The sequence below is a fragment of the Pseudonocardia lacus genome (assembly GCF_018531445.1).
Classification (GTDB): domain Bacteria; phylum Actinomycetota; class Actinomycetes; order Mycobacteriales; family Pseudonocardiaceae; genus Pseudonocardia; species Pseudonocardia lacus.
This window is the reverse complement of the sequence record NZ_JAHDTH010000031.1, coordinates 1-52,339: the sequence shown is the minus strand read 5'-3', so window position 1 is coordinate 52,339 and position 52,339 is coordinate 1. Positions and strand designations below refer to the sequence as shown.

The following is a 52,339-nucleotide window of genomic DNA, read 5'->3' as shown; positions in this document are numbered from 1 at the left end:
ACCTGGTCGCGGTGGAGCCGGGTGTGGTGTTCGCCTACGACCGCAACACCTACACCAACTCGCTGTTGCGCAAGGCCGGCATCGAGGTCATCACCATCGTCGGTGCCGAACTGGGCCGGGGCCGGGGTGGCGGGCACTGCATGACCTGCCCGATCACCCGCGACGCCGTCGACTACTGAGACGTCGCTTCCGAGCAGCCAGTACCGAAGGGGAGTAGCTGACGATGGTCGACACCGCTGACAGGGTCGCCGGGCCCGCCGAACCCAGCAAGCCCAGCGGACCCAGCGGGCCCATCGACCCCACCGGGACCACCGACCCCCCGGTCGAGACCCCGGGCAAGATGAGCCTGCCCACGCTGACCGGCATGGTCGTCGGCAGCATGATCGGCGCGGGCGTGTTCTCGCTGCCGGCGCGCTTCGGCGTGGCCACCGGCATCCTCGGGTCGCTGATCGCCTGGGCGGTCGCCGGCGCGGGGATCCTGATGCTCGCGTTCGTCTTCCAGAACCTCGCCGTGCGCAAGCCGGACCTCGACTCCGGGGTCTTCATCTACGCCAAGGCCGGCTTCGGCGACTACGTCGGGTTCAACTCCGCGATCGGCTTCTGGGCCAGCGCGGTCGCCGGCAACGCCTTCTACTGGGTGTTCATCACCGCGACCCTCGGCGCGTTCTTCCCCGCCTTCGGTGACGGCGACACCATCCTCGCGGTGGCGGTGTCCACGGTCGGGGTCTGGCTGTTCCACTACCTGATCGCGCGGGGCGTGCGCGACGCCGCGGCGATCAACCGGATCGTGACGATCCTCAAGATCGTCCCGATCCTCGTGTTCATCGTCGTGCTGCTGCTGGCCTTCGACGCCGGCGTGTTCGCCGACAACTGGATCGCCACCGGCTACGGCGACCTCGGCTCGCTCGACGAGCAGATCCGCAACACAATGATCATCACGACGTTCGTCTTCCTCGGTGTGGAGGGCGCGAGCGTCTACTCCCGCTACGCGAAGAAGCGCGCGGACGTCGGCCGGGCGACCGTGCTGGGCTTCCTGAGCGTGCTGGCGATCTTCGCGTTGGTGACGCTGGCCAGCTACTCGGTGATGGCGCAGCCGGACATCGCGGGGACCCGCCAGCCCTCGATGATCGGCCTGTTCGAGCACGTGGTCGGCGACTGGGGTCGCTGGTTCATCAGCGCCGGGGTCATCATCTCCGTCCTCGGCGCCTACCTCGCCTGGACCCTGATGGCCGCCGAGGTCATGTACATGCCGGCCCGCAACGAGGACTTCCCGGCGTTCCTCGGGCGGGAGAACGAGAAGAAGACGCCGATCACCGCCCTCGTCGTCAGCTCGCTGGCGGTGCAGGCGCTGCTCGCCGCGACCCTGGTCCTGACCGACGCGCTGAACTTCATGCTCGACCTGTGCACGAGCCTGGCGCTGATCCCGTACTTCTTCGCCGCCGCGTACGGGCTGAAACTCGGGCTCACCGGCGAGGCGTACGAGGGTGTGGCCCCGCGGACGCGCCGCAAGGAGGCGATCATCGCGGGGATCGCGACCGCCTACACGCTGTTCCTGTTCGAGGCCGCCGGCCTGCAGTTCCTGCTGCTGTCCGCGGTGCTCCTCGCGCCGGCCACGCTGCTGTACGTCAAAGCGCGCAGCGAACGGGGTAGGCGGTTGTTCAGCCCCACCGAGATCGCGCTCTGCGCGGTGATCGTGCTCGGCGGGATCACCGGCGTCGTCGGTCTGTGGACCGGCTTCATCGCCATCTGACGGCGCCGTCCATGACCGCCACCGAGGGCGACCGCACCGTCCGCGATCCGTCGCTGGCCGACGCGATTCTCCCGCTCGTCACGCTCGTGGTGCTGATCGGCGGGTCGCTCGCGCTCTTCGGGCTGGACGCGCTGGACGGCCCGATCCAGGTCGCGCTGGTGATCTGCGCGATGATCGCCGCGCTCATCGTGCTGAAGAACGGCTACCCGTGGCGGGACGTCCAGGCCGCCGGTCAGCGAGCGGTCGCCTCGATCACGAGCGCGGTGTTCATCCTGCTGGCGGTCGGTGCGCTGATCGGCACCTGGAACATGTCCGGCACCATCCCGACCCTGGTCTACTACGGGCTCCAGGTGCTCTCGCCCACCTGGTACTACGCGGCGACGGCCCTGATCTGCGGGATCGTCGCGATGTCGATCGGCAGCTCGTGGACCACCGCGGGAACCATCGGGGTCGGGCTGGTCGGCGTTGCGGCGATGCTGGGCATGTCGCCGGGCATCACCGCCGGCGCGGTGATCTCCGGCGCCTACCTCGGCGACAAGCTCTCCCCGCTGTCGGAGACGACCGTCCTCACCGCGCAGCTGGTCAAGGTCGACGTCTACGAGCACATCAAACGGCAGGCGTGGACATCGGTGCCCGCATTCGTGCTCGGGTTCGTGCTGTTCTTGCTGGTCGGGTTCTTCTGGGGGCCGGTGGCGACCGACGCCGGCGACACGGGCAGCGAGCTCGGCGCACTCGGGGACATCTTCTGGATCACCCCGCTGAACCTGCTGCCGCTGGTGCTGCTGGCCGTGCTCTCGATCCGCAAGGCCCCGGCCTCGATCGCGCTCATGACCTCGGCGATCTTCGCCGGAGTCCTCGGCGCGTTCACCCAGTACGACGTCGTCCGCGCCTTCGTCGCCGAACCCGGTCTCAACGGGGTCCTCGCCGGGATCAAGGCCGTGTGGCAGGCGATGGCGACCGGGTTCACCATGGACTCCGGCATCGCCGACATCGACTCCCTGCTGTCGCGCGGCGGTATGGACAGCATGCTGCTCACCCTCTGGCTGATCATCGGCGCGGTCACGTTCGGCACCCTGCTCGAGGAGTTCGGGCTGATCAGCCGTCTGATCGACCCGATGATCCGGGCAGCGAAGGGCACCGGACGGCTGTTCCTGACGGTGTTCGCCACAGCGTTCGGGCTCAACGTCGTCGCCGGCGACCAGTACATCGCGCTGGTCATGCCCGCGAAGATCTACCGGGCCGAGTTCGCCCGCCGCGGCCTCGCCCCGACGAACCTGTCGCGGCTGACCGCCGACAGCGGCACCGTCACCTCGCCGCTCGTGCCGTGGAACTCCTGCGGCGCGTTCATGGGCGCCGTGCTCGGTGTGCCGACGCTGGTCTACCTGCCGTTCTGCTTCTTCAACATCGCCAGCCCGGTGCTGTCGGTGATCTACGGTTTCACCGGGTTCAAGATCGAGAAGGTGGAGCCGGCCGAACCCGAACCGCCCGGGACCGATCCGGCCGGGACCTGAACGAGGCGTCGTGGTGACCACCGGAGACGGGGCGCCCGCCGCCGCGAGATCCCGGAATATTCGCCGGGGTGGGGTCCCGTCCCGGGTGTCGGTCCTCGTGATGGGCGTCGTCACCGTGATCGCGTTGGTCGCCGGTGTCGTCGTCGGCATGGTCGTCGGGCCGTCGATCGGGGTGGGGGCCACGACTGACGGACCACCTGCAGTGTGCTCGGCGACGGCGGTGGCGGCCACCGGCCTGCCGTCCGTGGTGACGGTCGCGGCGCAGACGAGCACGGGGGCTACGGGCGGAACCGGTTCTGGCGTGATCATCCGGCCGGGCGGGTTCATCGTGACGAACGACCACGTGATCTCGCCCGCGCTGAACGCTGGCTCCCTCGTCCTCCGCTACAGCAACGGCCGCTCGTCTCCCGCCGCGGTCGTGGGGCGTGACGTGCTGACCGATCTAGCGGTCCTCAAGGCCGCCGACGAGGCGAGCGGTCTGCCGGTCAGCGCGCTCGGCTCGTCGCAGAACCTCCTGGTGGGCGAGCCCGTGGTGGCCCTCGGTGCCCCGCTCGGGCTGGTCGACACGGTGACAGCGGGGATCGTGAGCGCGCTGGACCGCGAGGTCGCGGTCCCCGCAGCGGACGGGCAGACAGCGCATCTGGTGGGTGCGATCCAGACCGATGCCGCCATCAATCCGGGCAACAGCGGCGGCGCCCTGGTGAACTGCCGAGCCGAGCTGATTGGCGTGAACACGGCCATCGCGACGGTCCCCAACGACGCCGGTGAGGGCGGCGGAGGCAGTGTCGGCCTCGGCTTCGCCATCCCGGTCGACATCGCCATGCCCATCGCCGAGGAGCTCATCTCAACCGGCACAGTCACCCACTACACCGTGGGTTTGCAGGTGCAGGCGGTGCCGGCCGCGATCGCCGAGCAGCTCGGCCTTCCCGGCCGGCTGCTGGTCGGCTCCGTCGCCAGCGGTGGCCCGGCCGACCTGGCCGGGCTACGGCCCAACGACGTGATCACCCAAGTCAACGGACAGCCTGCGGCAAGCGTCGAGCAGATCACCGTTGCCGAACTCGGGGCCCGGTCGGGCCGCCCGGTCGAGATCGCCTATCTGCGCGGCGGAACGCCCATGACGGTCACCCTCGTGGCCGTCCGGGTACAGCCGTGACCCGCCGCACCGCACCTCCGAGACGAACGTCGACCACTCGGCCCGCCCTGCGGGAACGCGGATGCTCAGGGCGGCTCTGACTCTCCTGCTGTTCCGTGGCCGAGGAACTGCTCCAGGCGTTCGGTGTCGGCGTCGGTCCAGCCGTCGGGGGGCAGGACCTGCGCCCACCCGCCGGCATAGTCCGTCGCGTAGTCATGCCCGAAGCCCGGTGGCGGGCTGAGCTGCAGGACCAGGTCGCTGACCGCCTGCACCGCGGTGACGACCGGGAACCAGCGGGCGCTGTCCGGTACGTCGTACCCGCGGGGTCGATCCATCCATTCCGGGGGGCGCCAGAGTGCCTCGACACCCCAGAAGGACACCGGGTCGGAGGGGTGCTGGAGGTAACCGATCCGGGGGACCGACCAGGCACCGCTGGGCGGGCGCTGGTCCGGGTCCCGATTGAGGAACCGCACGGTGCGCCCCTGGTCGAGGACCGGCTGCCAGACGGGCGATCCGGGATCCCGGGCCTCGGTGATCTGGGAATGGATCGGGTTGACGTGCTTGGCGCCCACGATCAGGGCCCCGTCCGTCCGGGCGACCAGGTTGCCGACCGACGACCGGGCGTCGACGGCGGCGAAGATCGCCTCGACCCCGGCCGTGCCGAGGCTCTTGCCGAACAGCAGCAGCCGCGGGCGCCGGTCGGGCGGGAGCTGGGTCCAGCGCGCCTCCACTGCGTTGAACAACGCGGATCCCGCCTCGACCGCCAACCCGTCGTCCAGGAACACCGAGAGGAGGCTGGGCAGGTAGGAGTACTGGATGCCGACGATGGCGGTGTCGCCGTCGTAGAGCTGCTCGAGCGCCGCCGCGGCTTCGGGGATCATCCAGCCCGTGCCGGTGGGCACCCACACCACCAGGACCTCCCGGTCGAACCCGCCGGCCCGCTCGAGCTCGCGCACGGCGAGCTCGGCGCGGGCGTCCAGCGAATCCGCGGAGCGCACGCCGACGTACGCCCGTACCGGGTCGACCGGCGGGCCGCCGGTCCCGGGGAACGCGGCGAGCTCGTCGGCGGTGGTGACCCCGGCGACGAAGTCGCGGCCCATGCGTCCCAGCGTCTCCCAGGGAACGAGCGACCGAGGGCTGCCGGAGACCGTTGCTCCTTCGGGTCTGACGATCCCTTCCGCTGTCTCCTCGTTCGTCGCGCCGTAGGCGGAGCCGGCGAGTTCGGTGACGCCGCGGAAGGCCAGTCCGCCGAAGAGGAGGACCGCCAGCACCACGCCGAGCAGGACGGTCGTCGGGGCCGCCCGGCGTCCCGGGACGTGGCGGCGGATGCGCCGGTCGAGCCCTCGCAGACCCATCCGGATGGCCCGACCGACCACGACCAGCAGCGCCGCGAGTACGGCCGCTCCCGTCACCATCGGCACGACGTCCGACCAGTCCACCGGCGGCATCCCCATCAGGGTGCGTTGGTCGTTCTGCCGGTCGAGCCAGAGAACCGAGCCACCGAGGACTCCGGCCAGCCAACCGACACCGAGGAGGAGCCACGCCCACGACCGGGTCCTCGGGCCCGGCGAGCGACCCCACCGGACCAGGGCCCGCCGTACCCCGTGTGCGACCAGAGTGCCGATCCCGTACCCGACAGCGATACAGACACCGCTGACCGCCGCCTGGGCCGCCCAGGGCCGGGGAACCAGCGTCGGCGTGAGCGACTCCCACCAGAACAGCAGCGCCAGCACCACGCCGCCGAAGGTCGGAGCCGCGAGAACCGACCCGTGCCGGCGAGCCACCGTGACCTGGTCGTCGAGATCCGGCATCGATCTACCACCCTCACTCGAGATGCTGCCGGCGTCGTGACGTTCGGCAGCTGTCCGCGTCCATCCCGACGTCCACTCCCGACGTCCTCGTGCTAACGGGCGATCATGTCGCGTCCGGGCTCCCGGAGCGACCCTCGTTGCGAAGGATTCGATGCCGCGAAGGATTCGATGCTGCGGGGTCGGCGACGCGGCCGGCGCATCGCCGCGTCCTGTGCCGGTTGCGCCGGCGTGGCAGAGTCGAGCCATGTGCCGCTGGCTGGGCTACTTCGGAGATCCCATCCGTCCCGAGGAGTTGCTGTACCAGCCTGCGCGGTCACTGATCGAGCAGAGCAAGAGCCACGCCCCCGATGTGGCCATCGCCAACGGCGACGGCTACGGCCTGGGCTGGTACGGCACCGCGGAGCACCCGGGGCTGTTCCGCAGCGCCTCGCCCGCCTGGGGCGACGCGAACCTGCGGGAGATCAGCGCCCAGCTGCGCTCGCCGCTGTTCCTCGCCCACGTGCGCGCCGCGACCGGCACGCCGGTGCAGCAGACGAACTGCCACCCGTTCCGCCACGGCGACTGGATGTTCGTGCACAACGGCTTCATCGACGGGTTCGACCGGGTGCGCCGCGAGCTGGTGCTGGCCGTCGACCCGGAGTTGTTCCCGGCGATCGGCGGCTCCACCGACTCCGAGCTGATGTTCTTCCTGGCGCTCACGTTCGGCCTGGCCGAGGACCCGCTGGGTGGCCTGGAGCGGATGGCGGGCTTCGTCGAGGCCGTGGGGCGGCGGGCCGGTCTGCGGCACCCGCTGCAGATGACGGTCGGGGCCAGCGACGGGGTGCGGCTGTACGCGGCGCGCTACGCCAGCGGACCGGAGGCGAACACGCTGTTCGTCAGCTCGTCGGTGCGCGACGTCCGGCTGCTCTACCCGGAGAACGAGCGGTTCCAGCACTTCTCCGACGAGGCCAGGGTGGTCGTCTCCGAACCGCTGGTCGACCTGCCCGGGCTGTGGCGGGAGATCGCGCCGGGTACGGCCGTCGTGGTGCAGCCGGGGGACGACCTCGAGGTCCCCTTCCGCCCGCAGGCGCCCTGAGGCGACGTCGCGGGATGGCCGAGGAGGTCGCCGCACCCAGGGCGGTGATCGATCGCTGCGACGCCTCATCCACTACGGGGGAGGCCCGCTACGCCGCGAGAGGTCAGGCTGCCCGGCATGGGTGAGCGACGTGCAGACGCAGGGGAGACCGCTGCCGAGCCGCCGGACGGCCCGCACGGGCCGGAGGAGCTGAGCCGCGACGGGGCCGAGGCCCTGCTCAACTCCCTGACCGAACGGGAGTCGGCGCTGGTCCGCGAGACCGGGACGGAGGTCCTCCGGGACCTGGACGAAGACGCGCTCGTCGACCTGCACCTGCGGGTCCGGCGTGCCCGCGACAAGCAGGTCAAGATCTACCGCAGGCAGGCGGCGACGCTCGTCCCCGAGATCGGCGCGCGGGGGGCGGCCCGCCCGAAGAACGCCCGCAACCGGGGCAAGGCGGAGGTGTTCGAAGACGCGTTGGCGCGGGTGAGCAAGCGGCTCGCGGCGGCGGCGCGAGCGAGCGCAGCCGCGCTGCGCGCCGAGCGATTGGCCGAGGCGCGTCGCGCCACCGCACCGCCCCGGCCGCCCCGGAGCCCGTCCGTCCGGCAGGATCCCGGCGGCTCTCAGGTGCTCGACCGCCGCCCGGACGACCCTGGCCTGCGCAAGCGCCACGCCTCCGAACGCGCCGGGGTGGCGCGCCAGCAGGCCCGACGCGACGCGAGGTAGGGGACGGGAGGCAGGAGCCGGTCGAGAACCCGCACGGCGTGGCCGCGGCGCATGCGACGACACGCGAGTTCCGGCCCGGGCGTCGGCGCGCTCGCGGGAGTGCTGCTGCTCTGCCCGGACCTCGCCGGGTTCCTGACGCCGACCGTGCTCCTGCTGCTCGGCGCCGGTCGCACCGGCGGGTGACGCCGGTGGCTCGGAGGTCTCGGTGAACCTGGTGCTGTGGCTGCTGCTGGGGCTGGTGGCGCTCGTCGCGGGAGCCGAACTGGTCGTGCGCCAGGGATCCGCCCTGGCGGCGCGCTTCGGCGTCAGCCCGCTCGTCGTCGGGATGACCGTGGTCTCGCTCGGCACCAGCCTGCCCGAGCTGGCCATCGGCCTCAACGCCGCGCAGCAGGGCAACGCCGGCCTCGCGGTGGGCGCCATCGTGGGCACCAACCTGGTCAACATCCTGCTGATCCTGGGACTGAGCGCGGTCATCCGGCCGATCGCGTTCGAGGCCCGCACCCTGAGGGTGGACGCGCCGGTGATGACCGGTGCGGCACTCCTGCTGCTCGTCCTGGCCATCGACGGCGATCTCACCACCGGGGACGCCCTGTGGCTCTGCGCCTACGGGGTCGCCTACGTGGGGGTCATCGTCGTACTGGCGCGGCGCGACTCGCGGCGGCCCGCCCCGCCCGACCCGGGCTCCGGGCCCGCCGAGGTCGCCGCGGGCGGCACCCGCCCGGTCGCGCTGCAGGTGCTCCTGCTCGTCGTCGGGCTCGCCGTGATCGTCGTCGGTGCGGAGTACCTGGTCGACGGGGCCGCGGGCATCGCCGGGCAGCTGGGCGCGAGCGATGCGCTGATCGGCCTGACCGTGGTGGCCATCGGGACGTCGGCCCCGGAGCTGGTCACCACACTGGTCTCCACCATGCGCGGCGACCGGTCGCTCGCGCTGGGCAACCTGCTCGGATCCAGCGTGTTCAACATCGCCCTGATCCTCGGGCCCACCGTGCTCGTCGCGCCCGCAGCGGTTCCGGTGCCCGACGACATTCTGGCCGTGGACCTCATCCTCATGGTCGCGACAGCGGTGGTGTGCATACCCGTCTTCCGGACCCGGCGCCGGCTCGGTCGCGTCGAGGGGGCGGTGTTCGTGGCGGTCTACGTCGCGTACCTGACCTGGCTGCTCACCACCCGGTTGTGAGCCGCGACCCCGCCGCCCTGGCCAGCAGGCCGGCGAGGGAGATGGCCAGTGCCTCGCGCACCAGGTCGGCGAAGCCCGACCACAGCCCGGCCGGCTCGGGGTCGGCCTCGCACGCGGCCACCATCGGCGCGGCCGGCCGGCTGTGGGTCCAGGCCGCGCCGATGGTCATCATGGCCAGCGCGGCGAAGGTCCGCGCGGACGGCTCGTCGAGCTCGGCGACGGTGCCGCGCGCCAGGCCGGCCAGCTCGCCGACCCGGGCCAGCGACGTCCGCTTGAACCGGGCGGCGACCTCGGCCGACACGTTGCGCTCCAGAACGGCGGCCTGGGCACCGGCGAGGTCGCAGAGGACCGGCCGGCGGGCCACCGACCGGGCCAGCGCGGCGGCGAGCTGCTCGCCCCGCACGGACACCGAGGCCTCCGGGTCGACCGCCGTGGGGAGCTCGACCGCGAGTTCGCCGAGCCACTCGCCCCAGGCCTCGTCGAGCAGCTCCAGCAGCACCGCCTCGCGGGAGTCGAAGTAGCGCAGCACGTTGGACTTGGCCAGGCAGGCCCGCCTGCTCAGCTCGTTGAGGCTGATCTCGGCCGCCGGCCGCTCGGCCAGCATGGCCGCGGCGGTGTGGAGGATCGCGCGGCGGCGGATCGCCCGCTGTTCGGCGCTGCGCGCACGTTGGAAGCCCGGCATGGGCGGGAGTTTACAGACCATCGGTCACTTAAGAGACCGACGGTCTGTAAACTCGGCGGACAACAGACCATCGGTCTCTTCCAGTGGAGGCGCTCTCGTGTACACCGTTCCCGACCAGACCGGCCGGCTCGCCGTCGTGACCGGGGCCAACCGCGGCATCGGACGGGAGGCGGCCGCCCGCCTCGCCGCGGTCGGCGCCCGGGTGGTCATGGCAGTGCGCACGCCGGAGAAGGGCGAGCGTGCGAAGGCCGAGATCCTCGGACGGCACCCGCGGGCCCTCCTCGAGGTCCGCCGACTCGACCTGGCGGACCTCGCCTCGGTCCGGGAGTTCGCCGACGGCCTGCTCGCCGAGGCCACCCCGGTCGACCTGCTCGTCAACAATGCCGCGGTCATGATCCAGCCCCGGCGGGCGACCACGACCGACGGCTTCGAACTGCAGCTCGCCAGCAACCACCTCGGCCCGTTCGCGTTGACCGTCCGGCTCCTGCCGCTGGTATTGGCGGCCGCAGCACCACGGGTGGTCACGATGAGCAGCCCGATCGCCGGCTTCGCCCGGATCCGCTTCGACGACCTCCAGCGCGAGCGCCGGTACGCCGCCCCGCCGGCCTACGGGCAGTCCAAGCTGGCCGGTCTGCTGTTCACCGGCCACCTCGCCCGGTTGGCCGACGAGCGCGGCTGGCCGTTGCGGAGTACCGCGGCGCACCCGGGCTCCACCCGCACGAACGGACCGGGCCTCGGCGGGGAACGCTCGCTGTGGGCGGCGATGCAGCGCACCCTGATGCCGTCGCAGGACGTGGGCGCCGGCACCGGGCCGCTGCTGTTCGCCGCCACCGACCCCGCCGCCGTGAACGGCGGCTACTACGGCCCCACGCGCCGGTTCGGCCTGGTCGGTCCGACCGGTCCGGTCCGGCTCTCCCGCCGGGCGCGGGACACCGCCGTAGCCGCTCGCCTGTGGGCCGAGAGCGAGCGGCTGACCGGGGTGGGCCTGGCCGAGCGGGTGCGCTGAACGCCCGATGGCCGTGCGCCCCGACGGCTGCGGGCGGCTGGACCATCTCCTGTGGGGTGACAGCCGGTCCCCCGCTGGAGATCCGCCTCGGCCGCCGTCAGGCGCCGGGAGCGAGGACGACGACCTTGCCGGACAGCGAGCCCGCGGCGGCCTCGGCGTGGATCGCCGGCAGCTCGGCCAGCGGCACCCGCCGGGCGACCTCGACGCTCAGCTCGCCCCGGTCGATCAGCGCGACCAGCCGGGACAGCTGCTCGGCGTCGCTGCGGACGAACAGGTCGATGCCGCGCACCCCGCGGTCCTCGTCGGAGGGGGCGGGCATCCACACCGTCGTGTTGACGATGACGCCGCCCGGGCGGACGACGGCGACGAGGGCGGCCAGCTCCGCCGGGTCGACCGGCGCGAGGTTCAGCAGGACGTCGACCGGCTCGGTCACCGCGTCGACCACGGCGGTGGTGGTGTGGTCGATGACCTCGTCGGCGCCGGCCTTGCGGACCCGCTCGACGCTGCGCGGGCCGGCCGTGGCGATGACGTGGGCGTCGGCGCGCTTGGCCAGCTGGACGGCGTAGCCGCCGACCGCCCCGCCCGCGCCGTTGACCAGCACGCGCTGCCCGGCCGCCAGCCCGGCGTGCTCGAAGAGCGCCTGCCATGCGGTGAGGCCGACGACGGGCAGCGCGGCGGCGTCGGCCAGCGGGATGGCGGAGGGTGCCGGCGCCAGCGCCTCGGCCGGCGCGACGACGTACTCCGCGGCCGCGCCGTCGCCGGTCATCGACAGGAAGCCGATGACCGGGGCGCCGACCTCGACGCCGGTGACGCCTTCGCCCAGCGCGTCGACGGTGCCGGCGACGTCGAGACCGGGGGTGTGCGGCAGCGCCACCGGGAGGGGGCCCTGCATGAAGCCCCCGCGGATGGTGGCGTCGACGGCGTTGAACGACGTCGCGGCGACCCGGATCCGGACCTCTCCGGCCGCCGGGACGGGCTGGTCCACGTCCTCGTAGCGCAGGACGTCGGGGTCGCCGTACTCGTGGAAACGCAATGCCTTCATCGGGGTCCCGCTCTCCGTGGGTTCACTTGTGCTTCGAATTCGAAGCTAACGAGGGTGACGGTAGTCCTGCTTCGAGTTCGTAGCAAGTAGGCTGTGGTCATGCCCGTCACACCGCCGCCGCTCGACCCCGTCCGGCTCGGCGCCTACTTCGCCCTCATGGACGTGGCCAGCCTGCTGCGACACGCCGTGGAGCAGCAGCTGCGGGAGGCGGGCGAGCTCAGCTACGTGCAGTTCCAGCTCCTGGCCCGGCTCGGCCTCGACTCGCCAACGGGCAGCCACCGGATGACCGACCTGGCCGACGGCGTCGTCTACAGCCGCAGCGGCCTGACCTACCAGGCCGGTCTGCTGGAGAAGGCGGGCCTGGTCACGCGCAGCCCTTCGCCGGACGACGAGCGCGGCGTCACGGTCACCATCACCGACGCCGGACGCGCGCGGCTCGCGGAAGTGCTCCCCGGCCACACCGAGGTCGTCAGCCGCCTGCTGTTCGAGCCGCTGTCCCACGCCGACGCCGAGGCCCTCGCCCAGCTGCTGGCCCCGGTGCGCGAGCACATGCGCTCGACGCCGCCGCGCTCGGCGGCGCCCCGTCGCCGCGGCGGGGCTCGGCCGGGCGGCTCGTAGGCGCCCGGCTCCGAGGCCGTGCAGCTCCGCCGGTGGATTGCGCCCGGCGGGCCGTCAGACGCGTGCGGTCAGGAACGCCAGCACGGCGTCCGCGAAGCGCGCCGGCACCTCGACGCTGGGCATGTGCTTGGCGGGCAGCTCCGCGTACACCGCGCCGGGGACGATCGAGGCGATCTCCTTGCCGTGCGCGGGGGTGGTGACCGCATCGTGCTGGCCGGCGAGCACCAGCGTCGGGCTGCCGATGAGCGCGGCGGTGCGGCGCAGGTCGAAGTCGCGCACCGCGGCCCAGCTGCCGGCCACGCCCTCGCGCCGCGTGGCGAGCAGCGTGCGGCGGAAGCCCTCGACGACCTCGTCGCCCAGCAGGTGCGCCGGGAACCAGTTGCCCAGGAACGTCTCGGCGGTGGCGCGCATGTCGGGGGCCGCGAGCACCTCGGCGATGGGGCGGTCCCACTGCCGGGGTGGCCCGAGGTAGGCGGCGGTGTTGGAGAGCGCGAGGCGGTCGACGCGCTCCGGCGCGTGGATGGCCAGCCACTGGGCGACGATGCCGCCCAGGGACAGGCCCAGCACGTGCACGCGCGGCAGGTCCAGGGCGTCGAGCAGCTCGACGACGTCGCGGCCCAACCGGTCGAGCGAGTAGGCGCCGCCCGGCACGTCGGATCCGCCGTGGCCGCGGGCGTCGTAGCGCAGCAGCCGGAACCGCTCGGTGAGGGCCGGCACCTGGCCGTCCCACATGTGCAGGTCGGTGGCGATGGAGTTCGACAGCAGCAGCACCGGCTTGTCCGGCTCGCCGTCGAAGCGGTAGGCGATGCGTACGCCGTCGCCGGTGGTCGTGGTGTCCATGGCTCCAGCCTGGGCGCCATTTCTGCAGAGAGCCATGACAAATATCGGACCTACTCTGTAGGTTGCTCCGACAATGGCGGACTACACGCTGCACGAACTGCAGTGCTTCGACGCCGTCGTCCGCGACGGCGGCTTCCAGGCCGCCGCCGAGCGGTTGCACCGGTCGCACCCCTCGGTCTTCGCGGCGGTGGCGAAGCTGGAGCGCAGGCTCGGGCTCGCCCTGCTGGACCGCTCCGGCTACCGGGTGGCGCTCACCGGGGCGGGTCGGGCCTTCCACCGCAAGGTGCGCGTGCTGCTGCACGAGGCCGACGAGCTGCGGACCTACGCGACGCAGCTGGCGATGGGCGAGGAGGCCGAGCTGCGCGTGGTGCTCGGCGACCTGTGCCCGCTGCCCCCGGTGCTGGAGCTGTTGAGCCGGTTCTTCGCCCAGCGCCCGCAGACGCGGTTGCACCTGCAGTTCGAGACCGTGACGGGCCCCTGGGAGCGGCTGCGGGAGGACGAGGCCGACCTCATCGTGCACCGGGTCCCCAAGAGCGACGTGCGCATGGAGTGGATCGACCTCGGCCCGGTCGCGCTCGTGCCGGTCGTGGCGCCGGGCTTCCTGCCCTTCCCCCCGACCGCGGACATCACCCCGCAGCGCATGCAGGCCCTCACCCAGTGCGTGGTCCGCGACTCGGCCCGGCACCCGGCCGAACCGGGCCACTTCCTCGTCGAGGGCGCCCCGACGTGCTCCGTGCCCGACCACCTGATGAAGAAGGAGCTGATCCTGCACGGCATGGCGTGGGGGCACCTGCCGCGGTTCCTGGTCGAGGCGGAACTGCGCGACGGGCGCCTGCTGTCGCTGGCCGGACGCCACTTCCCCGGCGTGGTCGAGGAGCTGTCCGCGGCCCGCCGGCGCGACCGGCCGCACGGGCCCGTCGCCGACATGCTGTGGGAGTTCCTGGCCGGCCACGCCCCGGTGCTGCGCTCCTAGCCGTGTCCTGGCCGGCCGTCGCCCGATCCGCTTCCGCGGGTGCGGCGCAGCGCCGTACGGTCGGCCCCGGCGGAACGGAGGTGCCCAGCGGATGGCTTCCCGACTCGTCGCGCTCTGCGTCGACGCCGGCGACCCGCGGCTGCTCGCCGGCTTCTGGGCCGGCGTCCTGGGCTGGGACGTCGACGGCGGGCCGGGCCCCGACACCCTGCTGCGGCCCGGTGACGACACGGGGTTCGACCTGCGGTTCGTCCCGACCGCGGAGCCGAAGACCGGCAAGAACCGGATGCACGTCGACCTGGCGAGCGAGTCCCCGCGACACCAGCGGCGGACCGTGGCGGAGGCGCTGGCCCTCGGGGCCCGGCACATCGACGTCGGTCAGCGCCCCGAGGAGGGGCACGTCGTGCTCGCCGACCCGGGGGGCAACGAGTTCTGCGTGATCGGCGCGGGCAACGACTTCCTGGCCGACTGCGGGTTCGTCGGGGCGCTCGCGTGCGACGGGTCGCGGGAGGTCGGCTACTTCTGGAGCGAGGCGCTCGGCTGGCCGCTGGTCTGGGACCAGGACCAGGAGACCGCCATCCGCGCCCCCCACGGCGGCCCGAAGATCACCTGGGGCGGTCCGCCCTTCGACCCGAAGTCGGGCCGGAACCGGCTCCGCTTCGAGCTGGCCGCCGTCGGCGACCAGGAGGCGGAGGTCGACCGGCTGCTGGCCCTCGGGGCGACGCGGGACGACGGTGCCCCGGCTCGGCCCGGCGGGGTGGCGCTGCTCGACCCCGACGGCAACGAGTTCCGCGTGGCGGCCGGACAGGTCCGGCGCTACTTGCGGTCGGGGTAGGGGTCGTGCACCGAGTCGCCGCCGGTCCGGGTGTCCCAGTGCCCGTTGCCGCAGCTGGGACACGGCGGGAGGTTCTTCGTCGAGGTGACCCCCAGCTCGTAGCCGCAGTTCGTGCACCGGTAGGTGCCCGCGGAGACGTCGCTGCCGGAGGGAACGGGATCTGCCATGGCGACACCATCCCAGTTCCGGCGCGCGGTCGCCGGTTCTGGCGCCGCCGGGCTCAGTCCGCGGCCCGCAGCTGCTCCTCGACGGCCGCGCGGTCGATCAGCGACGACACCGCGGCGATGCGCCCGTCCCGGAACGCGTAGAAGACGTGCTCCGCGAACACCAGCCGCCGGCCGTCCACGGCGAACCCGAGGAACTCGCTGCGCGGCGTGCAGTCGAAGAGGAGCCGGCACGCCACGCGGTTGCCGTCGGCGACGACGATGCGCGCGTCGTAGACGAGGTCGGGGACCGCGGCGATGTCGGCGGCGAGCAGGTCCTGGTACTCGCGGCGCGTCATCGGCGTGCCGTTGTAGGTCAGCTCGTCGTGCACGAACCCGACGAGGTCGTCGAGGCGGCGCTCGTTGAGCGCGTCGAGGTAGGCGCGGTAGCGCGTTTCGAGGTCGGTGTCCATCAGGGGGAGGATGCCGGTCGGGCCCGGCGTCGCGCCGCCCGGGTCACGGCGTCCGCGCAGCGTCAAGCGTGTCCTGGCAGCGTCGGGCTTGTTCTCGCAGCCCGCCGGCGCGCTGCGACACCACACCCCGAGCTGCGACAACACCCTCAGGCTGCGAGGTGTGCCCGGCCCCGGTGCTGAGACGCGTCAGCGCTTGCGGCCCACCCCGCCGACCTCGGCGATGTCGACCTGCGACCCGCCGAAGACCGTCTCCTCCGGACGCCACTCGGGAATGTTCACGACCCCCGGCTCGACCAGTTCGAGCCCCTCGTAGAAGCCGGCGATCTGGGCGTGGGTGCGGACGTTGTAGGGGACGCCGCCGCTGTCGCGGTACTGCTCGATCGCGGCGTTGTAGGCCTCGCTGCTGTCGGTGCCGTCGCTCTGGACCAGGAAGCTGCCCGGGGGGAGGCGGTCGAGCAGGCGGCTCAGGATGGAGCGGGCCTCGTCGTAGTCATCGACGTGGCCGAGCACGCCGATGAGCAGCAGCGCGATGGGCTGGTCGAAGTCGAGGCTCTTGGCGGCCTCGTCGAGCACGGCGCCCGGGTCGTGCAGGTCGGCGTCGATGTAGTTGGTGACGCCCTCGGGGGAGCTGGTCAGCAGGGCGCGGGCGTGGGCCAGCACGAGCGGGTCGTTGTCGACGTAGACGATCTTCGACTCGGGGGCGGCGGCCTGGGCGACCTCGTGGGTGTTGTTGGCGGTCGGCAGGCCGGTGCCGATGTCGAGGAACTGGCGCACGCCCTCCTCCAGCGCGAGGTGGCGCACGGCGCGGTAGAGGAAGTGGCGGCAGGCGCGGGCCTTGTCGCGCTGCTCGGGGTAGAGCGCGAGGAACTCGTCGCCGGCATCGCGGTCGGCCTGGAAGTTGTCCTTGCCGCCCAGCCAGTAGTTCCAGATGCGGGCCGAGTGCGGGACCCGCACGTCGATGTCGCGCAGCGCCTGGCCGCCGCTACTGCTGTCTGCCATCGGTGGTCCCGCCTGCCGTGCCGAACGCTGTCGTCCGCACCCTAGTACGACGCCGCACCGGGCGTCCGCCGATGATCACCGCCGGGCGCGCGGGGGACCGGACGGCGACACGCGGTATCGGTCCGGCGACAGGGCGATCAGCGAGCCGAGTGCACCCGATAGGGTGCCGCCTGCGCTGCGTACCGTGAGGATCACGCAACCTGGATCCCGACCACGCCACTCGAATGCCCGGAGGACCCGTCATGGGCGCTGAACCGAAGGCCCCATCGGTGCAGGACCGCGTCGACGACGTCGGTGGTCGCGGCGGTATCGAACGCCACGGCGTCGACCGCATCCCGGACGCCGAGCGCACCTCGTCGCCAGGCACCTTCGCGATGATCTTCATCGGCTCGTCGGTGGGGCTCGGGGCGGTCGCCTTCGGGTGGATCGGCATGGGCTTCGGGCTCGGGGTCTGGGACACCATCGCGGCCATCGCGGTGGGCACCGTGGTCGGGCAGTTGCTGCTGGTGCCGCTGATCCTGCTCGGCTCGCGCACCGCGACCAACGACGCGACCGCATCCGGCGCCACCTTCGGCGTGCGCGGACGGCTGATCGGCAGCGCGATCGGCCTGCTGAGCTGCCTGTTCTCGGTGGCGCTCACGACCTGGACGAGCGGCTCGGCCGGCGTCGCGGTGGCCGGTCGGCTGCTCGGCACGCCGGACACCGCGGCCACCCAGGCCGTGGCGTACGCGGTGGTCCTGGCGGTGTCGGCGGCCATCGCGATCTGGGGCTACCGCTGGCTGGTGCGCGCCAACGTGGTCCTGATGACGCTGGGCGGGTTGCTGCTGCTGCTGATGCTGGTCGCCTTCGGCGGCGCCATCGACTGGGGCTACGCCGGCAGCGAGCCGGTGCTCGGCTCCTACCTGGCGACCTGGCTGCTGGTGGCCACCACGATCGGCGTGTCCGGCGCGCTGGTCGTCTGCACGATCGTGGGCGACTGGACGCGCTACATCCGTTCCGACCGCCACTCCACGAGCTCGCTGGCCTGGATCGGCTCGATCGGCGTCTTCATCGGCTTCGTGGTCCCGGCCGCGATCGGCGCGCTGGTGTCCACCTCCTCGCCCGCCTTCGCCGACCCGAGCGTCCCGTTCGCCGCGACGCTGGCGAACGAGGCGCCCGCCTGGTACGCGGTCCTGCTGCTGCCGCTGGGCGTGCTCGGCGGGGTGGGCCTGGTCGCCTCCTCGCTCTACAGCGCGGGCCTGGACCTCGACGCGCTGGTCGTCCGGCTGACCCGGCCGCAGACCACGACGATCATCGCGGTGGTCGCGGTGATCCTGATCTACCTTGCGGTGGCCTCGCCGAACATCATCGAGGTCGCCTCGGCCGCGCTGCTGGTGATGGCCGAGCTCGCCGCGCCGTGGGCGGTCATCATCGGGATCAACTTCCTGCGCACCGGCGGCCACTACGACCCCGACGACCTGCAGGTGTTCAACCGCCGCGAGACCGGCGGCCGCTACTGGTTCACCGGCGGCTGGAACTGGCCGGCCACGCTGGCCTGGGCGGTCGGCTCGATCGCCGGCCTGCTGACGATCCAGACGCTGTCGTTCACCGGCCCGTTCTCCGACATCGCCGGTGGCGTGGACATCAGCCTGCTGCTCGGCGCCGTCGTCGCGGCCGCCATCTACCTGCCGTTCTCGGGCAACCGGGAGGTCGCGCGGGCCTGACCCTGCCCGCGTCGGCAGGCGCATGACCTGCGAGGTCATCGACGGGATGACCCCCCGCGCGCGACGGTGAGCGCACCGATCCGCGAGCGAGGAGCCCGAGATGCCCTACTTCGACACCCCCGACGGCAACCGGCAGTTCTACAAGGACCTCGGCGAGGGCCCGCCCGTCGTGCTGGTGCACGCCTGGTCGCTCAGCTCGGCGATGTGGGAGTACCAGCTGCCGGTGCTGCTCGGCGCCGGCTACCGCTGCGTCGCCATGGACCGGCGCGGCCACGGCCGCTCCGACCAGCCCGCCACCGGCTACGACCTGGACACCCTGGCCGACGACCTGGCCGCGCTGCTCGACCGGCTCGACCTGCGCGACGTCCGGCTGGTCGCGCACAGCATGGGCACCTGCGAGATCACCCGCTACCTGGCCCGCCACGGCAGCGGGCGCGTCTCGCGGGCGGTCTACCTGGGCGCGATGACCCCGGGGCTGAGCGCGGCCGTGGGGCCGGGGCCCGTCGAGGAGACCCTCGCCGCGCTGCACGCCGACCGGCCCGGCTGGTTCCGCGAGGCCGCGCCCGCCTACTTCGCGGCGCCCGGCTCGGGGGTCTCCCAGGCGCTCGTCGACGACGGCGTCACCACCATCCTGACCACCCCGCTGGAGGTGCAGACGGCCTGCCTGCGCACGACGTTCGGCACCGACCTGACCGCCGACCTGGCCGCCGTCGACGTGCCGGCGCTGGTGGTGCACGGCGACGCCGACGCGTCCGCGCCGATCGAGCTGACCGGGCGCCCGACGGCGAAGCTGCTGCCCGACGCCCGGTTCGTGCTGTACCCGGGCGCGCCGCACGGGCTCTACGTGACCGAGCGGGAGCGGCTGGCCCGCGACCTGCTCGGCTTCCTGGCCGGCTGATCCCGGCCCGGACGCCGGTCAGCCGAGGCGGACGAGCCCGGCGGCGCCGTCGACGGTGATCCGCTGGCCGGTGCGGATGGTGACGGTGGCGTCGGGGACGCCGACGACCGCCGGGATGCCGTACTCGCGGGCCACGACCGCGCCGTGCGAGTTCGACCCGCCCATCTCCATGACCAGCCCGCCCGCGGTGAGGAACAGCGGCGTCCAACCGGGGTCGGTGGAGGGCGCCACCAGGATCTCGCCGGGTTCGAGGTGGGAGTCGGCGGGGTCGAGCACGACGCGGGCGATGCCCGCGACCTCGCCGGCCGACGCCGCGGTGCCGACGAGGGCGCCGTCGACCGCGGTCGGGGTGAGCAGCGCCTCCGGTTCGGTGCCGTCGGAGAGCAGGACGCGTGGCACGTGCCGGCGGCGCAGCTCCCGGTCGTACTCGGCGCGGCGCCGCGCGACGGCGGCGCGGTGGTCGGCGCCGTCGAGGGCGGAGCGGGCCTCGGCGAGGTCGAGGAACCAGATGTCGTCGGCGCGGTCGAGCCGACCCCGCCCGGCCAGCTCGACGCCGACCGCGCCGAGCTCGGCCCGCGCCCCGGCGACGAGCCGGACCAGGAAGTCCTTGTGCGTCTCGCGCAGCCCGGTGAGCTCGCGCATCCGGCGCAGGGCCCAGCCCACCAGCCGGGCGCGTAGCGGCGAGCGGCGCCGCACGCGGGCGACGACGTCGTCCACGGCGGCGCGGGCGGCCGCGGCGCCGCGGGCGAACATCGCGTCCGGGGCGGCGGCCGGGTCGTCCAGGCGCAGGTAGTTGGCGAGCACCCCGAGCACGTAGGCCGGGTCGTCGTGCCAGCGCGGCATGCCCACGTCGATCTCGGCGACGGCGCGGTGGCCGTGCTCGCGCAGGAACGCGTCCACCTCGCGGCGCAGCACCTCGGGCAGCGGGCCGGTGCCGGCGCGCAGCCGCGCGGCGGAGGCCCCGTCGGCGCGCAGCCGCTCGGCGGCCCGCCACAGCTGCAGGTCCATCTCGGTGGTCACGTTGTGGGGCAGGGAGCGCAGCACCTCGTGCGTGGTGTCGGCATCGATGTCCGGCCCGGCCAGGCGCCGGGCGAGCCCCAGCATCAGGAACCCCGTCCCGGCCGCCGGGACGACCGAGGGCAGCACCGGGAAGACCCGCCGCAGCAGCTCCAGCGCGCGCTCGTACCGCTCCACGGCGCTGTCGCCGGCCGGCAGGTCGGCCGTGAGGCGGGCGCCGATCCGGTCGATCCGCCGGCGCGCGGCCGCCGGGCTCACCAGCGCCCGCGCGACCTGCACCGGCACGGCGAAGCGCACCAGCACCCGCAGCACGCGCCGCGCGAACGGCAGCGGTGAGCGCGACGTCGCGGCGTACTCCGGGCGCTCCAGCAGCGCCCGCACCACGACCGCCGACCGGGCCTCCATCACGCTGAAGACGGCCGGGACGATCCGGCGCCCGACCGGGTTGCGCAGCGCGAGGGTCATGTCGACGAAGACCCGGCCACCTGCGGTCGTCATCGCCGCGGGACCGCTCCGCTCGTCTGCCGGGAATCCGAAGCCGACGCGCGAGCCGGTGGCCCCGATGACCCGGAACGCGGAGATGCCCATCGGCGTGATCGGCCGGGTGAGGCCCTGGGCCAGGCTGACGTTCAGGTAGGCGCGCGGACCCGGACCGGTCGGCGGGGGCACCGGGTGCAGCGTCGTGATCGGGCGCGACTGGGTCAGCCAGGCGCCGCCGTCGCGGTCGTAGGCCCACTCGATGTCCTGCGGCGCCCCGAAGTGGGCCTCGACGCGGCGGCCCAGCTCGACGAGCTCGCGGACCTGCTCGTCGGTGAGGGTGCGCTCGTGCGCGGCGCCCGCCCGCTCGACGCGCTCGGTGCCCCCACCGGGCAGGGCCCGGATCTCGACGGCCTTGTCGCCGGGTCGGTAGTCGATGCGCCCGTCGTCGACGACGACGTGGTCGGGGTTGACGGCCCCGGAGACGACGGCCTCGCCGAGGCCGGGGTTGGCGTCGATCACGCTGCGGTGGCGTCCGCCGCTGACCGGGTCGGCGGTGAACAGCACGCCGGCGCTGCGCACGTCGACCATCAGCTGGACGACCACGGCCAGCGCGACGGCGCCCTGGTCGATGCCGGCGGTCTCGCGGTAGGCGACCGCGCGGTCGGTCCACAGGGACGCCCAGCAGCGGCGGACGGCGTCGAGCACCGCGGTGGCGCCGACGACGTTGAGGTAGGTGTCCTGCTGGCCGGCGAAGCTGGCCGAGGGCAGGTCCTCGGCGGTCGCCGAGGAGCGCACGGCGACGGGGACCTCGTCGCCCAGCGCCGCGTAGCCCTCGACCACGGCTCGCGCGACGGCGGGCGGGACGGGCGCGTCCAGCAGGGCGGTGCGGGCGGCCGCGGCGAGCCCGGTGCCCCGCTCGCGGTCGATCACCGCCGCCAGGCCGGCGGTGCGGGCCACCTCCCGGTACGCGTCGGTGACGACGCAGAAGCCCGGCGGGACGGTGAACCCCGCGGCGAGGAGTTCGGCCAGGTTGGCCGCCTTGCCGCCGACGAGCTCCAGGTGGCGTGCGGCGGGGCTGTCCAGGCCGATCGTCGTCATGGCGACGAGCTTAACTCAACGCGTGATGAAATACGAGGGCTGCCGGCCGGGGGCGTGCGCATCCGAGTGGTGGCGCGGAAGTGGCCACGTTTGCCGGGCAGCCGTCCGAGTGAGCATTCGACGCCGTGTCGGCACGGAGAGTGTTGTTGCGCAGAGTGATCGCCACCCGAGAAATGATCTTGTTGTGGACGGGCTCCCAGGGGCGCGGTAAGCGTTTGCCGACACCGCTCGGTCGGCGGCGGGGACGAGTCTTCGTGCACTAAGAGTGAAGACAGAGGTGGGCAGTCGTACCACTGTGAACCGCGCCCGCGCAGGTCCTTCCGGATCATCGGCTGATGGCGATCGAGTCATGGCGTGCACCCGAATGCAAACTCCGGCTGAGCTGGCGGGAATTCGCCGGCGCCGGGCCTCAAGTTCTGTGCGAGGGTGCACCGGTCGGCGATTCCCGTTGCGACGGTCGACGCCGTTCGTGTCGCCGGTATGGCGCAAACCGGTGGTTCGGGACGAATCGGGATGAGGGTTGTCGGGTGCGACCCGAGCTCGCCATCCCATCCGTCGATCACGCTCGGTATCGGACGATGGTGCGGTGGCGGCGGTGAACATGCAGGTCAGGAGCGTGGCGCGGGTCGGGCGACGGAGGATGTGCCGACGCGGCGCAACTCGGCGTCCCCCGCTGGGGGAGGGCGGGTTCGGCGGCCGGGTCGGACGCCGGTATCGGATCGGCGCTCCACTCCATGATCAATCGCGTCGGTCGGGGTAATGAGCCATGACATCGATTCCCCCCGGCGCGGGGAAGTCGCCGATGTGTCGGAGGGCGCCCGTTCTTATGGCGATCTTGTTACGGCACCGATGTTGTCCCGCTTGAGGGTCTTTGCGACCAACGGTAGGTGAGTGGCGACCGGCGCGACCCCATTTCCCGCGCCGTTCCCGGACTGGTCCACGCAGAGTAGCCGGACGTGTGGAGGGAGTAACAGTTTCCCGTTCGTCGGGGACCTGTGCTGCGGGAATGCCGGGCCGCGACCGAGAAGGCCGCCCGCTCGGCCCTCACTGCCGACCCATCAGCGCTCAGCGACCTCCATCGGGTGGCAGGTGTGAGGCACGTCGCTACTTTGGGTTGAGCTTTGCGCTAGTGTTCCCCGATCAATCGGCCGGCCGGATGACCCCGTTGTGGACGTCGTTCCCGGCCCCGAGTACCCGAACGGATCGCCCCCTCGATGCAGCCCACGAGCCCCGGACAGCTCGAACCGGCCGAGAACGACGCCTGGAGCACCAGGGTGCCGTCGCCTCGTTCCGGCCCGGAGTCGACCGGCGCTCGCACGGGCGGCAGCGAGCCGGCCACCGACGGTGGAGGGTGGGTGCGTCGCTTGCACGTCGAGGAGTCCGCGGCACGCAACGACGAAGGCGTCGCGCTGTTCGCGGCCGGGCGCTACCGCGAGGCGGTGCCGCAGTTCGAGCAGGCCCTCGCCGGATGCCGGGCGGTCCTCGGCCCCGACCACGCCGCCACCCTGACCGTCGCCGGCAACCTCGGCGTCGCGCAGGTGGCGGCCGGGCAGCGCAGGCGCGGGCTCAAGCTGGTCGTCGACAACCTGGCCGACCGGATCCGCGTCCTGGGCGACGACCACCCCGACACGATGACCGCGCGCGACGCGCTGGCCGCGGTGCACCGCACCCAGGGCAACGTCGACGACGCCGTCGCGATGTCCGGCAAGGTCGCGCTGCAGCGGGCCCGCAAGCTCGGCCCCACCCACCCCGACACGCTCACCTCGCGGATGGGGCTCGCGCTCGCCCACGCCGCCGCGGGCGACGTCTCGTCGGCCCACCGGCTCCTCGTCGCCGCCCTGAGCGACGCCGAGGAGGCCTACGGGGCCAGGCACAGCTACACGGCCATGCTCCTGGAGTGCGGCCACGCCTGGGGACTCATCGGAACCGGCGCCTGATGGGCCGCCTTTCGCCGTTCCCCCCGATGTCCGACCGGTCCCCGGTCCGCGGCGGGGACCAATCGCGCCCTCCGACGGGAGTGCGTGGAACTCGACCTGCGCCGGCCCTCACCCACGGGGCCGGCGCATGGAACAGATCGAGGAGATCCGATGTCGGCTCCCTATGACAGTCGTGCCGGCGGCCACCCGGCGGAGGACCGCGGCGGGTACCCGCCCACCCCGCCCTCCGGTGGTTATCCGGCTCCCGATCCCTACGGCCGCTCGGGCGGCTACCAGGACGCGCCGTTCGGGTACGCCGACGGGCCCGGCGGTCAGCAGGGCGGTTTCGGGGGCAGCTACCAGGGCGGGTACCAGGGCAGACATCAGGGCGGCCAGCACGCGGGTCGGTCCGGCGCCTTCGGCGGCGGCGGGTTCGGCGGGTACGCCGCGCCCGAGCCGCAGCCCACGGAGGCCGCCTCCGGCGGGTACAGCGACGAGGCGCTGCTGCACAAGCTGGGCTACGCCCAGGTGCTCTACCGGGAGATGGGCGGGTTCTCCAACTTCGCCATCTCCTTCACGATCATCTCGATCCTGGCCGGCTGCCTGACCTCGTACTACATCGCGTTCAACAACGGCGGCCCGGTCGCGGTGACCTGGGGCTGGCTGCTGGTCGGCGCGTTCTCGGTGCTGATCGCGATGGCGATGGGCGAGATCGCCTCGGCGATGCCGACCGCGGGGGCGCTGTACTTCTGGGCGTCGAAGCTGGGCGGACCGGCCTGGGGCTGGTTCACCGGCTGGTTCAACCTGGTCGGCCAGATCGCGGTGACCGCGGCCATCGACTACGGCGCGGCGATCTTCACCACCGCGCTGCTCAACCTGTGGTTCCCGGGCCTCGGCACGGAGACCTTGACGATCTTCATCGTCTACACCGCCATCATCGCACTGCACCTGGGTCTGAACCTGCTGAGCGTGAGCGTGCTCGCCCGGCTGACCGCGGTCTCGGCCTGGTGGCACATGGTGGGCGTGGGGCTGATCGTGGTGGTGCTGGCGGTGGTGCCGCGCCACCAGTCGGCGGCCTTCGTCTTCACCGAGACGATCAACAACTCCGGGTTCTCCGACACCGCGTTCTGGTTCGTGTTCGGCATCGGCCTGCTGATGGCCCAGTACACCGTCACCGGCTACGACGCGTCGGCGCACATGAGCGAGGAGACCCGGCACGCCTCCCGGGCGGCGGCCTGGGGCATGGTCATGGCGGTCGTCGTCTCGGTCGTCTTCGGGTTCGTCCTGCTGGTCGCGGTGACCTTCGCGATCCCGGACGTGCAGGGCACGCTGGACGCCGGAGCCGACGCCGTGGTCTACATCTGGACCGAGGCCCTGGGCGCGGGCTGGGCGGAGTTCATGCTGATCATCGCCGTGGTCGCGCAGCTGTTCTGCGGGACGGCGTCGGTCACCTCGGCCTCGCGGATGATGTTCGCGTTCTCCCGCGACGGCGCGGTGCCCGGCCACCGGCTCTGGCGGCAGGTGGCGCGCAACCGGGCCCCGGTCAACGCGGTGATCGCGATCTGCGTGCTGGCCTGGGCGCTGATGATCCCCACCCTGGTCAACGGCGCGGTCGGGTACCTGGTGGGCACCTCGATCGCGGTGATCGGGCTGAACATCGCGTTCGCGATGCCGATCATCCTGCGGATCCGGGCCGGCGACCGGTTCGAGCGCGGCGCGTGGAGCCTGGGCAACCACTACAAGTGGATCTCGCCGCTCTCGGTGGGCTGGATCGCGGTGGTCTGCGTGCTGTTCCTGCTCCCGGTGTCGCCCAACGGCATCCCGGGCGCGGAGGGGTTCGACTGGGAGGTCGTCAACTACGCGCCGCTGACGGTGTTCGGGTCGCTGCTGCTGTTCGGCGGCTGGTACGTGCTGTCGGCGAAGCGCTGGTTCAAGGGCCCGGTCCGGGAGACCGCGAACGAGGACCTGGCCGAGATCGAGGCGCAGCTGCGCGCCTGACCGGCGGGATACGGGTTGGGGACATCCACCGCGCTGGAGCGGCGGATGTCCCCGAACTCAGCGAGGCCCACCCCGCCTGCGCGGTGGGCCGGCGGGAACGTCCGGTTCGCGGAGCTGTAGTGGTGAGCCGATCATGGAATCGGGGTGCCTCGCAGACCCAGCGGTGCGCTCGCAGCCCGCCGGCGGGCTGCGAGGACACAGCCACGTCTGCGACGCCCGCCCAGCGCTGCGAGGGCCGACCCCTGGCCCGGCCGCGGGCGGCCACCCCATCGCCGGAGCCGCTACCGTCGCGTCGGCCTGCACCGATGTGCCCGCTCCGGCGGCTTCGCAGACCCAGCGGTGCCCTCGCAGCCCGCCGGCGGGCTGCGACCACCCAGCCAGCGCTGCGACACCCACCCGGCGCTGCGAGGACGCCCCCTCACTCGGCCCCGCCCGGCCGCGAAGCGGCACACCGCTCCCGGAGCCCTTGCCGTCGCCTCGGCATGGAGCCGTGTCCGATCCATCCCCTCGCAGACCCAGCGGTGCGCTCGCAGCGCGCCGGCGGGCTGCGACCACCCAGCCAGCGCTGCGACACCCGCCCGGCGCTGCGAGGACGCCCCCTCGCCCGCCCCCGCCGGCCGCGAAGCGGCCACTCCACCCCTCGAAGCCCCTGCCGTCACGTCGGCGCGCACAGCCGTGCACGGCCGGAAGGAGCCCGCACCCAAGAGGCCAACCGCCGCCCGTGGATGCCAACCGTGCGGGCGATTTTCCGGTCGTGCAACCCTGGGCGTGTCGACGTGACGGCAGGGGCGGACCCCTGCTCGATCAGAGGTCGCCCGCCGCGAAGGCGCCGCCGGAGGCCCCTCAAACCGCCGGAGGCCCCTCAAACCGCCGGAGGCCCCTCAAACCGCCGGAGGCCCCTCAAACCGCCGGAGGCCCCTCAAAACCGCCGGACGCCCCTCAAGCCCCGGCCTCTCAAGAACCGCCGGAGACCCCTCCAAGCTGGCGGAGGTAGCGTCGGGGCGTGGACCCCGAGAGCACGCCGTGGCAGCGGCGTCCCGGTTTCCTGCGCGCGCTGGCCGTGCTGTGCGCGCTGGCGGCCGTGGGCACGCTGGTCGTGGCCGTGCTCACGCGCGAGTGGTGGAACCTCGTCTTCACCGCGGGCTTCGCGTTCGTGGCGGTGCGCAGCGCCCGGGACGCGGTCGGCCGCTGATCAGCCGGCGGTCTCGTCGGTGACGGCGACCTCGGTCCGGTCGAGGAGCGCCCAGGCGACCGCGGCGGCGGCCTCGGCCTCCCCGGCGGCGATGAGCACCGCGAGCTGGCGGTGGGCGGTGATGTCGACCAGCTCGTCGACCCTGCCCTTGACCGGCTTGTCGCGCGGGGCCAGCCGGCCGGAGATCAGCGAGTTGTAGGCCAGCTGGTAGGCGACGTTCTGGGTCGCGACCATCACCGCGCGCCAGAAGACCAGGTTGCGCCGGTCGAGCTCGACCAGGTCGAGGCCGGCGCCGGCCAGGTCGTCGGCCGCCGCGGTGATCGCCGCGACGTCGTCCGGGGTGGCCCGCTGGGCGCAGCGCCGGGCGGCGTCGGACCCGATGGCCTGGCGGGCCTCGACGATGTCGCGCTCCAGCGTGCTCGCCGCGCCGGATTCGGCCAGGTCGAGCAGGACGCCGAGGTCGCCTTCGGTGCGCCAGTCGCGCACGGTCGTCGAGGCGCCCTGCTGGACGCGGATGAGGCTGGAGTGCTCCAGCCGCGACAGCGCCTCCCGCACGACGGGGCGGCTCACGCCGAACCGCTCCACGAGCGTGCGCTCGGAGGGCATCCGGGACCCGGCCGGCAGGTCGCCGTCGAGGATGGCGGCGCGCAGCTGCTGGAACACCGCCTCCACGAGGCCGGCCCGCTGCACGCGGTCGAGTGTCACGGGGGCACCGTGGCAGAAGCCGGTCCGACTGGTCAACTGGTCGGACCAGTTGGCTGAGGATGTGGCGGATCGCGACACGACTTCGCAACCAGTTGGGGAGAAGTGTCAGTGATGCCCGGTCCCGGAGGTGGTGTCGAGGGCGCTGTCGAAGAGGTCCGCCACCTGGTCGAGCGCGTCGATCACCGGCCGGCCGTCCTGTTCCACCCGCGCCCGGACGAGCGCCCCCTCCAGCGCGGCGAGCGCCAGGTCGGCGAGGCGTCCGGCCCGGTCGGCCGGCGCACCCCCGGCGACCAGGCCGTCGCGCAGGACCCGCGACCAGGCGGCGAAAGCGGCGCGACCGGCCTCGGTGACGCCCGGTTCCTGCGGGGCGAGCTCCAGCAGCACGGTGGTGATCGGGGAGCCGTCGCGGAACCGCGACTCCTCCAGCCAGCCGACGACCATCCGCGCGTACCGGCGCAGGACGGCGGCGGGGGACGGCTCGGTCTCCGACAGTTCGGTGAGCGTCGTGGTGACCCGCTGCCCGGCGTACTCGACGACCTCGGCGCCGATCTGGGCCTTGCCCCGCGGGAAGTAGTGGTACAGCGAGCCGCGCGGGGCGCGGCTGGCCGCGAGGATCTCGTTCAGGCCGGTGGCGCCGAAGCCCTGGCGGCGGAAGAGCGCGGCGGCTGCCCGGACGAGGGCGGTGCGATGGCGTGGAGGGGTGGGCACGGGCGCCATTCTATGTAGACTGGTCTACATGGATGCTGCGGCCGTGCTCGACCACCTGCGCCGGCTCAACGCCACCGCGGCCTTCAACCGGTGGGCCGGGTTCGAAGTGGTCGCCGCGCAGCCGGGTGAGGTCGCCCTGCGCCTGCCGTGGCGCGCCGACCTGGGCCAGTACGCGGGCACGCTGCACGCGGGCCTGATGTCCGCGCTGGTCGACACGGCCTGCGGGTACGCCGCGCACACCGCCGTGGGGAGCCGGGTGGTGGCCTCGCACTGCGCGGTCGACTACGTCGCGCCGGGCACCGGCACGGCGTTCGTCGCCACGGCCCGGGTCGTCAAGGCCGGTCGCCGGCAGATCTTCACCCGCGCCGAGGTGCACGGCGACCGCGACGGCGAACCGGTGCTCATCGCCATCGGCAGCACGATCCTCATCCCGCTGGGCTGACGCCGGCGGGCAGCACGACGCCCCGGCTGCCGCGGCAGCCGGGGCGTTCCGTGTGCTGTGGGGGCGGGGTGGGTCAGGACGAGGACTTGCCGGACGGCGGCAGCGTGCCGTGCATCGCGGCCTCGGTGCGCTCGGCGACGGCGGGGTCGGTGGCCCGCGCCGACCGGGCGTCCGTGACCGGGTCGCCGCTGGACGCGACGGGACCGGTGCCGGCGGCGGTCGGGACGTCGATGCCGCCGGGCCGCCTGCGCGGTCGGACGAAGAGTCGACGCCGCCCGGTGCTGTCGCCCGTCGCGGTGTCGCCGGTGGTGGTGGTGCCGGCGTCGGCCGATCCGCCGCCGGAGCGGCCGAGCCGCTGCTTCGCCGTGCGCGCGGCCTGACCGGCGAGGGACTTGCCCTTCTCCGCCAGCCGGGTGGCCTCCGGGCGGGCGGCCAGTTGCCGGACCTGGTCGGGCACCTTCCGGGCGCGTTCCCGCCCGTCCGGGTGGCCCAGCACGTAGCCGATGCCGAGCGCGAGAGCGTGACTGCCGAGTCCCATCCGACTCTTCCTCCTCGATACGAATTCCGGTTCAGCGGAACGAGCCGGGCGAGGCACACCGTGCCGGCCCGGCTCCTCCCGGTGACCTACCGGAATACGGATTACCGGATCACTCGATCGATAAACCGGATCCCCGAGATCGCATTCAGCGGCGCCGGCCGTGGGTGTCCCCGTCGACCTCGATCTCCTCGCGGCGCACCTCGTCGCCCACCGTCTCGGTGTCGCGCACCGTCTCGGTGCCCAGGCGCACCCGCTCGACCGGCACGGCCTCCTTGTCGACCACCGGGCGCTCCTCGCGCAGGGTGACCTCGTGCTCCTCCTCGGAGATGGCCGGGCCGTCGACGGCCGCGCCGCGGTTGGCGTCGGTGATCGGCTCCCGCTCGACCCGCACCTCCTCGCGCGACACCGGCACCTCGACCTGCTGGTGCTCGGTGACGACGTGCTTGCGCAGCCGCGCCCGGCCGGCCTCACGGGTCTCGGTGCCGACGTTGAGCCGCTCCTCGGAGCGGGTCATGGCGTCGTCGGTGTTGCGGCCGCTGGTGTCGTGGCCGCGGCCGGTGACCCCGGTGTCGGCGCTCCGGCCCTGGTAGTCGGCCTGCTCGGTCTCCCGGAGCTCGTGGCGGCCGCCGCGCTCGCCCGCGGTGCCGTACTCGGTGCCGTACTCGGTGCCGTACTCGGTGCCGGAGGTGCGGTGCTGGGTGCCGGTCGCGGTGCCGGTGGTACCGCTGGTGCCGTATTCGCCGCCCGACGTGCCGTAGTCCAGGCCGTAGTGGCGGTAGAGCTGCTCCTCCTCCTGCGCGGAGAGGTGGCCCTCGGCGGACACGTTGGGCGCGTCCTTCACCTTGGCCTTGTCGTAGCGCACCACGACGTCGTCCCCGCGGGTCTCGGCCCCGGCCAGCGGCACGAAGCTCTCGTTGAGGCCGAACAGGCCGGTGTTGACGGTGACCCACTTCGGCTGGTCGGTCTGGTCGTCGAAGTAGACGTGCCCGACCTTGCCGATCTTGTCGCCGTCACTGTCGTAGGCGGTGGCGCCGACGAGGCTGCGGATCTGGTCCTGCGTGAACATCGAGAATGCCACGTCCTTCCTCGGTACGTTCTGTGGCTGCGTTCTGTGGCTGTCGCGTCCGGTGGCTGTCGTCGATCAATTCGGGGCGGTTCTGCTACCGCTGGCCCGGACGCTCGCAGAGTTACCCGCGTCCGGCGGAGCCGACTCATATCCGATTCATTTATTTCGGGTTGACCCGGTCGTGCGGTCGCCGGCGTGTGGAGCTGCCCGGACTCCGCCGAACGGAGGTCACGGTCGTGGGCGCTGCGTCACCGGGCCCCGCCGGACGAGGGACACCAACTCCTCCCGAACGGACCGCCGGCGCAGGGGCGGACTCGGCGCGCAGGCGGCGTCGGCCATCCCGTGGATGACCTCGGCCAGCGCGACCCGGGCGTCCACGGCGGGAGCCCAGCCGAGCTCGCGGCGGGCTCGCCCGGTGTCCAGCAGCGGCACCGCGTACGCCAGGTCGAGCCAGCCCGGGTCCACCGGCTGCAGGTGCGTGCGCCAGGACAGCGCCGTCGCCAGGCGCAGCAGACCGCGCGACACGTGCACCGCGGGGGCCCCGAGCGCGTCGGCGATCAGGTCCCGGGTGACGGGGGGATCGGCGGCGAGGTTGAACGGACCCGTGGCCCGCCGTTCGAGCACCCGCACGATCGCGTCGGCCACGTCGGAGGCGTGCACCACCGGGACGGCGAGCCCCCGGTCGAGCGCCAGCAGCGGGACGTGGTGCAGCAGCCCGGCCGGCACGAAGGCGGGCAGCCCGTAGCGCAGCAGCGCGCTGCCGGCCCGGCGCTGCACGACCAGCCCCGGACGCAGCCGGGCGATGGCGACGCCGTCGGGGTGGGCGCGCTCGTGCTCGTCGAGGAGGCGTTCGGCCGCGACCTTCTCGACGCTGTAGGCGAGCGAGTCGATGCCGTCGGTCGGCCAGGCCTCGGTGGCCCTGGCCGCGGCCGGGTCCGGGTCGTCCGGTCCGGGGGAGTAGGCCCCGGCCGACGACATGTGCACGAGGTGGGGCACGCCTTCCGCCTCGATCGCGTTCAGCACCGCGCGCGTGCCGTCGATGCCGAGGCGGTGGAGGTGGTCGGTGTCGTGCGAGGGCTGGAAGCCCCAGGCGAGGTGGACGACTGCATCGGCGCCGCGCACCACCGGCCGCAGCGCGAGTGCCGCGTCGGGTGCGGTGAGGTCGAGCGGTACCCAGGTCGCCCGGTCGTAGGGCGGGACCGCCTCGGGCGGTCGTCGGCACACGCCGACGACCGCGTGGTCGTCCCCGTCGTCCAACCGGTCGAGCAGGGCCGTGCCCACGTTCCCGCTGGCGCCGGTGATCACTATGCGCATGGAGCCCCTGATCCGTCGTGGTCGGGGTCGGTGGTGCCCGCGGTGCGCCGGATCAAACGAAACCAGCCGGTTGGTCTGCCCAGTGTTGCGCCACTCGAACGAGGGACTGCGCCTGTTTGGCCGTCAGCTGGCTGGGAACGGTCGGGAACCTGATCACCGCGCAGAGGAGAAGCACCACCGATGAGCACTCCCGACACCGACCGGTCCGGCTCGACCCGGGTGACCGCGCCACCACGGCGCCCGCTGTGGCTCTGGGTGCTGCTGGCGGTCGTCGTGATCGCGCTGCTGGTCTGGGCCCTGGTGCAGTGCGGCACCGGCAGCGACGACCCCGGCGACGGGCAGGGGACCGCCGGCGGCGCCGTGCCGTCGGCCACCCCGGCAGGGCCCGGTACCGACCCTTCTGGCGGCGACGCTGCCGGCTCGGCCGACGCGCCGCAGACCGGTGCCCCGGCGGCCGGAGCGCCCACCGACGGCGCCGCCGGCTCGCTCAGCGCGGGCGGCACCGCGCTGCTGCCGCTGTCGGCGTCGGCCGGCCCCGACGGCGCGCTGACCGCGCTCGTCGGGCAGGACGTGACCGCGCAGGGCGTGGTCGTCCAGTCCGTGCCGTCGGACGAGGGCTTCTGGGTGGGCGGCAGCGAGACCGACCGCGTGTGGGTGCAGCTGACCGTGCCGGCCGGCGAGTCGCCCTACACCGTGCAGCCCGGCCAGCGGCTCGACTTCACCGGCCCGCTGACCGCCCACGGGGCCGACTTCGCGCAGCGGGTCGGGGTGGACGCCGCCGAGGGCGCCGACCAGCTGACCCGCGAGGCGGCGCACGTCGAGGTCGCGAAGGCCGACCTGCGCGTCCAGGGCTGAGCCAAATCCGTCGAGAACGACGTTGTTGCGCGTTGGACCGGTCCATTCGCGCGCCAACGTCGTTCTCGACGGTCAGTCCGGGGGCGGGAGGGGGCGCCGCAGCGACGTCGCCCGCTCGCCCCAGGCGCCGAGCACCCTGCGTTCGAGCCGCTCGGCCAGGAACGAGCTCGCCCGCACCCCGAACACGACGTCCGCGGCGAGCTCCGGCTCGGCGGCCAGCAACGGGCGGATCACCCCGCGACGCACGAGCTGCTCGTGCACCGCATCGGCCTCGACGTGCTCGGCGTAGAACTCGCCGACCTCGGCGTCGAACCCCATCCGGGCGATCGCCTTCACCAACCGGTCCGAACCGGGGGAGGAGGTCAGCTCCACGGTCGCGAACTGCCCCACCAGCGCCCCCCGCAGCGCCCGGTGCAGCCCGAACATCGACATCAGGGTGACCTCGGCGAGGGTCTCGGCCGGCGCCAGGTCCAGGTAGGCGCCGTAGCCGTCGTCGAGGCCGACGGCGTGCATCATCGCGGCGAACAACCGGGCGTGCACGCGCTCCGGGTCGCCGGAGCCGTACTCGTCGTGCTCGACGGTGACCAGCGCGGCCTTCGCCGGCCCGTGCAGGCGCGGGATCACCCAGGCCTGCGGGTCGGCCTCCTTGAGGTGGTAGATCGAGCGGTGCGCCAGGTACTCCCGGAACTGCCACGGCTCGCCCTCGCGCAGCAGGTGGTGCGACACGCCGGTTCCGTCGGCGTCGGTGGGCTCGACCATCAGCGCGGCCATCTCGGCGTCCACGGCCGCCCGGACGTCGTCGGCCTCCCGCACGTCGTCGACTCCGACGTCGCGGCGCAGCTGCGCCAGGAAGGCGCGTTCCAGGTCGCGGCGCACCGCCAGCAGGGCGGGGTCCCACTCGCGCTCCGGGTCGACCCCGGCGAAGCCGCGGTAGTGCAGCTCGTAGAGGCAGTAGAGGGCCAGCTGCGCGTCCTCGCCGTAGACGTCGTCGGGGACGGCGTCGGAGGCGACCGGCTCCCCGCCGCCGCGCAACGCGTCCAGCACGGCCGCCGAGAGGGGGCCGCGGGGCTGCGGGAGCGCCGGCCCGGCCGTCGGCGCGGCGCCGGGGGAGTGCTCGGTGACCGTCATCGCGATCCACCGCCGCGGCCGCCGCGCCGCTCGCGGTCGCGGTGGCTGGTGTCGCAGAACGGGAAGCGGCGGGTGCGCCGGCAGGTGCACAGCGCGGTGACGGCCCGCTCCGAGCGCACCACGTCGCCGTCGGGACCGGTGACGTCGACGGGGCCGTGGACCAGCACCGGGCCCTCCCCGGTGATCTCCACGCGGTTGCGCACGGTCATCGATCGGCTCCCGGCATCCGGCCCTCCACCACGACGATCTCCTCGACGCGCTGCCCGGGCTCGATCATCCCCTGCCTCTCCAGCAGCGCTGCCCTGGCCCGCATGACCGGTCCGAACGGGATCACCGCGCGGGCGACCACCTCGCTGTCGAGCCCGGCGGCGGCCATGGCGTCCAGGGTGGCCTCCTCGCCGCACACCTCCGACTGCACGATGAGCGCGCGACCGCCCGCGGTCAGCACGTCGGGCAGGCCCGAGGTGAGGCGATCGAGCAGCAGCCGGCCGTCGCGGCCGGCGTCCCAGCAGCGGGCGATGCCGTAGCGGGTCGGGTCCTGGCGCTCGGCGGGCACGTACGGCGGGTTGGCCACGACGACGTCGAAGCGCCGGCCGCGGACCGGTTCGTAGAGGTCGCCGCGGCGCACCCGGACCCGGGCCCGGTGCAGCCGGGAGTTGAGCCAGGTCGCGGCGGCGGAGCGGCGGGAGAGGTCGACGGCGGTGACCGACGCGGCCCCGGCCCGGGCCGCGGCCAGCGCCAGGGCGCCCGTCCCGGTGCCGACGTCGAGCACGTCCCGGTCGTGGACGCGCTCGCGCAGCACGTCGGCGAGCAGTGCGGTGTCGGAATCTGCCCGGTACACGCCGGGCGGGCGGAGAAGCAGCACGATGGCCAGTGCCCGGCGCGGAGGAGATCAAACGGCATCCTCTCCGCTCGGAGGGGTACCCGGCGCCCTGCCCCCCGCAGGACACCGAGCCGGTACGACTCGTGCCGGTCGACACCGGCGGCGCATTCCGGGACGACGGCACCGCGCAGCTCGCGGCCGAGCTCGCCGCGCTCGGCATGGACGTCGAGCACCAGTGGGTCGACGAGGAGTGGCAGTACGCGATGGTGCCGGCCCGCCGCCGGTGACCGACCCCGGGAATTGATCCGTCCGGCACTGGTGGCGCCGAGGTCGGCCGGTAGCGTTCCCGCAGGCGGGCCACCGCGGTGGTGGCCGGCGAGGGAGGGCGGACGGGTGCGGCACCTCGTGCCCGGGGCGGGCGGGCGGGCCCAGCGGGACGCGGCCGCCGAGCCGCCCGCGCTCACCGCGGCCGACCCCGCCTCCTTCGCCTGGACCGTCGTGCACCGTCGGCTGCCGCGCGCGGCCGAGCAGGCCCGCAACGCCAACCCCTACCTGCCCGAGCAGATCGAGGCGCTCGACCGGCTCGTCGCGGAGCTGTCGGGTGCGGTCGGGCCGCTCGCCGGCGGCGGTCCCGACACCGCCGCCTGGCGCGAGTGGGGCAAGGGCCGCATCGGGCGCGGCTGGGACGAGGTCCCGCTGCTGTGGGCGGAGGCCTACTTCCACCGCAGGCTGCTGGCCGCCGTCGACTTCTTCGCGCCCGGCCCGTGGCACTGGCTCGACCCGTTCGCCCACCTCAAGACGGGCGAGCTGGTCGACCCCCTGCTGGAGGCCGAGCTGGCCGAGCTCGACTGGGTCGCCGACGTCGACCCCGACCGCCGCGGTCGCGCGCTCCTGCTGGCCGCCGTCCGGGGCGCCCGCGCGGACCTCGGTGCCGCGGCGCACGCCGCCCGGTTCGAGTCCGACACGAACCCCGACCCGGCGCTCGTCGTCGACGACACCGACGCGCTGTGGGAACTGCTGGCCGCGGGCCCGGCCGTGCTGTGCGTGGTCGCCGACAACGCCGGGCGCGAACTGCTCGCCGACCTCCTGCTGGTCGACGAGTTGCTGGAGTCCGGGCGGGCCGGCCAGGTGCTGCTGCACGTGCGGCCCGTCCCGTTCCACGTCGCCGACGCGACCGCGGCCGACGTGGCGGCCGCGCTGCGCAGGCTCGCCGCGGCCGGCGGCTACGCCACCACCGCCGCCCGCCGGCTGCAGGACGCGTTCCGCCGCGGCCGCATCCGGCTGCGCACCGACTGGTTCCACACCGGACCCCTCGGCTTCGACGCCATGCCCGCCGAGCTCGCCGCCGACGTCACCGCGGCCGGCCTGACGATCCTCAAGGGCGACCTCAACTACCGCAGGCTCGTCGGCGACCGGGCCTGGCCGCCGGGCACCGACCTCGCCCACGCCGCCGGCTACCTGCCCGGGCCGGTCGCCGCACTGCGCACGCTGGAGTCCGAGGTCGTGGTCGGCGTCCCGGAGGCCACGACGGCCGCGCTCGACCGGCGCGCGCCGGGCTGGCGGATCGCCGGCACCCACGCGCTCGTCCAGCTCGTGCCCGGCCGGGCCGCGGTCGGTCCACCGACCGGGTGATGGCGTCCCGCGACCGCCGGTGAGGGAGCCGTAGGTCGTGGCGAGGCGGTCGAGGCCGACCCGCGCGCCGTCATCGGCCTGGCAGACGCGTCGTGCGGGCGTGCGCGACGGCGTCGCGGCCGATGACGTGCAGCGTGCACGGCCAGACCGAGCGGCACAGCCGGCACCGGCCCGAGGTGTCGGCGACGTGGTCGCACGCCAGTCGCGCGGCGGCCGTCGGATGCAGCTCGGCGAGGAGCAGCGCCAGCTCGGAGACGGTGCCCAGAGCGGTCGGAACGCCGGTGGGAGGGGGCTGCACAGCACGCAGACTAGCCGAAAAATCGGACATTGGCCATTCTTCGTGAGAACACCATGTTCATCGTAGTTCGCGCGATGCTCAGATATCGCGTGAACGCCCGGGTTAGCGTGATCGTCATGTCCGGTGACCAGCGGGAACGCGATGACCCGCTGTTGACGTCCGGTGACGTGGCGCGTCGACTCGGGGTGGCCACGGCGACCATCAGCGCGTGGGTCCGCCAGGGCCGGCTCACGCCGGCGGTCACCACGATGGGTGGCCGGTACCGCTTCCGGTGGTCGGAGGTCCAGGAGCAGCTGCGCGCGGCGCGCGAGGACGACTGATCCCGCTCGGCACCGTGCCCAGGGCCACAGCCGTCCGTCCGGATCGGCGCGGTCCTGTCAGGTACAACTGCGGTGCACCGAGGAGACCACCATGACCCCGCCCCTGAGCCCGCCGGCGACCGCCACCGACGCGCCGCGCTGGTTCCGCGCCGCGCTCGCCACCGCCCCGCAGCAGCTCGACACCGCCGTCGACGGGTGCCGGGTGCACCTGCGCTGCTGGGGTGATGCGGACCTGCCCGGCCTGGTGCTGGTGCACGGCGGTGCGGCGCACTCGGGCTGGTGGGACCACATCGCCCCGTTCTTCGCCTCCTCGCACCGGGTCGTCGCGCTCGACCTGAGCGGGCACGGCGACAGCGGCCGGCGCCCCGACTACGACATGCGCATCTGGGCCGACGAGGTGCTCGCCGCCGCCGCGGCGGGCGGCATCGCCGGGCCGCCGATCGTCGTCGGGCACAGCATGGGCGGCTGGGTCGCCGCCCACGTCGGGGTGGAGCACGGCGACCGCGTCGACGGCATCGCCATCATCGACTCGCCGCTGTTCGACCAGCCCCCGGAGGAGGAGGGCCTGCGCCACCGCCGCCGCCCCACCCGGGTCTACCCGACCCGCGAGGAGATGCTCGACCGGTTCCGCACCATGCCCGAGCAGGAGGTGATGCTGCCCTACGTCCGCCGGCACATCGCCGAGGAGTCCGTGCGCGCCACCGAGGGCGGCTGGACCTGGAAGTTCGACCCGGCCATGTTCGGCAGGCGCCGACTGCTCCGCGAGATGCTGCCCCACCTGCGCTGCCGGGCCGCGTTCATCCGCACCGAGTTCGGCCTGGTGCCGCCGACGATGGCCGCCGAGATCGACGCCCTGCTCGGGCACCGCGTCCCGATCGTCGAACTGCCCGACGCCGGCCACCACCCGATGCTCGACCAGCCGTTGCCGCTGGTCACCGCGCTGCGGATGCTGCTGATGCAGTGGGCGCGCACGGGCTGACGGTCACCGGGGCGTCTCGTCGGTGCTGTGCGGCTCCGCAGAGCGCGACGCCGCCCCGACGTCGTCCCGACCGGCCAGGCCGATGAGCACGGCCAACACCACGAGCACAGCCAGTCCGACGATGGCGATGATGAGCACGACGCACCCGCTCAGCCGTCGACACGGGCGGTCGGCGCGGCCACCCGCGCGCTGCCCGGCGGGCTGCCCCGCTTGGCCCGGGTGCCACCGACCCAGGTGAGCGCGAGCCCGAACAGGCCGATGAGCAGCAGGACCACGAACAGCGCCCACTGCCAGGAGCTGTGCAGGAAGTGCGGCATGACGCCGACGCCCACCGAGCCGACCGTCACCAGGATCGGCGCGAGCAGCACCGGTTGCGAGGCCGCGACGCGCTCGGCCGTGGTGTCGGGCCGCAGGTTGCGCTCGACCGAGTCGCGGGCGGCCAGTACGTCGGTGCGCGTGTAGCGGTACTCCGGGTCGCCGCGCCGGTCGTTCGGAGCGGCCTGGCGGTCGAGCTCGGCGTGCAGGGCGCGGGTCCACCCGCCGACGACCTGGTCGAGGGCGACGCGGCCCTGGGCGGTCAGGTGATCGTCGGGAATGCGGTAGGGATCGGTGTTCTGCTGCACGGTCGCCACTCCTCTGCGGGCTGGCCGGGCGGCGTTCCGGCTGGTCAGAGGCCTACGGTGACGATGACCGCGGCTGTCCAGCTGCTCGACCCCGCATCGGCGGATCAACGATCGGGCGACGTTCCCGGCTCCTTGAGCGAGCAGACCGCCGCCAGGCGGTAGGCTCGGTCGCTTGCGGTTCGGTGGCGTCAAGCCAGGATCGTACTGCCATGTAGCAGAGTGTGCTAGGCGTCACGCTGCACTCAGTACGGCGGGTCCGACCTGCAGGGCGCTTGCCGAGCGTGGCTGTGCGGAGGCACCACATCGTGTGCTGCGTTCAGCAGCACGTGTTCTGCCGTGCCCGCATCGGCTCCACGCAGTCGGATCGTGTCCGACTGAACTCGGCGGTAAGGACGCTACTGATGTGGTCATGCCAACGTGGATGCGGCAGGATGGCCGGAAGCGGTTGGCGCATGACCAGGCGTCTGGTGCGTGCCGCCACCGTCGACCTGCAGTACGTCACACGACGAGAGGTGTGTCAGTGGAAGACTCCGCCGCAATGCGTCGCCGCCTGCGCGTGGAGCTCAGGCGACTACGAACCGCGGCCGATCTGACGCAGCGCGAGGTGGCCGACGCGCTCGAATGGTCCCCGTCGAAGATCATCCGCATCGAGAGCGGTCAGGTCGGCATCACCGTCACGGACCTCAAGGCCTTGGTCGGCCACTACGGCCTGAACGACCCGGACGAGGTGGCGGCCCTCACCGAGCTGGCCCGGGGCTCCAAGCGCCAGCCGTTCGTCGAGTTCCGCGACGTCCTCACGGCCGAGACGATCAAGTTCCTCGGCTACGAGGCCTCGGCGTCGCGGATCCTGCAGGCCCAGCCGAGCGTCGTGCCCGGCACCCTGCAGACCGAGGAGTACAGCCGGGCCCTGCTCAAGGGCTACGGCCGCAGCGCGAAGGCGATCGACCGCGTGCTCGAGAGCCGGCGCGACCGGCAGGAGGTGCTGGAGCGCGACCCGGCGCCGGAGCTGAGCTTCATGCTCGACGAGGCGATCCTGCGTCGGCAGGTCGGCGGGCCCGGGGTCATGCGCAACCAGTTCAACCGCCTGCTGGAGTTGAGCGAGCGGCCGAACATCACAATCCGGATCATCCCGTTCGAGGTCGGCGCCTACGAGGCGCTGCGCGGTCCTTTCGTCCTCTTGGAGTTCCCCGAGGCGAGCGATCCGGACGTCGTGTACCTGGAGTACTCGCGCGGCCCGTCGACGTTCACCGACGATCCCGGAGTGGCTGCCGATTACCAGGAGCGTTTCCTCGCTCTGGAGGATCTCGCCGCTCCGGCCGCCAGGTTCCCGGAGTACATCGAGCGCGCCCTGCGAACCTTCTCCACCGATCTGGCTTCAACCAGCGAGGGGTGATGCCCTAGTCCGCGAGGTACCTAAACCGGCCTCCATCGGCCGCATCCGAGGGGCGGACAGGTGACCAACCCTCCGCTCCTGGTCCTGCGTGTGGGTACACGGCCGCCAAGTGGCGCTGGTCCCACGCCGGTGCTCTGCTTACTCTGGCGGAGCGGGCAGGTCCTCACGTCGGAACCTGCTCGGGGCGCCACGACGATCCGTGGGGCCGGGTCGGGGTCGGGGAGGACGGTCTGTGGGCGGGACGAGCGGCGGTTGGCGCAAGAGCACTTTCAGCGACCAGAGCGATTGCGTCGAGGTGAAGTTCTCGACCGGTCAGGTCATGGTGCGGAATTCGCGACGACCGGAGGCCGTCCCGCTTGCATTCCCGCTCGACCGGTGGAACGACTTCATCAGCGGAATCGCGTCCGGAGAATTCTTCCCGACACGGTCGCGGAAGTAGGTCGAACGGTTTCGCCGGAGTCCGGGGGCGTCGATCCCGCTCAGGCTCGCGGGGAGCCCGAGCGGCACCTCCTCGCCGGTGCGTTCAGCGCTTCTCCCGCCACGACCGCTCGAACGGCAGCCGCCAGGCGTGCGGCACGATCAGCTGGTGGATCGCGTTCGGTCCCCAGCTGCCCGGCGGGTACGACTTGACCGGCGGCGGGTTCTGCAGCAGCGGCTCGGAGCGCTCCCACAGGCTCTCGATGCCCTCCGCGGTGGTGAACAGGGTGTGGTCGCCGCGCATGGCGTCGAGCATCAGCCGCTCGTAGGCCTCCAGCACGTCGCCTGCGCGGTCGGTCTCCTGGGTGGAGAACTGCATGCTCAGCTTGTCCAGCTTCATGCCGGGGCCGGGGCGCTTGCCGTAGTAGGACAGCGAGATCCGGGACTCGTCGGCCAGGTCGAACGTCAGGTGGTCGGGGCCGGACTGGCCCACGCCCGAGTCGGCCGGGAACATCGACCGGGGCGCCTCCTTGAAGGCGATGGAGATGATCCGCTGGCCCTCCGCGAGCCGCTTGCCGGTGCGCAGGTAGAACGGCACCCCGGCCCAGCGCCAGTTGTCCAGGAACGCGCGCAGGGCGATGAAGGTCTCGGTGTCGGAGTCGCGGGCGACGCCCTCCAGCTCGCGGTAGCCGCCGAACTGCCCGCGCACGACGTCCGTCGGCATGATCGGCAGCAGCGACCGGAAGACCTTGTTCTTCTCCTCGCTGATGGCCCGCGGTTCCAGCGCCGTCGGCGGCTCCATCGCGACGAACGCCATGATCTGGAACAGGTGGGTGACCACCATGTCCTTGTAGGCGCCGGTGGACTCGTAGAAGTCGGCGCGCCGGTCAAGGCCCAGCGTCTCGGGGACGTCGATCTGGACGTGGTCGATGAAGTTGCGGTTCCAGATCGGCTCGAACAGCCCGTTGGCGAAGCGCAGCGCCAGGACGTTGAGCGCGGCCTCCTTGCCCAGGAAGTGGTCGATCCGGAAGATCTGGCTCTCGTCGAAGGTCAGGTGGACGAACCTGTTGAGCGCGACGGCGCTCTCCAGGTCGGTGCCGAACGGCTTCTCCATGACCACCCGCGCGCGCTCGACCAGCTTGGCGTCCTGCAGCAGCGTGATGACCTCGCGCGCGGCCTTTGGCGGGATGCTCAGGTAGTGCAGCCGGTGCACCTCCTGGCCGTCGCCCAACTCCCGCTCGGCCGCGGCCACGGCGTCGGCCAGCGTCTCCGACCCGGACCTGCTGCAGCAGTAGCGCAGGTTCGCGGCGAACGCGTCCCACTGCTCCTCGGTCAGCCGGTGCTTGCCGAACTCGGTGATCGCGCTGCGCGCGAACTGCCGGAACTCGTCGTCGGACATCTCCTCCAGCGAGGAGCCCACCACCCGGATGTTGGGGGTCAGGGCCGAGGTCGCCAGGTGCGCGAGCCCGGGCAGCAGCTTGCGCCGCGCGAGGTCGCCGGTGGCCCCGAACAGGACGATGACGTGCGGCGGGAGGCTCTCCGGCAGGCGTCCGTACGGCCGTGAGCCAGGAGCCGGGTAGGCGATGGTCTGCGGCGGGTAGTTGAGCACGCTGAATGGTTGCACTCCCGGGCCCGCTGCGCACCGGCTCGACGATCTCCGAAGGCGGCTTTTCGTCGGCTGTTAACGCTGGTGCGAGGGTGCGTGCCGGGTCGGGACGACGTGCCGGAGGTGCTCGCGGGTCCACTCCCGCCGGCAGCGGCGCACCCCGGCCTCGTCCGGCTCGTGCGGCGCGCCGCGCCAGCCGCACCGGCAGGACGGCAGGAACGCGGTGAACGTGCCGGGGGAGCAGCGCGTGACGTCGGTCCGGGTGTCGGAGAGGGCGCCGTCGCGGTACCGGCCGGCGACGAAGCCGACGTGGTTGCCGATGCCCTCGTCGGAGCCGCCGATGAACAGCATCCGAGCAGTGTGCAGCCGGGCGGTGACCGACGGTAGCGCCGATCGTCGCATTCAGGAGCCGGTCAGAGGTGCACGACGCTGCCGCGACCGGCGGCGCGGGCCGCGTCCAGGACGAGCCGGGCGGCCGCGGCGTCCTCCACGGCGTGGCCGGTCGACTTGTAGACCGTGATCTCGCCGTCGGACGTGCGGCCGGGTGCGGTGCCGGCCAGTACCTCCCCGATCTCGGTGAGCTGCGCCGGGTCGACACCCTGCAGGTCGTGGGCGCCGGCCGGGGGCGGGTTGAGCGCGGCGCCGCGCCACTCGACGAAGACCCGGCCGGCGACCAGGTCGGCGGGCAGTTCGGGGCCGAAGCTGCCGCCGACCGAGCCGACGTGCGCGCCCGGGTCCAGCCAGGACGTCCGCAGGACCGGGCTGCGCGCGTCGGTGCAGCAGCAGACGACGTCGGCGCCGCGCACGGCCTCCTCGAACGAGTCGACCGCGCGCGCTCGCGGGTGCCGCGCCGCGAGGGCGGCGGCGTTCTCGGCGGTGCGCGAGGCGATCCGGATGTCGGCGAAGTCGCGGATCCGGTCGAAGGCGTCGAGGTGGGAGCCGCCCTGCACGCCGGCCCCGAGGATGGCCAGCACGCGGGCGTCGGGGCGGGCCAGCGCGTCGGCGGCCACCGCGGCCGCCGCCCCGGTGCGGACGGTCGTGATGCGCGTGCCGTCGATGAGGGCGAGCGGGGTGCCGGTGGCGTCGTCGAAGACGGCGATGAGCGCCTGGTGGGAGGGCAGGCCGCGGGCGTGGTTGTCGGGGAAGACCGACACCAGCTTGACCGCCAGCCCGGCGCCGGGCACGAACGCCGGCATCGACCCCAGCAGGCCGTCGGCGGTGAACGCCGCAGTGCGCGGCGGTGCGCTGGTCGCGCCCGCGCTGAACTGCCGGAACGCCTCGGCCAGCGCGGGCAGCAGCGCGTCGAGGTCGAGCAGGGCGGCCACGTCGTCGTGGCCGAGCACCAGGACTTCCGGCATGCGGGACCTCCTCAGCGGGGGAGCGCGACGGCGGTGAGCGCCTGGGCGATCCAGTCGCCGTAGCGGCGCACCGGCCAGCCGCGCTGGACCACCAGTTGACCGTAGGGGTGCAGGGAGGTCAGCGACCAGATCAGGTCGCGCAGTTCGGCGCGGCGGGCCGGGCCGTCGGGCAGGTGCCGGCACACCGCGTCGGCCAGGTACCCGGCGCCGACCAGGCGCTGGTCGTCGAACGTGCGGGGAAGGGCGGCGATCTGCACCAGCCCCACGTCCTCGCGGACGCCCTCGCCTGACCGTCGAGAACGAAGTTGTCGTCAAATGGACCGGTCCAAGTTCACGACAACTTCGTTCTCGACGGGGGGTGGGTCAGGCCGGGGTGGGGGCGGCGGGCTTCGCCGGCGTGTACAGCCAGGCCTGGAAGAACGCGGCGAGGTCCTGGTCGGAGACCTCCTCGGCGAGGGTCCGCAGGTCGTCGGTACCGACCGGGACGAACTCGTCGCGGTCGGCCCACTGCCGCAGCACCTGCGTGAACGCGTCGTCGCCGATCGTCACCCGCAGCGCCTGCAACGCCATCGCGCCCCGGCTGTAGACGGCCGCGTCGAACAGGGCGGGCGCGCCGGGGTCGCCGGGCGGCACCGTCCAGAACGGGTCGCCCGCGGGGGCGGCGAAGGCCTCGTCGAACTGCTGCTGCGGCGTCCGACCGCCGGTGCTCTCCTCCCACAGCCACTCGGCGTAGGTCGCGAAGCCCTCGTTGAGCCAGATGTCCTTCCACAGCGCCGGCGTGATCTTGTTGCCGAACCACTGGTGGGCCAGTTCGTGGGCCACCGTGCTCTCGTCGGGGACCCCGGAGTAGATGGGGCGGGTCTGGGTCTCCAGGGCGTACCCGGCCTCCTCGTCGTCGTCGACGATCGCGCCGAACGAGCCGAACGGGTACGGCCCGAACACCGTCTCGAAGTACTCGATCATCGCGGGCTGCGTCGCCAGCACGGCGCCGGCCGCGGCCTGGTCGAGGTCGGCGTCGACGGCGTTGATGATCGGCAGCCCGCCGGGCCCGGTGTCGTCGGTGACGACGTAGTTGCCGGTCGAGGCGGTGGCCAGGTAGCTGGCCTGCGGGTCGTCGGCCTCCCATGCGTAGGTGGTGCGGCCGTCGGCGGTGCGCGGCTCGCCCGGCACGCCGTTGGCGATCGCGACCGTGCCCTCCGGCACGTCGATCTCGAACGAGTAGGTGGCCTTGTCGGCGGGGGTGTCGTTGACCGGGAACCAGGTCGAGGCGCCCTCGGGCTCGTTGGCCACGAAGGCGCCGTCGGCGAAGGAGATCCAGCCGTAGAGGGCGCCGGTGGCGTCCTCCGGCTGCCCGGTGGTGCCGCCGTAGTCGACGCCGACGACGAACTCGGTGCCCTCGGACAGCGGCTCGGCCGGGGTGACGACCAGTTCGCCGCCCTCGTGGGTGTAGGAGGTCGGGGTGCCGTCGACGGTCACCGAGGTGACGTCGAGGTCGCGCAGGTCGAGGCTGAAGCTGCGCAGGTCGGCCGTGGCCGTGGCGGTGACGTCCGCGTGCGCGGTGAGCGCCCGGGTCTGCGGCGTGTAGCCGAGGTCGAGGTCGTAGTGGGCGACGTCGTAGCCGCCGTTGCCGGCGGCGGGGAAGTACGCGTCGCCGCCGCCGGTGGCGCCGTCGACCGGCGGGTCGGGGTGCGCCGCGGCCGGGACCGCGCCGGCGGTCATCACCAGGATCGATGTCCCCAGGAGCGTCGCGATCCGCGCGCGGAGCCTCATGGCGCGGGAATCTACGCCCGATCGGGGCGGTCGACGGGCGGAATCGGCGACGGGTCGGCGCGCCGACCGGACGGCGGTGACCGCGTCCGGTCGGCGCGGGCGCCGGACCTCAGGCGTTGTCGTCGCTGGCGTTGATGTCGCCGTTGACGCCGTCGGGGAAGAACCCGCCCTCGGTGACGCTGTCCGGGTTGAGGTAGACGATGTTGAGCACCTGCCCGGTGCTGCGGCTGAACGCGATCGCGTTCTCGTCGGTCGGCACGATGTTGGGCTCGTCCTCGAAGGTGAGGCCCTGGTCGAGGTCGTCGTCGCCGTCGAGGCTGTCGCGGGCGTCGGAGATCTTGTCGGCCAGGTCGACGGCGCCGCGGGCCTGCAGCGTCGCCCGGATCAGCCCGGCGTGGTAGGCCTCGACCGCCAGGATGCCGGCCGCGGCCTCCAGGAACGTCTTGTTCTCGATGAGCGGGGCGGCGCCCTTGTAGGCGGTCACGCCGACGTCTTCGAAAACGAAGGCGGCGAGCAGGAAATTGTCCTCGTTGGCGAACGCGTCGAACTTCTCGTGGTCCTTGATGAGGCCGGCGGCCTTGGCTGCGGCGGTGAACGCCTCGTCGAGGTCGATCGTCGGACGGGCGACCTTGGAGTCGCCCAGCGCGGTGCGCAGGAAGTCCACGTGCGCGCGCTCGTCGGAGGCGATCTCCTCGGCGTTGGCCTTGAGCGTCTTGTCGTGGAACATGACCTTGCGCCCGCCCATGACGTGGCCGAGCGTGCCGACGCCGTCGATCTGGTCGTCCTTCAGCCCTTCGCCGGTGACGGCGCGCAGGTAGAACTCGGCCTCCAGGTACTCCAGGTTGAGGGCGAAGTTGAGCACGGTGGCGTCGTTGACGGCCGGGTCGTCGACCTCCTCGGAGACCCGGCCGACGGCGGCCGTGCCGGCCGGCCCGCCGGGTCCGGCTCCGCACGCGGTCAGCGCGCCCGCGCCGACGATGCCGGCGGTGGTCAGGCCGGCAGCCCGCAGGAACCGCCTGCGGTCGACCGCGTTCTCCGCGCTGCGATTGATCGCTTCACGGACGAACGCCTTGCTGAAACCTTCGAACACCGGGACTCGTTTCTTCTCGGGCGCCGCGCAGAACTCTCGGCGCCGGTCGAGGGGGGCCAGGACGCGTCACTGGGAGATCACGACGGGTTTCGCCGTCCAGTTCGGACCGATCCGGCGCGACCGGTGAATGGTCGATATCGAGCGGGTAACGGGCGACCGGTCCGCCCGCCCCACCGGGCCGGTGCGGAGCGCGCCCGGCGTCGTGATCGACACGGTGAGCGGACCGGGCTGGGCCGGACGGATGTGTGTGCGGACGCACGAACGGCGGTGTGACACGGCGCGGGCGGTCGGGGACCCTCGTAGCGGGGGGCGCCGCCCGGCGCCGGGCGGGGGCGGGGATGGCGGCGGCGTGGACGGCGGGGCCGATCGCGGCGGTCGAGGAGTGGCTGCGGCTGCTGCCGGGGTCGGCGAGGCCGGGTCCGTTGACCCGCTGCGGCGAGGCCGCACCATCCGACGACGGCCTGCTGCGGCTCGACCTGCGCGACCGCCCCGACCTGGCCGACCTGCTGGAACCGCCGCTCGTGCTGGCCGGGCGGGAAGGACCGGAGAAGTCGACGGCCTTCCCCGTCGAGCGGTTCCACCTCGACGACGGCGTGCTCGTGCTGGCCGAGCCCGACGGGGTGCCGCCGGGCTCGCGCTGGGTGTGGAGCCCCGTCGCGACGTCCCGGTCGACGGTGCAGGCACTGCTGGAGGGCCTGCGCGGGATCGGCCGGGCGCCGCTGGCGGAGGCGCTGGCGGCCGGTCGGCTGGACGGCACGCCCACCTGGTCGGACGCGCCGCCGTCCGAGCTGTCGCAGGCGCAGGGGCAGGCGTACCGCGCGTGCCGCAGCCCCGGGCTGCGGGTCGTGTGGAGCCCGCCGGGCACGGGGCGGACCCGGGTGCTCGCCCGCGCGGCCGAGGACCTGGTGCGCGCGGGCAAGCGGGTCCTGCTGGTGTCCACCGCCGCCGTCGCGGTCGACGCGGTGCTGCTGGCCGTCGTGGCCTCGATGCGGCCCGGGCGCGGCCAGGTCGTGCGGGTCGGGGTGCCGCACCGGCCCGGGCTCGACGACCTGGGCCTCGACGGGCTCGCCGCACGGGCCTCGGCCGACGTCGACGCCCGCCGGGCCCTGATCGCGCGCCGGCTGACCGACCTCGCCGGCACCGACGACGAGATCACCGAGCTGGCCGCCCGCCTCGACGGCTACGACCCGGAGGGCTACCGCGCCGCGGCCGCCAGGGTCGCCGCCGCCGGGCGCCGCGAGGAGCTGCGCACCCGCTACCAGGACACCCTGCACGCCGCCGAGCTGGCCTACGGCCGGGTGGTCACCGCCCGTCGCGAGCACGACCGGTTGGTCGCCGAGGCGGCCGCGCTCGCCGACGCCCGCGCCGCGATGGCCCGGCTGCCCGAGCTGCAGGCCGAGCTGCGCGAGCTCGACGCGCGGGAGGAGGGCCTGCGCGCCGAGCTGCGCGCGGCCGGGCGTTCGCGCCGGCGGGCGAAGCAGGCCGAGGACGAGCTCACGGCGTTCGGCCCGACCGCCGTCGCCCGCCGCCGCGAGCTGTGGGACGAGATCATCGCCACCCGCCGGGCGATCGGTTCCACCACGCCCGAGCAACTGGGCCGCCTCGACGGCGCCACGGCCCGCACCGAGCGGGCGGCGACGGCGGCCTGGCTGGCCTTCGAGCCGGTCGAGTCCGAGCTGCGCCGCCTGGAGCGGGCGATGGAGCAGGCCAACGAGGTCGGCCCGCCGACCGACGCCGACCACGCCCTGGTCGAGCGCAGCGAGCGCGAGCGACTGCCGGCGCTGCACGAGCGGTGGACGCGGCTGCGGGCCATCCGCGCGCAGAGCGCGGGCGACCGCAGCGCCCACGAGGAGGAGCACCGCAGGCTGGCCGAGCGGTCGGGATCGCTGCGCACCGACGCGGAGGCCGAGATCGTCGCGGCGGCCTCGCTGGTCGGCACCACGCTCGCCCGGTCGCTCACCGCGCCGGTGGCCGGGGCCGGGTTCGACGTCGTCCTGGTCGACGGGGCGGAGGCGGCGACGCTGGCCGAGGTGCTGCTGGCGCTGGCCGGCGCGGGGGAGACGGCCGTGCTCGTCGGCGACTTCGGCCTCCCCGGGCCGGACCTGCCCGACGCGGTGGTGGCCGCCGGGCACCCGGCGCTGCGCACGTGGGTGCTGACCGGCGGCTTCGGCCATGTCGGGATCAGCACGCCCGAGGACGCGCTGGCCCACGACGGGTGCGTCGCCCTGCAGGAGCCGTGGCACGGTGGCGCGGCCGTGCGCCGGCTCGTCAACGACCTCGGGTACCGGGTGCTCCGCGAGCCGGCGGACGCGCAGGACACCGACGACGAGGACCCCGCGGCGACCGAGATCGTCGTGGTCGACGTGGCGGCGCTGCCCGACCTCGCCGCCGTCCGGCGCGGTCCGTCCGGCGGCCCGTGGTGGACGGCCGGGGCGGTGCTCGCCCCGGCGCTCGCGCGTGGCGCCGCGCCGGAGGTCGGCGTGCTGACGACCTCGCGCGCCCAGGTCGGGCCGACCCTCGCCGCGCTGCGCGACCGCGACCTGCTGGTCGGCTGCGGTCCGGTCGCGGCGTTCCGCGGTCGCGCGCTCGACACGGTCGTCCTCGACCAGGTCGAGGACGAGCCCGACGTGAGAGCGTTCGCGTTGGGCGTCACCCGGGCCCGCCGCCGGCTCTTCGTCCTGGTCGACGGGCCGGCGCTGGACGCGACCACCGGCCCGCTCGCGGCGCTGCGGCACGCCGTCGACCGCGGCGACGCCCGCTCCTGGAGCGCGGCGGCCCTGCTGGGGCTGGACGGTCCGGCGCCCTACCGTTCGGACCGGGTCCTCGCCGAGGTCGGCGACCCGCTGCGGCGGGCCGTGGCCGCGGTGGACGTCTCCGACGAGGCCGACCTGCGCGCCGCGCTCGACGCCCGGCTGGGCGAGGCCCGCGACTCGCTGTGGCTGTGGTCGCCGTGGCCCGCCGCCGGCGTGCTCGCGCCCCTGGTCGCCGCGGCGGTCGGGCGCGGGGTGCGGGTCCGGGCGTTCGTGCGCCCCGACGAGGACGGCGACGGCGCCGCCGCCTTGCGCGAGAGCGGAGCCACCGTCGTCCGCGCCGAGGACGGCCCCCGCCGGCTCGCCGTCGTCGACCGGCGGACGGTCGTGCTGGGCAGCGCCGTGCTGGCCGCCGGCCCGCGCGGGCCCCGCGAGGCGCTGCTCGCGGTCGAGGGGCGTGCGTTGGCCGAGCGACTGCTGGTCGACCTGGCCGCCGACGCGCTCGGCGACCCGCGACCGTGCGCCACCTGCGCCGACCCGATGGAGGTCAGCGGGGAGGGCGCCGACACCCGGTGGGAGTGCCGGTCGTGCGGGGTCGAGTCGAACGCGGGACGCGCGGGCTGATCCGCGTTACCCGCGCCCGCCCAGCGGGAAACCTCCGGCAACGGGATCATCAACCGGACGCCGCGCGGACCGGACCGCGGCACCGGAGGGGGGAATGTGGGCGTGCCGTCCACCCGATCGTCGCCGCACCCGCTCGTGCGGCTGCTGCTGCTCACGCTGCTGGTCGCCGCGAGCGCGCTGATGGGCACACCCGCGCTGGCCCAGGACGCCGAGGCGTTCCCCGACCTGGACCCGGCGCGCCACGTCTACGACCAGACCGGCTCGTCGCTCGACGCGGCCCAACTCCGCGACGTCGAGGGCGCCGTCGAGCGGCTGGGCGCGGCCGGCGCGGACGTCGTCGTCGTGGTGCGGGCGCTGGACGCCGACTCGGACGACACGTTCGACCAGGTCGAAGCGCTGCAGCAGGAATGGGTGCGGGTCACCGGGACCGATCAGGACCGGGCCGTGGCCGTCCTGGTCAACCGCAACCCCGACGACCCCACCGACGCCCGCGCCGGGCTGTTCGTCGGGCGCACCTACGCCGAGGGCAACGTCCCCGAGGGCGAGCAGCGCGACATCGTCGAGGACGCGCTGATCCCGCCGCTGCGCGAGGGCGACGTGCGCGGTGGCCTCGTCGCCGCGCTCGACCGGCTGGAGAGCAGCATCCGCTCGGGGCCGCCGGTCAGCGCGTTCGACCGGTTCGCCGCCGACGCGTCGCGCGGCTGGCTGCCCTGGACCGCCATCGGTCTGGCCGCGGCCGGCCTGGTCGCCGCGCTGCTGCTGCACCGCGGCCGCTCCCGCGGCAACCGCGGCGCCCAGGAGCCGACCACGCGGCGTCCCGACGACCTGTCACCCGCGCTGGGCGGGGCCCTGGTCGCCGGTGGTCCGCCGATGCAGGTCGTGCCGGCCGTGCTGCTCGACCTGGCCGGCCGCGGCGCCGTCGCCATCGAGGCCGAGAGCGAGGGCGGCTGGGCCAGCTCGCCCAAGGTCCGGGTGCGGCTGATCGACGGCGGTGCCGTGCGCGACGGCGTCGAGCGGGCGGTGTGGGACCGGCTCGCCGAGAAGGCCGAGGACGGCGTGGTCACGAGCAGCCACCTCGCCGCCGTGGCCACCTGGTCCGGGCCCGTGCGCGAGGCGGTGCGGGCCCAGATGCGCGAGCGCAAGTGGCTCGACCCGCGCGCCGGTGCCGCGCGCGTCCTGCTGGCGGTGATCGCCGGCGCCCTGCTGCTGGCCGCGGTGTTCGCCTTGCTGCTCAGCGGTGTGGGCGGCGGACCGCTGCTCGCCTGGGTCGGCGTCGTGGCGCTCTTCGCCGTCGCGGTGACCGCCTTCGTCTTCCTGCTCACCTACCCCGCGCTCACCCCCGCCGGCCTGGAGGCGGCCGTCCCGTGGACGGCCTACCGCGACGGGCTCAAGAAGGCGGCCAAGGACCGCGACACCCGCCTCGACCTGGACGCCGTCCTGCCCGACGCGGTCGCGCTCGGCCTGGGCGACGCGCTGGGCGACCGGTTGAAGACCGCCTCCGAGGAGGGCGTGCCGCTGCGGGCGTTCGCCTCCGGCCGGACCGACGACGCCAACCTGGCGGCGTTCCCGTGGTGGATCGCGTTCAGCAGCAGCACGGCCGGCACCTCGTCGACCAGCACCGTCAGCGGCGCCGGCGCGGGGGGTGGTGGCGGCGCCGCGGGGAGCACGTAGGCGCGGCGGCCGGGCGCGCCAGCACCTCGGCCACCACCCGCTCGCCGGTGTCGACCGTGTGCTCCCAGGACACCACGACGGGCTCGGGCAGGTCGGTGAAGGCGCGCCTGCCGTGCAGCACGTCGCAGCACTGCCGGTAGACCCACGCCAGCTCGGCCGCGGCGGCCCGCAGCCGGTCGAGCTCGGCGCCGTCGCGGGCCCACCCGGTGAGCAGCAGCAACCGCCTGCGCACCTCGCCGTGGCGGGGCCGGTCGGCGGGCAGCGCGAAGCAGGCTGTGTGCACCCGCCAGCTGCACGCCTCCACCCGCTGGCGCAGCCCGAGCACGCGGACGCGGCGGGCGAGGTCGGCGTCCGGCGCGCTCACCACGCCGCCAGCGCCGTGCACGCCGCCCTGGCGGCCGCGACCTCGGCGGCCAGCCCCTGCCGGGAGTCGCCGCCGGTGCCGTGCGCCGCCTCGTTCCAGATCCCCAGGAACCGTTCGCAGCGGCGCAGCGCGACCGCCGCCGGGCTGGGCCGGCCGGCCATCCCGAAGCGCTCGGCGTGCTGCAGGCGGGCGCGGGTGCCGCGCTCCCCGCTGCGGGCGTCCCGGTCGAGACCGGCGACGGTGGCGGCCAGGTCCGCGCCGGTCTCCGCGGCCCAGCGCAGTGCCAGCCCGCGCAGCGCGCCGTCGAGCGCGTGCCGGCACAACCCCCGCACGGCGACCGGCAGCCGGCCCAGGTCGGGGGGCAGCGTGCCCATCTTCAGCAGGTCCTCGGCGTCGGCCAGCAACGACGCCCACGGCGCCGCCCGATCGGCCACGACCAGCGCACCCGCCGGGTCGCGGGACAGCGCCAGCACGTCGGCGTCGCGGCGCTTGGCGGTCAGCGCCTCGGCGAGCCGGGAGTCGTGGGTGAGCACGACGACCCGGCGGTCGTCGGCCAGCCGGACCAGCTCGTCGGCGACGAGGTCGACGCGCAGGTCGTCGAAGGCGTGCACGGGGTCGTCGACCAGCAGGAACCCGAACGGCCCGCCCGCGCGGGCGCGCAGCAGCGGGGCGAGCACGAGAGCGTTGCGCTGACCGGCGCTGAGCGTGCCCAGCGGGCGGTCGCCGCCGTCGGCGCCGACCAGCCGCAGCGCGTCACCGCGGAACGCGACCCCGCCCAGCCGCACGGGCGCGTC

The 52,339-nt window shown here is 73.8% G+C and carries 53 protein-coding genes and 1 pseudogene; 27 read left to right on the top strand and 27 right to left on the bottom strand.

Translation table 11 applies throughout. From position 1 onward, the window contains the following. The 4 genes from KIK08_RS09560 to KIK08_RS09545 all read left to right on the top strand — a co-directional run. On the top strand, positions 1-179 hold a 179-nt coding region (locus KIK08_RS09560), incomplete at its 5' end, for an arginine deiminase family protein (protein WP_250556656.1). A 44-nt stretch (positions 180-223) separates the two neighbouring features. Then, on the top strand, positions 224-1,750 hold the full coding sequence (locus tag KIK08_RS09555; protein WP_214402681.1) for a basic amino acid/polyamine antiporter: 1,527 nt from the start codon (positions 224-226) through the stop codon (positions 1,748-1,750). A gap of 11 nt (positions 1,751-1,761) precedes the next feature. After that, positions 1,762-3,261 carry a Na+/H+ antiporter NhaC gene (gene nhaC / locus KIK08_RS09550; RefSeq protein ID WP_214402680.1) on the top strand — a complete coding sequence of 500 codons (1,500 nt, stop codon included), beginning with the start codon at positions 1,762-1,764 and terminating at the stop codon, positions 3,259-3,261. An 85-nt stretch (positions 3,262-3,346) separates the two neighbouring features. Then, complete coding sequence (locus KIK08_RS09545) at positions 3,347-4,414, top strand: S1C family serine protease (protein WP_214402679.1); 1,068 nt, start codon at positions 3,347-3,349, stop codon at positions 4,412-4,414. A gap of 65 nt (positions 4,415-4,479) precedes the next feature. Here KIK08_RS09545 and KIK08_RS09540 read toward each other — a convergent pair whose 3' ends face one another. Further along, positions 4,480-6,450, bottom strand: coding sequence for an alpha/beta hydrolase (locus KIK08_RS09540; protein WP_214402678.1), 1,971 nt, complete (start codon positions 6,448-6,450; stop codon positions 4,480-4,482). Between KIK08_RS09540 and KIK08_RS09535 the strand changes: the two genes are divergently transcribed. From KIK08_RS09535 to KIK08_RS09525, 4 genes are all read left to right on the top strand, one after another. Next, positions 6,449-7,279: a class II glutamine amidotransferase gene (locus KIK08_RS09535; protein ID WP_214402677.1), complete on the top strand. Its 831-nt coding sequence runs from the start codon at positions 6,449-6,451 to the stop codon at positions 7,277-7,279. The two genes, KIK08_RS09540 and KIK08_RS09535, sit on opposite strands and share 2 nt — an antisense overlap. A 117-nt stretch (positions 7,280-7,396) precedes the next feature. After that, positions 7,397-7,984 carry a hypothetical protein gene (locus KIK08_RS09530; protein ID WP_214402676.1) on the top strand — a complete coding sequence of 196 codons (588 nt, stop codon included), beginning with the start codon at positions 7,397-7,399 and terminating at the stop codon, positions 7,982-7,984. A gap of 51 nt (positions 7,985-8,035) precedes the next feature. Continuing rightward, entirely contained in the window at positions 8,036-8,167 is a 132-nt protein-coding gene (locus KIK08_RS40945) for a hypothetical protein (protein ID WP_256446175.1), read from the top strand. Positions 8,168-8,189: 22 nt separating this feature from the next. Next, on the top strand, positions 8,190-9,161 hold the full coding sequence (locus KIK08_RS09525; RefSeq protein WP_214402675.1) for a calcium/sodium antiporter: 972 nt from the start codon (positions 8,190-8,192) through the stop codon (positions 9,159-9,161). On the opposite strand, the gene KIK08_RS09520 is transcribed toward KIK08_RS09525, so the two are convergent. After that, positions 9,145-9,843, bottom strand: a complete 699-nt coding sequence (locus KIK08_RS09520) for a TetR/AcrR family transcriptional regulator (protein WP_214402674.1) — start codon at positions 9,841-9,843, stop codon at positions 9,145-9,147. The genes KIK08_RS09525 and KIK08_RS09520 overlap by 17 nt on opposite strands. 97 nt (positions 9,844-9,940) lie before the next feature. Here KIK08_RS09520 and KIK08_RS09515 point away from each other — a divergent pair, with 97 nt between their 5' ends. Next, a complete protein-coding gene (locus tag KIK08_RS09515) occupies positions 9,941-10,849 on the top strand; it encodes an SDR family oxidoreductase (protein WP_308257523.1) in 909 nt (302 codons plus the stop codon). Between the two features lie 97 nt (positions 10,850-10,946). On the opposite strand, the gene KIK08_RS09510 is transcribed toward KIK08_RS09515, so the two are convergent. After that, positions 10,947-11,891: an NADP-dependent oxidoreductase gene (locus KIK08_RS09510; RefSeq protein WP_214402672.1), complete on the bottom strand. Its 945-nt coding sequence runs from the start codon at positions 11,889-11,891 to the stop codon at positions 10,947-10,949. 99 nt (positions 11,892-11,990) lie between these two features. On the opposite strand from KIK08_RS09510, the gene KIK08_RS09505 reads away from it, so the two are divergent. Further along, a complete protein-coding gene (locus KIK08_RS09505; protein ID WP_214402671.1) occupies positions 11,991-12,509 on the top strand; it encodes a MarR family winged helix-turn-helix transcriptional regulator in 519 nt (172 codons plus the stop codon). 54 nt (positions 12,510-12,563) lie between these two features. Here KIK08_RS09505 and KIK08_RS09500 read toward each other — a convergent pair whose 3' ends face one another. After that, positions 12,564-13,349, bottom strand: coding sequence for an alpha/beta fold hydrolase (locus tag KIK08_RS09500; RefSeq protein ID WP_214402670.1), 786 nt, complete (start codon positions 13,347-13,349; stop codon positions 12,564-12,566). A 73-nt stretch (positions 13,350-13,422) separates the two neighbouring features. Between KIK08_RS09500 and KIK08_RS09495 the strand changes: the two genes are divergently transcribed. After that, a complete protein-coding gene (locus tag KIK08_RS09495; protein ID WP_214402669.1) occupies positions 13,423-14,322 on the top strand; it encodes a LysR family transcriptional regulator in 900 nt (299 codons plus the stop codon). Positions 14,323-14,413: 91 nt separating this feature from the next. Continuing rightward, on the top strand, positions 14,414-15,154 hold the full coding sequence (locus KIK08_RS09490) for a VOC family protein (protein ID WP_214402668.1): 741 nt from the start codon (positions 14,414-14,416) through the stop codon (positions 15,152-15,154). Here KIK08_RS09490 and KIK08_RS09485 read toward each other — a convergent pair. The 3 genes from KIK08_RS09485 to KIK08_RS09475 all read right to left on the bottom strand — a co-directional run bounded on the left by KIK08_RS09485 (position 15,136) and on the right by KIK08_RS09475 (position 16,769). Continuing rightward, positions 15,136-15,321, bottom strand: coding sequence for a zinc ribbon-containing protein (locus KIK08_RS09485; RefSeq protein ID WP_214402667.1), 186 nt, complete (start codon positions 15,319-15,321; stop codon positions 15,136-15,138). The two genes, KIK08_RS09490 and KIK08_RS09485, sit on opposite strands and share 19 nt — an antisense overlap. A 53-nt stretch (positions 15,322-15,374) precedes the next feature. Further along, positions 15,375-15,770 (bottom strand): ester cyclase, encoded by a 396-nt coding sequence (locus KIK08_RS09480; protein ID WP_214402666.1) that lies wholly within the window; start codon positions 15,768-15,770, stop codon positions 15,375-15,377. Positions 15,771-15,956: 186 nt separating this feature from the next. Continuing rightward, on the bottom strand, positions 15,957-16,769 hold the full coding sequence (locus KIK08_RS09475) for an SAM-dependent methyltransferase (protein ID WP_214402665.1): 813 nt from the start codon (positions 16,767-16,769) through the stop codon (positions 15,957-15,959). A gap of 242 nt (positions 16,770-17,011) precedes the next feature. Between KIK08_RS09475 and KIK08_RS09470 the strand changes: the two genes are divergently transcribed. Together KIK08_RS09470 and KIK08_RS09465 are read left to right on the top strand one after the other, a co-directional pair. Continuing rightward, positions 17,012-18,472, top strand: coding sequence for a purine-cytosine permease family protein (locus KIK08_RS09470; RefSeq protein WP_214402664.1), 1,461 nt, complete (start codon positions 17,012-17,014; stop codon positions 18,470-18,472). A gap of 100 nt (positions 18,473-18,572) precedes the next feature. Further along, positions 18,573-19,370 (top strand): alpha/beta fold hydrolase, encoded by a 798-nt coding sequence (locus tag KIK08_RS09465; protein WP_214402663.1) that lies wholly within the window; start codon positions 18,573-18,575, stop codon positions 19,368-19,370. Between the two features lie 18 nt (positions 19,371-19,388). On the opposite strand, the gene KIK08_RS09460 is transcribed toward KIK08_RS09465, so the two are convergent. Next, the gene (locus KIK08_RS09460; protein WP_214402662.1) at positions 19,389-21,965 is read right to left on the bottom strand and encodes a PEP/pyruvate-binding domain-containing protein; all 2,577 of its coding nucleotides are present in this window, start codon (positions 21,963-21,965) and stop codon (positions 19,389-19,391) included. 1,355 nt (positions 21,966-23,320) lie between these two features. Here KIK08_RS09460 and KIK08_RS09455 point away from each other — a divergent pair. The 3 genes from KIK08_RS09455 to KIK08_RS09445 all read left to right on the top strand — a co-directional run bounded on the left by KIK08_RS09455 (position 23,321) and on the right by KIK08_RS09445 (position 27,071). Further along, entirely contained in the window at positions 23,321-23,902 is a 582-nt protein-coding gene (locus tag KIK08_RS09455) for a tetratricopeptide repeat protein (RefSeq protein ID WP_214402661.1), read from the top strand. Between the two features lie 150 nt (positions 23,903-24,052). Beyond that, positions 24,053-25,879 carry an amino acid permease gene (locus KIK08_RS09450; RefSeq protein WP_250556646.1) on the top strand — a complete coding sequence of 609 codons (1,827 nt, stop codon included), beginning with the start codon at positions 24,053-24,055 and terminating at the stop codon, positions 25,877-25,879. Positions 25,880-26,882: 1,003 nt separating this feature from the next. After that, complete coding sequence (locus KIK08_RS09445; RefSeq protein ID WP_214402660.1) at positions 26,883-27,071, top strand: hypothetical protein; 189 nt, start codon at positions 26,883-26,885, stop codon at positions 27,069-27,071. Here KIK08_RS09445 and KIK08_RS09440 read toward each other — a convergent pair whose 3' ends face one another. After that, on the bottom strand, positions 27,072-27,776 hold the full coding sequence (locus KIK08_RS09440) for a FadR/GntR family transcriptional regulator (RefSeq protein WP_214402659.1): 705 nt from the start codon (positions 27,774-27,776) through the stop codon (positions 27,072-27,074). Between the two features lie 105 nt (positions 27,777-27,881). Beyond that, positions 27,882-28,484 carry a TetR/AcrR family transcriptional regulator gene (locus KIK08_RS09435; protein ID WP_214402658.1) on the bottom strand — a complete coding sequence of 201 codons (603 nt, stop codon included), beginning with the start codon at positions 28,482-28,484 and terminating at the stop codon, positions 27,882-27,884. A gap of 28 nt (positions 28,485-28,512) precedes the next feature. Here KIK08_RS09435 and KIK08_RS09430 point away from each other — a divergent pair, with 28 nt between their 5' ends. Beyond that, positions 28,513-28,926, top strand: a complete 414-nt coding sequence (locus KIK08_RS09430; RefSeq protein WP_214402657.1) for a PaaI family thioesterase — start codon at positions 28,513-28,515, stop codon at positions 28,924-28,926. A 73-nt stretch (positions 28,927-28,999) separates the two neighbouring features. Here the strand turns inward: KIK08_RS09430 and KIK08_RS09425 are convergent, their stop codons facing one another. From KIK08_RS09425 to KIK08_RS09415, 3 genes are all read right to left on the bottom strand, one after another. Further along, positions 29,000-29,464, bottom strand: coding sequence for a hypothetical protein (locus tag KIK08_RS09425; RefSeq protein WP_214402656.1), 465 nt, complete (start codon positions 29,462-29,464; stop codon positions 29,000-29,002). Between the two features lie 145 nt (positions 29,465-29,609). Further along, on the bottom strand, positions 29,610-30,530 hold the full coding sequence (locus tag KIK08_RS09420; protein ID WP_214402655.1) for a DUF2382 domain-containing protein: 921 nt from the start codon (positions 30,528-30,530) through the stop codon (positions 29,610-29,612). A 228-nt stretch (positions 30,531-30,758) separates the two neighbouring features. Next, positions 30,759-31,844, bottom strand: a complete 1,086-nt coding sequence (locus KIK08_RS09415) for an NAD-dependent epimerase/dehydratase family protein (protein ID WP_214402654.1) — start codon at positions 31,842-31,844, stop codon at positions 30,759-30,761. Between the two features lie 180 nt (positions 31,845-32,024). Here KIK08_RS09415 and KIK08_RS09410 point away from each other — a divergent pair, with 180 nt between their 5' ends. Then, positions 32,025-32,699, top strand: coding sequence for a hypothetical protein (locus KIK08_RS09410; protein ID WP_214402653.1), 675 nt, complete (start codon positions 32,025-32,027; stop codon positions 32,697-32,699). Positions 32,700-32,771: 72 nt separating this feature from the next. Here KIK08_RS09410 and KIK08_RS09405 read toward each other — a convergent pair whose 3' ends face one another. The 3 genes from KIK08_RS09405 to KIK08_RS09395 are packed head-to-tail and all read right to left on the bottom strand — an operon-like array spanning position 32,772 to position 34,692. Beyond that, positions 32,772-33,827: an iron-containing redox enzyme family protein gene (locus KIK08_RS09405; RefSeq protein ID WP_214402652.1), complete on the bottom strand. Its 1,056-nt coding sequence runs from the start codon at positions 33,825-33,827 to the stop codon at positions 32,772-32,774. Then, positions 33,824-34,036, bottom strand: coding sequence for a CDGSH iron-sulfur domain-containing protein (locus KIK08_RS09400; RefSeq protein ID WP_214402651.1), 213 nt, complete (start codon positions 34,034-34,036; stop codon positions 33,824-33,826). The genes KIK08_RS09405 and KIK08_RS09400 overlap by 4 nt, the downstream gene beginning before the upstream one ends. After that, complete coding sequence (locus KIK08_RS09395; protein WP_214402650.1) at positions 34,033-34,692, bottom strand: HemK2/MTQ2 family protein methyltransferase; 660 nt, start codon at positions 34,690-34,692, stop codon at positions 34,033-34,035. Before KIK08_RS09395 ends, KIK08_RS09400 begins: the two co-directional genes overlap by 4 nt. Before the next feature lie 101 nt (positions 34,693-34,793). Between KIK08_RS09395 and KIK08_RS09390 the strand changes: the two genes are divergently transcribed. After that, complete coding sequence (locus KIK08_RS09390; RefSeq protein ID WP_214402649.1) at positions 34,794-34,937, top strand: hypothetical protein; 144 nt, start codon at positions 34,794-34,796, stop codon at positions 34,935-34,937. Between the two features lie 106 nt (positions 34,938-35,043). Beyond that, positions 35,044-36,282 (top strand): ARMT1-like domain-containing protein, encoded by a 1,239-nt coding sequence (locus tag KIK08_RS09385; protein ID WP_214402648.1) that lies wholly within the window; start codon positions 35,044-35,046, stop codon positions 36,280-36,282. A gap of 70 nt (positions 36,283-36,352) precedes the next feature. Here KIK08_RS09385 and KIK08_RS09380 read toward each other — a convergent pair whose 3' ends face one another. After that, entirely contained in the window at positions 36,353-36,580 is a 228-nt protein-coding gene (locus tag KIK08_RS09380; protein ID WP_214402647.1) for a hypothetical protein, read from the bottom strand. 116 nt (positions 36,581-36,696) lie between these two features. Here KIK08_RS09380 and KIK08_RS09375 point away from each other — a divergent pair, with 116 nt between their 5' ends. Both KIK08_RS09375 and KIK08_RS09370 read left to right on the top strand, forming a co-directional pair. Continuing rightward, positions 36,697-36,900: a helix-turn-helix domain-containing protein gene (locus KIK08_RS09375; RefSeq protein ID WP_214402646.1), complete on the top strand. Its 204-nt coding sequence runs from the start codon at positions 36,697-36,699 to the stop codon at positions 36,898-36,900. Positions 36,901-36,991: 91 nt separating this feature from the next. Continuing rightward, complete coding sequence (locus KIK08_RS09370; RefSeq protein WP_214402645.1) at positions 36,992-37,879, top strand: alpha/beta fold hydrolase; 888 nt, start codon at positions 36,992-36,994, stop codon at positions 37,877-37,879. Between the two features lie 3 nt (positions 37,880-37,882). Here the strand turns inward: KIK08_RS09370 and KIK08_RS40940 are convergent, their stop codons facing one another. After that, complete coding sequence (locus KIK08_RS40940; protein WP_256446173.1) at positions 37,883-38,017, bottom strand: hypothetical protein; 135 nt, start codon at positions 38,015-38,017, stop codon at positions 37,883-37,885. Positions 38,018-38,028: 11 nt separating this feature from the next. Further along, positions 38,029-38,502: a hypothetical protein gene (locus KIK08_RS09365; RefSeq protein WP_214402644.1), complete on the bottom strand. Its 474-nt coding sequence runs from the start codon at positions 38,500-38,502 to the stop codon at positions 38,029-38,031. 520 nt (positions 38,503-39,022) lie between these two features. On the opposite strand from KIK08_RS09365, the gene KIK08_RS09360 reads away from it, so the two are divergent. Both KIK08_RS09360 and KIK08_RS09355 read left to right on the top strand, forming a co-directional pair. Then, positions 39,023-39,895: a helix-turn-helix domain-containing protein gene (locus KIK08_RS09360; RefSeq protein ID WP_214402643.1), complete on the top strand. Its 873-nt coding sequence runs from the start codon at positions 39,023-39,025 to the stop codon at positions 39,893-39,895. Positions 39,896-39,983: 88 nt separating this feature from the next. Further along, positions 39,984-40,334: a DUF397 domain-containing protein gene (locus KIK08_RS09355; protein ID WP_308257521.1), complete on the top strand. Its 351-nt coding sequence runs from the start codon at positions 39,984-39,986 to the stop codon at positions 40,332-40,334. 84 nt (positions 40,335-40,418) lie between these two features. Here the strand turns inward: KIK08_RS09355 and zwf are convergent, their stop codons facing one another. From zwf to KIK08_RS09325, 6 genes are all read right to left on the bottom strand, one after another. Beyond that, positions 40,419-41,921 carry a glucose-6-phosphate dehydrogenase gene (gene zwf, locus KIK08_RS09350; RefSeq protein WP_214402641.1) on the bottom strand — a complete coding sequence of 501 codons (1,503 nt, stop codon included), beginning with the start codon at positions 41,919-41,921 and terminating at the stop codon, positions 40,419-40,421. 72 nt (positions 41,922-41,993) lie between these two features. Continuing rightward, positions 41,994-42,269, bottom strand: coding sequence for a hypothetical protein (locus KIK08_RS09345; protein ID WP_214402640.1), 276 nt, complete (start codon positions 42,267-42,269; stop codon positions 41,994-41,996). Positions 42,270-42,331: 62 nt separating this feature from the next. Then, complete coding sequence (locus KIK08_RS09340; RefSeq protein WP_214402639.1) at positions 42,332-43,276, bottom strand: ornithine cyclodeaminase family protein; 945 nt, start codon at positions 43,274-43,276, stop codon at positions 42,332-42,334. Positions 43,277-43,287: 11 nt separating this feature from the next. After that, positions 43,288-43,533 carry a hypothetical protein gene (locus tag KIK08_RS09335; RefSeq protein WP_214402638.1) on the bottom strand — a complete coding sequence of 82 codons (246 nt, stop codon included), beginning with the start codon at positions 43,531-43,533 and terminating at the stop codon, positions 43,288-43,290. 106 nt (positions 43,534-43,639) lie between these two features. Beyond that, complete coding sequence (locus KIK08_RS09330) at positions 43,640-45,046, bottom strand: M1 family metallopeptidase (RefSeq protein WP_214402637.1); 1,407 nt, start codon at positions 45,044-45,046, stop codon at positions 43,640-43,642. 109 nt (positions 45,047-45,155) lie between these two features. Next, positions 45,156-46,136, bottom strand: a complete 981-nt coding sequence (locus KIK08_RS09325) for a ferritin-like domain-containing protein (protein ID WP_214402636.1) — start codon at positions 46,134-46,136, stop codon at positions 45,156-45,158. Positions 46,137-46,474: 338 nt separating this feature from the next. On the opposite strand from KIK08_RS09325, the gene KIK08_RS09320 reads away from it, so the two are divergent. Together KIK08_RS09320 and KIK08_RS09315 are read left to right on the top strand one after the other, a co-directional pair. Continuing rightward, complete coding sequence (locus KIK08_RS09320) at positions 46,475-49,510, top strand: AAA domain-containing protein (RefSeq protein WP_214402635.1); 3,036 nt, start codon at positions 46,475-46,477, stop codon at positions 49,508-49,510. A gap of 102 nt (positions 49,511-49,612) precedes the next feature. Further along, positions 49,613-51,181: a DUF2207 family protein gene (locus KIK08_RS09315; protein WP_214402634.1), complete on the top strand. Its 1,569-nt coding sequence runs from the start codon at positions 49,613-49,615 to the stop codon at positions 51,179-51,181. On the opposite strand, the gene KIK08_RS09310 is transcribed toward KIK08_RS09315, so the two are convergent. Together KIK08_RS09310 and KIK08_RS09305 are read right to left on the bottom strand one after the other, a co-directional pair. Further along, complete coding sequence (locus KIK08_RS09310) at positions 51,132-51,548, bottom strand: hypothetical protein (RefSeq protein ID WP_214402633.1); 417 nt, start codon at positions 51,546-51,548, stop codon at positions 51,132-51,134. The two genes, KIK08_RS09315 and KIK08_RS09310, sit on opposite strands and share 50 nt — an antisense overlap. Next, positions 51,542-52,339: pseudogene (locus KIK08_RS09305) on the bottom strand (hypothetical protein); the annotation flags it as partial. The gene KIK08_RS09310 and the pseudogene KIK08_RS09305, both read right to left, overlap by 7 nt.

Bases quoted from the DNA above. Each gene is read 5' to 3' on its own strand.
- nhaC (WP_214402680.1), top strand. From the start codon at position 1,762: ATGACCGCCACCGAGGGCGACCGCACCGTCCGCGATCCGTCGCTGGCC.
- KIK08_RS09505 (WP_214402671.1), top strand. From the start codon at position 11,991: ATGCCCGTCACACCGCCGCCGCTCGACCCCGTCCGGCTCGGCGCCTAC.
- KIK08_RS09375 (WP_214402646.1), top strand. From the start codon at position 36,697: ATGTCCGGTGACCAGCGGGAACGCGATGACCCGCTGTTGACGTCCGGT.
- KIK08_RS09345 (WP_214402640.1), bottom strand. From the start codon at position 42,269: ATGCTGTTCATCGGCGGCTCCGACGAGGGCATCGGCAACCACGTCGGC.
- KIK08_RS09510 (WP_214402672.1), bottom strand. From the start codon at position 11,891: ATGAAGGCATTGCGTTTCCACGAGTACGGCGACCCCGACGTCCTGCGC.
- KIK08_RS09460 (WP_214402662.1), bottom strand. From the start codon at position 21,965: ATGACGACGATCGGCCTGGACAGCCCCGCCGCACGCCACCTGGAGCTC.
- KIK08_RS09500 (WP_214402670.1), bottom strand. From the start codon at position 13,349: ATGGACACCACGACCACCGGCGACGGCGTACGCATCGCCTACCGCTTC.
- KIK08_RS09540 (WP_214402678.1), bottom strand. From the start codon at position 6,450: ATGGCTCGACTCTGCCACGCCGGCGCAACCGGCACAGGACGCGGCGAT.
- KIK08_RS09520 (WP_214402674.1), bottom strand. From the start codon at position 9,843: ATGCCGGGCTTCCAACGTGCGCGCAGCGCCGAACAGCGGGCGATCCGC.
- KIK08_RS09480 (WP_214402666.1), bottom strand. From the start codon at position 15,770: ATGGACACCGACCTCGAAACGCGCTACCGCGCCTACCTCGACGCGCTC.
- KIK08_RS09320 (WP_214402635.1), top strand. From the start codon at position 46,475: ATGGCGGCGGCGTGGACGGCGGGGCCGATCGCGGCGGTCGAGGAGTGG.
- KIK08_RS09425 (WP_214402656.1), bottom strand. From the start codon at position 29,464: ATGGGACTCGGCAGTCACGCTCTCGCGCTCGGCATCGGCTACGTGCTG.
- KIK08_RS09475 (WP_214402665.1), bottom strand. From the start codon at position 16,769: ATGGCAGACAGCAGTAGCGGCGGCCAGGCGCTGCGCGACATCGACGTG.
- KIK08_RS40945 (WP_256446175.1), top strand. From the start codon at position 8,036: ATGCGACGACACGCGAGTTCCGGCCCGGGCGTCGGCGCGCTCGCGGGA.
- KIK08_RS09430 (WP_214402657.1), top strand. From the start codon at position 28,513: ATGGATGCTGCGGCCGTGCTCGACCACCTGCGCCGGCTCAACGCCACC.
- KIK08_RS09490 (WP_214402668.1), top strand. From the start codon at position 14,414: ATGGCTTCCCGACTCGTCGCGCTCTGCGTCGACGCCGGCGACCCGCGG.
- KIK08_RS09530 (WP_214402676.1), top strand. From the start codon at position 7,397: ATGGGTGAGCGACGTGCAGACGCAGGGGAGACCGCTGCCGAGCCGCCG.
- KIK08_RS09465 (WP_214402663.1), top strand. From the start codon at position 18,573: ATGCCCTACTTCGACACCCCCGACGGCAACCGGCAGTTCTACAAGGAC.
- KIK08_RS09405 (WP_214402652.1), bottom strand. From the start codon at position 33,827: ATGACGGTCACCGAGCACTCCCCCGGCGCCGCGCCGACGGCCGGGCCG.
- KIK08_RS09420 (WP_214402655.1), bottom strand. From the start codon at position 30,530: ATGTTCACGCAGGACCAGATCCGCAGCCTCGTCGGCGCCACCGCCTAC.
- KIK08_RS09330 (WP_214402637.1), bottom strand. From the start codon at position 45,046: ATGAGGCTCCGCGCGCGGATCGCGACGCTCCTGGGGACATCGATCCTG.
- KIK08_RS09410 (WP_214402653.1), top strand. From the start codon at position 32,025: ATGAGCACTCCCGACACCGACCGGTCCGGCTCGACCCGGGTGACCGCG.
- KIK08_RS09415 (WP_214402654.1), bottom strand. From the start codon at position 31,844: ATGCGCATAGTGATCACCGGCGCCAGCGGGAACGTGGGCACGGCCCTG.
- KIK08_RS09370 (WP_214402645.1), top strand. From the start codon at position 36,992: ATGACCCCGCCCCTGAGCCCGCCGGCGACCGCCACCGACGCGCCGCGC.
- KIK08_RS09470 (WP_214402664.1), top strand. From the start codon at position 17,012: ATGGGCGCTGAACCGAAGGCCCCATCGGTGCAGGACCGCGTCGACGAC.
- KIK08_RS09450 (WP_250556646.1), top strand. From the start codon at position 24,053: ATGTCGGCTCCCTATGACAGTCGTGCCGGCGGCCACCCGGCGGAGGAC.
- KIK08_RS09555 (WP_214402681.1), top strand. From the start codon at position 224: ATGGTCGACACCGCTGACAGGGTCGCCGGGCCCGCCGAACCCAGCAAG.
- KIK08_RS09340 (WP_214402639.1), bottom strand. From the start codon at position 43,276: ATGCCGGAAGTCCTGGTGCTCGGCCACGACGACGTGGCCGCCCTGCTC.
- KIK08_RS09400 (WP_214402651.1), bottom strand. From the start codon at position 34,036: ATGACCGTGCGCAACCGCGTGGAGATCACCGGGGAGGGCCCGGTGCTG.
- KIK08_RS09495 (WP_214402669.1), top strand. From the start codon at position 13,423: ATGGCGGACTACACGCTGCACGAACTGCAGTGCTTCGACGCCGTCGTC.
- KIK08_RS09535 (WP_214402677.1), top strand. From the start codon at position 6,449: ATGTGCCGCTGGCTGGGCTACTTCGGAGATCCCATCCGTCCCGAGGAG.
- KIK08_RS09485 (WP_214402667.1), bottom strand. From the start codon at position 15,321: ATGGCAGATCCCGTTCCCTCCGGCAGCGACGTCTCCGCGGGCACCTAC.